This is a genomic window from Mycobacterium sp. NGS11, assembly GCF_059813315.1.
Window position 1 is genome coordinate 169,584 of the sequence record NZ_JCALEJ010000006.1, and the last position, 55,571, is coordinate 225,154.

General features: G+C 68.4%; 60 protein-coding genes (2 of these 60 cut by a window edge). 39 read left to right on the forward strand and 21 right to left on the reverse strand.

All coding sequences use genetic code 11. From position 1 onward, the window contains the following. From AC5Y4T_RS10895 to deoC, 6 genes are all read left to right on the forward strand, one after another. Positions 1–628 carry the 3' portion of a DUF445 domain-containing protein gene (locus AC5Y4T_RS10895; protein ID WP_499952969.1) on the forward strand. The gene continues 755 nt to the left of window position 1, outside the view, so the window shows 628 of its 1,383 coding nt (coding positions 756–1,383); its start codon lies beyond the left edge, outside the window; its stop codon occupies positions 626–628. A gap of 95 nt (positions 629–723) precedes the next feature. Continuing rightward, positions 724–1,140, forward strand: coding sequence for a helix-turn-helix domain-containing protein (locus AC5Y4T_RS10900; RefSeq protein ID WP_499918011.1), 417 nt, complete (start codon positions 724–726; stop codon positions 1,138–1,140). Between the two features lie 276 nt (positions 1,141–1,416). Beyond that, positions 1,417–2,022, forward strand: a complete 606-nt coding sequence (gene hbhA / locus AC5Y4T_RS10905; RefSeq protein WP_499952970.1) for a heparin-binding hemagglutinin HbhA — start codon at positions 1,417–1,419, stop codon at positions 2,020–2,022. An 88-nt stretch (positions 2,023–2,110) separates the two neighbouring features. After that, complete coding sequence (locus AC5Y4T_RS10910; RefSeq protein ID WP_067122766.1) at positions 2,111–2,398, forward strand: DUF2516 family protein; 288 nt, start codon at positions 2,111–2,113, stop codon at positions 2,396–2,398. A gap of 4 nt (positions 2,399–2,402) precedes the next feature. Then, a complete protein-coding gene (locus tag AC5Y4T_RS10915; RefSeq protein WP_499952971.1) occupies positions 2,403–2,843 on the forward strand; it encodes a DUF2599 domain-containing protein in 441 nt (146 codons plus the stop codon). Continuing rightward, a complete protein-coding gene (gene deoC / locus AC5Y4T_RS10920) occupies positions 2,843–3,520 on the forward strand; it encodes a deoxyribose-phosphate aldolase (protein WP_499952972.1) in 678 nt (225 codons plus the stop codon). Before AC5Y4T_RS10915 ends, deoC begins: the two co-directional genes overlap by 1 nt. A 25-nt stretch (positions 3,521–3,545) precedes the next feature. Here the strand turns inward: deoC and AC5Y4T_RS10925 are convergent, their stop codons facing one another. The 3 genes from AC5Y4T_RS10925 to AC5Y4T_RS10935 are packed head-to-tail and all read right to left on the reverse strand — an operon-like array spanning position 3,546 to position 5,975. Then, entirely contained in the window at positions 3,546–4,595 is a 1,050-nt protein-coding gene (locus tag AC5Y4T_RS10925) for an LmeA family phospholipid-binding protein (RefSeq protein ID WP_499952973.1), read from the reverse strand. Then, a complete protein-coding gene (locus tag AC5Y4T_RS10930) occupies positions 4,592–5,413 on the reverse strand; it encodes a carbon-nitrogen hydrolase family protein (protein ID WP_499952974.1) in 822 nt (273 codons plus the stop codon). Before AC5Y4T_RS10930 ends, AC5Y4T_RS10925 begins: the two co-directional genes overlap by 4 nt. Positions 5,414–5,462: 49 nt before the next feature. After that, positions 5,463–5,975 carry a DUF2505 domain-containing protein gene (locus tag AC5Y4T_RS10935; RefSeq protein ID WP_499952975.1) on the reverse strand — a complete coding sequence of 171 codons (513 nt, stop codon included), beginning with the start codon at positions 5,973–5,975 and terminating at the stop codon, positions 5,463–5,465. A gap of 26 nt (positions 5,976–6,001) precedes the next feature. On the opposite strand from AC5Y4T_RS10935, the gene AC5Y4T_RS10940 reads away from it, so the two are divergent. Beyond that, the gene (locus AC5Y4T_RS10940; RefSeq protein ID WP_499952976.1) at positions 6,002–7,117 is read left to right on the forward strand and encodes a UDP-N-acetylmuramate dehydrogenase; all 1,116 of its coding nucleotides are present in this window, start codon (positions 6,002–6,004) and stop codon (positions 7,115–7,117) included. Between the two features lie 32 nt (positions 7,118–7,149). Beyond that, positions 7,150–8,526: a L,D-transpeptidase gene (locus AC5Y4T_RS10945; RefSeq protein WP_499953001.1), complete on the forward strand. Its 1,377-nt coding sequence runs from the start codon at positions 7,150–7,152 to the stop codon at positions 8,524–8,526. Here the strand turns inward: AC5Y4T_RS10945 and AC5Y4T_RS10950 are convergent. Beyond that, on the reverse strand, positions 8,510–9,259 hold the full coding sequence (locus tag AC5Y4T_RS10950; protein WP_499918022.1) for an SDR family NAD(P)-dependent oxidoreductase: 750 nt from the start codon (positions 9,257–9,259) through the stop codon (positions 8,510–8,512). The two genes, AC5Y4T_RS10945 and AC5Y4T_RS10950, sit on opposite strands and share 17 nt — an antisense overlap. Positions 9,260–9,494: 235 nt before the next feature. On the opposite strand from AC5Y4T_RS10950, the gene AC5Y4T_RS10955 reads away from it, so the two are divergent. The 6 genes from AC5Y4T_RS10955 to regX all read left to right on the forward strand — a co-directional run bounded on the left by AC5Y4T_RS10955 (position 9,495) and on the right by regX (position 15,544). Then, a complete protein-coding gene (locus tag AC5Y4T_RS10955) occupies positions 9,495–10,772 on the forward strand; it encodes an ROK family protein (protein ID WP_499953002.1) in 1,278 nt (425 codons plus the stop codon). Between the two features lie 60 nt (positions 10,773–10,832). Next, the gene (gene mshA, locus AC5Y4T_RS10960) at positions 10,833–12,107 is read left to right on the forward strand and encodes a D-inositol-3-phosphate glycosyltransferase (protein ID WP_499952977.1); all 1,275 of its coding nucleotides are present in this window, start codon (positions 10,833–10,835) and stop codon (positions 12,105–12,107) included. After that, positions 12,104–12,664: a type III secretion system chaperone family protein gene (locus AC5Y4T_RS10965; RefSeq protein ID WP_499948033.1), complete on the forward strand. Its 561-nt coding sequence runs from the start codon at positions 12,104–12,106 to the stop codon at positions 12,662–12,664. Before mshA ends, AC5Y4T_RS10965 begins: the two co-directional genes overlap by 4 nt. Before the next feature lie 72 nt (positions 12,665–12,736). Further along, positions 12,737–13,486, forward strand: coding sequence for a phosphoglyceromutase (locus AC5Y4T_RS10970; RefSeq protein ID WP_499918032.1), 750 nt, complete (start codon positions 12,737–12,739; stop codon positions 13,484–13,486). A 154-nt stretch (positions 13,487–13,640) separates the two neighbouring features. After that, positions 13,641–14,864, forward strand: coding sequence for a sensor histidine kinase (locus AC5Y4T_RS10975; protein WP_499918033.1), 1,224 nt, complete (start codon positions 13,641–13,643; stop codon positions 14,862–14,864). After that, complete coding sequence (gene regX, locus AC5Y4T_RS10980; RefSeq protein ID WP_499918034.1) at positions 14,861–15,544, forward strand: two-component sensory transduction protein RegX; 684 nt, start codon at positions 14,861–14,863, stop codon at positions 15,542–15,544. The genes AC5Y4T_RS10975 and regX overlap by 4 nt, the downstream gene beginning before the upstream one ends. An 8-nt stretch (positions 15,545–15,552) precedes the next feature. Here the strand turns inward: regX and AC5Y4T_RS10985 are convergent, their stop codons facing one another. The 3 genes from AC5Y4T_RS10985 to AC5Y4T_RS10995 are packed head-to-tail and all read right to left on the reverse strand — an operon-like array spanning position 15,553 to position 18,688. Further along, positions 15,553–17,421 (reverse strand): GMC family oxidoreductase, encoded by a 1,869-nt coding sequence (locus tag AC5Y4T_RS10985; protein WP_499952978.1) that lies wholly within the window; start codon positions 17,419–17,421, stop codon positions 15,553–15,555. Then, entirely contained in the window at positions 17,418–17,747 is a 330-nt protein-coding gene (locus AC5Y4T_RS10990; RefSeq protein ID WP_499918036.1) for a hypothetical protein, read from the reverse strand. The genes AC5Y4T_RS10985 and AC5Y4T_RS10990 overlap by 4 nt, the downstream gene beginning before the upstream one ends. Continuing rightward, complete coding sequence (locus tag AC5Y4T_RS10995; protein WP_499918037.1) at positions 17,744–18,688, reverse strand: tocopherol cyclase family protein; 945 nt, start codon at positions 18,686–18,688, stop codon at positions 17,744–17,746. Before AC5Y4T_RS10995 ends, AC5Y4T_RS10990 begins: the two co-directional genes overlap by 4 nt. A gap of 45 nt (positions 18,689–18,733) precedes the next feature. Here AC5Y4T_RS10995 and AC5Y4T_RS11000 point away from each other — a divergent pair, with 45 nt between their 5' ends. Continuing rightward, positions 18,734–19,450 (forward strand): FadR/GntR family transcriptional regulator, encoded by a 717-nt coding sequence (locus AC5Y4T_RS11000; RefSeq protein ID WP_499918038.1) that lies wholly within the window; start codon positions 18,734–18,736, stop codon positions 19,448–19,450. 9 nt (positions 19,451–19,459) lie between these two features. Here AC5Y4T_RS11000 and AC5Y4T_RS11005 read toward each other — a convergent pair whose 3' ends face one another. Beyond that, entirely contained in the window at positions 19,460–20,254 is a 795-nt protein-coding gene (locus tag AC5Y4T_RS11005) for a DUF3109 family protein (protein ID WP_499918039.1), read from the reverse strand. Positions 20,255–20,373: 119 nt separating this feature from the next. Between AC5Y4T_RS11005 and AC5Y4T_RS11010 the strand changes: the two genes are divergently transcribed. From AC5Y4T_RS11010 to AC5Y4T_RS11050, 9 genes are all read left to right on the forward strand, one after another. Continuing rightward, positions 20,374–21,390 (forward strand): Ppx/GppA family phosphatase, encoded by a 1,017-nt coding sequence (locus tag AC5Y4T_RS11010; protein ID WP_499918041.1) that lies wholly within the window; start codon positions 20,374–20,376, stop codon positions 21,388–21,390. Then, the gene (locus tag AC5Y4T_RS11015; RefSeq protein WP_499918043.1) at positions 21,387–22,364 is read left to right on the forward strand and encodes an Rv0497 family membrane protein; all 978 of its coding nucleotides are present in this window, start codon (positions 21,387–21,389) and stop codon (positions 22,362–22,364) included. The genes AC5Y4T_RS11010 and AC5Y4T_RS11015 overlap by 4 nt, the downstream gene beginning before the upstream one ends. A gap of 14 nt (positions 22,365–22,378) precedes the next feature. Continuing rightward, on the forward strand, positions 22,379–23,221 hold the full coding sequence (locus tag AC5Y4T_RS11020; protein ID WP_499918044.1) for a sugar phosphate isomerase/epimerase family protein: 843 nt from the start codon (positions 22,379–22,381) through the stop codon (positions 23,219–23,221). 26 nt (positions 23,222–23,247) lie between these two features. Beyond that, entirely contained in the window at positions 23,248–24,099 is an 852-nt protein-coding gene (locus AC5Y4T_RS11025; RefSeq protein WP_499918045.1) for a thioesterase family protein, read from the forward strand. 27 nt (positions 24,100–24,126) lie between these two features. Continuing rightward, positions 24,127–24,999, forward strand: coding sequence for a pyrroline-5-carboxylate reductase (gene proC, locus AC5Y4T_RS11030; protein WP_499918046.1), 873 nt, complete (start codon positions 24,127–24,129; stop codon positions 24,997–24,999). 138 nt (positions 25,000–25,137) lie between these two features. Next, positions 25,138–25,395, forward strand: a complete 258-nt coding sequence (locus AC5Y4T_RS11035; protein ID WP_040629292.1) for a cell division/environmental response transcriptional regulator — start codon at positions 25,138–25,140, stop codon at positions 25,393–25,395. 147 nt (positions 25,396–25,542) lie between these two features. Continuing rightward, positions 25,543–25,644, forward strand: coding sequence for a 30S ribosomal protein bS22 (locus AC5Y4T_RS11040; protein ID WP_003402602.1), 102 nt, complete (start codon positions 25,543–25,545; stop codon positions 25,642–25,644). Positions 25,645–25,695: 51 nt separating this feature from the next. Beyond that, entirely contained in the window at positions 25,696–26,823 is a 1,128-nt protein-coding gene (locus AC5Y4T_RS11045; protein ID WP_499948020.1) for an SDR family oxidoreductase, read from the forward strand. After that, positions 26,805–27,893 (forward strand): lysophospholipid acyltransferase family protein, encoded by a 1,089-nt coding sequence (locus tag AC5Y4T_RS11050; protein WP_499952979.1) that lies wholly within the window; start codon positions 26,805–26,807, stop codon positions 27,891–27,893. The genes AC5Y4T_RS11045 and AC5Y4T_RS11050 overlap by 19 nt, the downstream gene beginning before the upstream one ends. Positions 27,894–27,955: 62 nt before the next feature. Here the strand turns inward: AC5Y4T_RS11050 and AC5Y4T_RS11055 are convergent, their stop codons facing one another. The 7 genes from AC5Y4T_RS11055 to AC5Y4T_RS11085 form a co-directional block, all read right to left on the reverse strand. Continuing rightward, the gene (locus tag AC5Y4T_RS11055; RefSeq protein ID WP_499952980.1) at positions 27,956–28,885 is read right to left on the reverse strand and encodes a cyclopropane mycolic acid synthase family methyltransferase; all 930 of its coding nucleotides are present in this window, start codon (positions 28,883–28,885) and stop codon (positions 27,956–27,958) included. Further along, positions 28,886–29,407: an FAS1-like dehydratase domain-containing protein gene (locus AC5Y4T_RS11060; protein ID WP_499918050.1), complete on the reverse strand. Its 522-nt coding sequence runs from the start codon at positions 29,405–29,407 to the stop codon at positions 28,886–28,888. A 43-nt stretch (positions 29,408–29,450) separates the two neighbouring features. Further along, on the reverse strand, positions 29,451–30,359 hold the full coding sequence (locus AC5Y4T_RS11065; RefSeq protein WP_499952981.1) for an HAD family hydrolase: 909 nt from the start codon (positions 30,357–30,359) through the stop codon (positions 29,451–29,453). 184 nt (positions 30,360–30,543) lie between these two features. Continuing rightward, positions 30,544–31,176 carry a hypothetical protein gene (locus tag AC5Y4T_RS11070; protein WP_499952982.1) on the reverse strand — a complete coding sequence of 211 codons (633 nt, stop codon included), beginning with the start codon at positions 31,174–31,176 and terminating at the stop codon, positions 30,544–30,546. A 15-nt stretch (positions 31,177–31,191) separates the two neighbouring features. Then, on the reverse strand, positions 31,192–33,714 hold the full coding sequence (locus AC5Y4T_RS11075) for a TNT domain-containing protein (RefSeq protein ID WP_499952983.1): 2,523 nt from the start codon (positions 33,712–33,714) through the stop codon (positions 31,192–31,194). A 4-nt stretch (positions 33,715–33,718) separates the two neighbouring features. Further along, positions 33,719–34,009 (reverse strand): WXG100 family type VII secretion target, encoded by a 291-nt coding sequence (locus AC5Y4T_RS11080; RefSeq protein ID WP_499952984.1) that lies wholly within the window; start codon positions 34,007–34,009, stop codon positions 33,719–33,721. After that, complete coding sequence (locus AC5Y4T_RS11085) at positions 34,002–34,310, reverse strand: WXG100 family type VII secretion target (RefSeq protein ID WP_499952985.1); 309 nt, start codon at positions 34,308–34,310, stop codon at positions 34,002–34,004. Before AC5Y4T_RS11085 ends, AC5Y4T_RS11080 begins: the two co-directional genes overlap by 8 nt. Positions 34,311–34,370: 60 nt before the next feature. On the opposite strand from AC5Y4T_RS11085, the gene AC5Y4T_RS11090 reads away from it, so the two are divergent. From AC5Y4T_RS11090 to AC5Y4T_RS11120, 7 genes are all read left to right on the forward strand, one after another. Further along, on the forward strand, positions 34,371–34,640 hold the full coding sequence (locus tag AC5Y4T_RS11090) for a glutaredoxin family protein (RefSeq protein WP_499918055.1): 270 nt from the start codon (positions 34,371–34,373) through the stop codon (positions 34,638–34,640). Positions 34,641–34,765: 125 nt separating this feature from the next. Further along, entirely contained in the window at positions 34,766–36,136 is a 1,371-nt protein-coding gene (locus AC5Y4T_RS11095; protein ID WP_499918056.1) for a glutamyl-tRNA reductase, read from the forward strand. A gap of 13 nt (positions 36,137–36,149) precedes the next feature. Beyond that, positions 36,150–37,097 carry a hydroxymethylbilane synthase gene (gene hemC / locus AC5Y4T_RS11100; protein WP_499952986.1) on the forward strand — a complete coding sequence of 316 codons (948 nt, stop codon included), beginning with the start codon at positions 36,150–36,152 and terminating at the stop codon, positions 37,095–37,097. A 23-nt stretch (positions 37,098–37,120) separates the two neighbouring features. Continuing rightward, positions 37,121–38,782, forward strand: coding sequence for a bifunctional uroporphyrinogen-III C-methyltransferase/uroporphyrinogen-III synthase (locus AC5Y4T_RS11105; RefSeq protein WP_499952987.1), 1,662 nt, complete (start codon positions 37,121–37,123; stop codon positions 38,780–38,782). 2 nt (positions 38,783–38,784) lie between these two features. Continuing rightward, positions 38,785–39,765 carry a porphobilinogen synthase gene (hemB, locus tag AC5Y4T_RS11110; protein ID WP_499952988.1) on the forward strand — a complete coding sequence of 327 codons (981 nt, stop codon included), beginning with the start codon at positions 38,785–38,787 and terminating at the stop codon, positions 39,763–39,765. Positions 39,766–39,778: 13 nt separating this feature from the next. Next, entirely contained in the window at positions 39,779–40,324 is a 546-nt protein-coding gene (mce1N, locus tag AC5Y4T_RS11115) for a transport-regulating membrane protein Mce1N (protein ID WP_499952989.1), read from the forward strand. After that, positions 40,321–40,563 (forward strand): hypothetical protein, encoded by a 243-nt coding sequence (locus AC5Y4T_RS11120; protein WP_499952990.1) that lies wholly within the window; start codon positions 40,321–40,323, stop codon positions 40,561–40,563. The genes mce1N and AC5Y4T_RS11120 overlap by 4 nt, the downstream gene beginning before the upstream one ends. Here the strand turns inward: AC5Y4T_RS11120 and AC5Y4T_RS11125 are convergent. Continuing rightward, positions 40,558–40,998 carry an STAS domain-containing protein gene (locus AC5Y4T_RS11125; RefSeq protein WP_499952991.1) on the reverse strand — a complete coding sequence of 147 codons (441 nt, stop codon included), beginning with the start codon at positions 40,996–40,998 and terminating at the stop codon, positions 40,558–40,560. The genes AC5Y4T_RS11120 and AC5Y4T_RS11125 overlap by 6 nt on opposite strands. Positions 40,999–41,356: 358 nt before the next feature. Between AC5Y4T_RS11125 and AC5Y4T_RS11130 the strand changes: the two genes are divergently transcribed. Together AC5Y4T_RS11130 and AC5Y4T_RS11135 are read left to right on the forward strand one after the other, a co-directional pair. Beyond that, positions 41,357–42,592, forward strand: coding sequence for an acyltransferase family protein (locus AC5Y4T_RS11130; RefSeq protein WP_499952992.1), 1,236 nt, complete (start codon positions 41,357–41,359; stop codon positions 42,590–42,592). Between the two features lie 90 nt (positions 42,593–42,682). Further along, on the forward strand, positions 42,683–43,369 hold the full coding sequence (locus AC5Y4T_RS11135; RefSeq protein ID WP_499948012.1) for an Rv0518 family GDSL lipase: 687 nt from the start codon (positions 42,683–42,685) through the stop codon (positions 43,367–43,369). Positions 43,370–43,615: 246 nt separating this feature from the next. Here AC5Y4T_RS11135 and AC5Y4T_RS11140 read toward each other — a convergent pair whose 3' ends face one another. Next, on the reverse strand, positions 43,616–45,739 hold the full coding sequence (locus AC5Y4T_RS11140; protein WP_499953003.1) for an acyltransferase family protein: 2,124 nt from the start codon (positions 45,737–45,739) through the stop codon (positions 43,616–43,618). Between the two features lie 51 nt (positions 45,740–45,790). Further along, entirely contained in the window at positions 45,791–46,666 is an 876-nt protein-coding gene (locus AC5Y4T_RS11145; RefSeq protein WP_499953004.1) for an alpha/beta hydrolase, read from the reverse strand. Positions 46,667–47,067: 401 nt separating this feature from the next. Between AC5Y4T_RS11145 and AC5Y4T_RS11150 the strand changes: the two genes are divergently transcribed. From AC5Y4T_RS11150 to AC5Y4T_RS11160, 3 genes are read left to right on the forward strand one after another with little or no spacing between them, the layout of a single operon-like run. Continuing rightward, positions 47,068–48,213 carry an LLM class flavin-dependent oxidoreductase gene (locus AC5Y4T_RS11150; protein ID WP_499948011.1) on the forward strand — a complete coding sequence of 382 codons (1,146 nt, stop codon included), beginning with the start codon at positions 47,068–47,070 and terminating at the stop codon, positions 48,211–48,213. A 5-nt stretch (positions 48,214–48,218) separates the two neighbouring features. Next, on the forward strand, positions 48,219–49,577 hold the full coding sequence (locus AC5Y4T_RS11155) for an MFS transporter (RefSeq protein WP_499952993.1): 1,359 nt from the start codon (positions 48,219–48,221) through the stop codon (positions 49,575–49,577). A gap of 42 nt (positions 49,578–49,619) precedes the next feature. Next, the gene (locus AC5Y4T_RS11160) at positions 49,620–50,975 is read left to right on the forward strand and encodes an amino acid permease (protein ID WP_499952994.1); all 1,356 of its coding nucleotides are present in this window, start codon (positions 49,620–49,622) and stop codon (positions 50,973–50,975) included. Between the two features lie 68 nt (positions 50,976–51,043). On the opposite strand, the gene AC5Y4T_RS11165 is transcribed toward AC5Y4T_RS11160, so the two are convergent. From AC5Y4T_RS11165 to AC5Y4T_RS11175, 3 genes are read right to left on the reverse strand one after another with little or no spacing between them, the layout of a single operon-like run. Beyond that, positions 51,044–51,961, reverse strand: coding sequence for a ketopantoate reductase family protein (locus AC5Y4T_RS11165; RefSeq protein ID WP_499952995.1), 918 nt, complete (start codon positions 51,959–51,961; stop codon positions 51,044–51,046). Continuing rightward, on the reverse strand, positions 51,958–53,145 hold the full coding sequence (locus AC5Y4T_RS11170; protein WP_499952996.1) for an enolase C-terminal domain-like protein: 1,188 nt from the start codon (positions 53,143–53,145) through the stop codon (positions 51,958–51,960). Before AC5Y4T_RS11170 ends, AC5Y4T_RS11165 begins: the two co-directional genes overlap by 4 nt. A gap of 4 nt (positions 53,146–53,149) precedes the next feature. Further along, a complete protein-coding gene (locus AC5Y4T_RS11175; RefSeq protein ID WP_499918070.1) occupies positions 53,150–53,545 on the reverse strand; it encodes a nitroreductase family deazaflavin-dependent oxidoreductase in 396 nt (131 codons plus the stop codon). Between the two features lie 73 nt (positions 53,546–53,618). Here AC5Y4T_RS11175 and AC5Y4T_RS11180 point away from each other — a divergent pair, with 73 nt between their 5' ends. The 3 genes from AC5Y4T_RS11180 to AC5Y4T_RS11190 form a co-directional block, all read left to right on the forward strand. Further along, a complete protein-coding gene (locus AC5Y4T_RS11180; protein WP_499918071.1) occupies positions 53,619–53,963 on the forward strand; it encodes a hypothetical protein in 345 nt (114 codons plus the stop codon). Positions 53,964–54,042: 79 nt separating this feature from the next. Continuing rightward, entirely contained in the window at positions 54,043–55,392 is a 1,350-nt protein-coding gene (hemL, locus tag AC5Y4T_RS11185; protein WP_499952997.1) for a glutamate-1-semialdehyde 2,1-aminomutase, read from the forward strand. Further along, positions 55,392–55,571: part of a histidine phosphatase family protein coding region (locus AC5Y4T_RS11190; protein ID WP_499952998.1), annotated on the forward strand (this coding region is incomplete at its 3' end). Its footprint extends 380 nt past the window's final position; the window shows 180 of its 560 annotated nt. The genes hemL and AC5Y4T_RS11190, both read left to right, overlap by 1 nt.

The window sequence follows — 55,571 nt, forward strand, 5'->3', positions numbered from 1 at the left end:
CGAGGTCATCCAACGGGTGGTCGAGCGCGACTCGCCGACCTGGTCCCCACGCTTCGTCGACCATCTGGTCGGTGATCGCATCCACCGCGAACTGATGGACTTCACCGACAAGGTGCGCCGCAATCCGGACCACGAATTGCGCCGGTCGGCCACCCGCTTCCTGTTCGACTTCGCCGAGGACCTGCAGCACGACCCGGACACCATCGCACGCGCCGACGCGATCAAGGAGCAGCTGATGGCGCGCGACGAGATCGCCAACGCCGCGGCTACAGCGTGGAAGACGCTGAAGCGGTTGGTGCTCGAGGGGGTGGACGATCCGTCCAGCGCGCTGCGCACCCGGATAGCGGACACCGTGGTCCGCATCGGGGAATCGCTGCGCGACGACGCCGACCTGCGCGACAAGGTCGACAATTGGTTGGTCCGGGCGGCCCAGCACCTGGTGTCGCAATATGGGGTGGAGATCACAGCCATCATCACCGACACGATCGAGCGCTGGGACGCCGAGGAGGCCAGCCGGCGCATCGAACTGCACGTTGGCCGTGACCTGCAATTCATCCGGATCAACGGGACCGTAGTCGGTTCGCTTGCGGGTCTGGTGATCTACGCCGTCGCGCAGTTGTTGATCTAGCGGAATTTCTAGCAGTGCTAACAAGTGCTTGCAATAGCAAGCACTTGTAGTAACCTGGGTCGCGTCACGACCAGTCAGCCGACCAGGAGCACGCCATGACGCCCGAGGAGAAGCTCTCCGCCAAGGTGTCCAACGCTGCCTCCGACATGGCCTCCGACATCGGGAGCTTCATCCGTACCCAGCGTGAACTCGCGCAGGTGTCGGTGCGCCAACTCGCCGAAAAGTCCGGGGTCAGCAATCCATATCTAAGCCAGGTGGAGCGCGGGTTGCGTAAGCCCTCCGCCGATGTCTTGAACCAGATCGCGAAGGCCCTTCGGGTCTCCGCCGAGGTTCTCTATGTGCGCGCCGGGATTCTCGAACCCAGTGACAAAAGTCAGGTACGGGACGCGATCGTCACTGACACTGCGATCACCGAGCGGCAAAAGCAAATCCTGCTCGACATCTATTCATCGTTCACGCAGCAAAACGAATCGATCCAAGAGGAGTGTCCGACCGAATCCGACAGCGAGTGATCAGTCCGCTTCACCCGGCCTCGCAGCAGCTGAGCTGGGAGAACGTGCCGGAAGGCGGGCTTGTCACATCGCGGTCGCGAGTCGGTGATGTATAGACGACCGGCCGTCGGGGTTACCCCAACGGGGAACCTACCGGTTCACAGCCGATCGCTGGATGAACCGTCCCGGCACTGGCGGCCCCAGTTGCGAAGGAGACGTTTGCACCTACTTTCTCGACCAGACAGCTAACAACGCCAAATAACACCGATAGCGAAACACCTCATGAAAGGAAAGACCATGGCGGAAAACACCAACATCGAAGATTTGCGGGCGCCGCTGCTCGCAGCGCTGGGCGCGGCCGACCTGGCCCTGGCCACCGTCAACGACCTGATCGCCGGCCTGCGTGAGCGCGCCGAAGAGACCCGCGCCGAGACCCGCACCCGGGTCGAGGAGCGTCGCGCTCGCCTGACGAAGCTCCAGGAGGACCTGCCCGAGCAGTTCACCGAGCTGCGCGACAAGTTCACCACCGACGAGCTGCGCAAGGCCGCCGAGGGCTACCTGGAGGCGGCGACCACCCGCTACAACGAGCTGGTGGAGCGCGGCGAGGCGGCCCTGCAGCGACTGCGCAGCCAGACCGCGTTCGAGGACGCGTCCGCTCGCGCCGAGGGCTACGTCGACCAGGCCGTCGAGCTGACGCAGGAGGCGCTCGGCACCGTCGCTTCGCAGACCCGCGCGGTCGGCGAGCGCGCCGCCAAGCTGGTTGGCATCGAGCTGCCGGGCAAGGCCGAAACGGCCCCCAAGAAGGCCCAGAAGGCCGTCGCCAAGAAGGCCCCCGCCAAGAAGGCCCCGGCCAAGAAGGCTCCGGCTAAGAAGGCTCCGGCCAAGAAGGTCACCCAGAAGTAGCACCCGAAGTCCCACGACGTTCGGCTCCGAGTTGCCTCCGGGTGACTCGGAGTCGACGTTTTGGCGGGTGCCCGCATACCCTTAAGGCGTGAACCACCTCGTGGGAACCGTCATGTTGATCTTGCAGATCGCCGTTCTAGTGACGGCGATCTATGCGTTCGTGCATGCCGCGCTGCAACGACCCGACGCCTATACCGCCGCCGAGAAGCTGACCAAGCCGGTGTGGTTGCTGATCCTGGGTGGCGCTGTCGCCCTGACATCCATCTTGGGATTCGTTTTCGGCGTGCTGGGTATGGCGATCGCGGCCTGTGCCGCCGGGGTGTATCTGGTCGACGTCCGGCCCAAATTGCTTGAGATCCAGGGTAAGTCGCGCTAGCGGAATGAAGATCCTGCTGACGGTGCCGGTTGCGGTGCTCGTCGCCTTGTCGTGTCTGGCACCGCACGCCGCCGCCACGCCCGGCCCGGGCAGCGGCGCGGCGAATCCGTCCGCCCCGGCCCCGCCCTACATCGACCACACCCGGTGGGCGCAGTGGCAGGGCAAACCCAGCCTGCGGGTCTTCCCGTCGCCGGCCGGCCGAACCGCCTCCAGAATCCCCGCGACCGCGGCTCTGGCCGACGAGGCCTGGGCCGAGGTGCTCGCCTTATCGCCGGACGCCGACACCCCGGGCATGCGCGCGCAGTTCCTGTGCCACTGGCAGTTCGCCGAACTCGCCCAGCCCGGCAAGATCAGCTGGAACCTCGAGCCGTGGCGGCCCGTCGTCGACGACACCGAGATGGTCGCCTCCGGCTGCAATCCCGGCGGTCCGGAAGAATCCTTCTAATGGCGGCCCGACCCAGCCGAGCGCAGTTGGCGGCGTTCGTCGACCACACGCTGCTCAAGCCCGAGGCAACCGAAGCCGACGTGGTGGCCCTGGTCGCCGAAGCGGCCGAACTGGGGGTCTACGCGGTGTGCGTCTCGCCCTCGATGGTCCCCGTCGCGGTGGGGGCGGGCACCGGCGTGCGGGTGGCCAGCGTGGCGGGCTTTCCGTCCGGCAAGCACCTTCCGGCGGTGAAGGCGCACGAAGCGGCCCTGGCCGTCGCCTCCGGTGCCTGCGAGATCGACATGGTCATCGATGTCGGGGCGGCTCTGGCCGGCGACATCGATGCGGTGCGCTCCGATGTCCATGCCGTGCGCAGCGCGATCGGCGGCACCGTGCTCAAGGTGATCGTGGAGTCGACGGCGCTGCTGGCGCTGGCGGACGAGCCCACGCTGACCCGGGTATGCCGCGCCGCCGAAGACGCCGGCGCGGACTTCGTGAAGACATCAACCGGATTTCACCCGGCCGGCGGCGCATCCGTGCGCGCGGTGGCCCTGATGGCCGAGACGGTCGGTGGCCGCCTCGGGGTGAAGGCCAGCGGCGGAATCCGTACCGCCGCGGACGCGCTCGCGATGCTGGATGCCGGCGCCACCCGCCTGGGGCTGTCGGGAACGCGGGGCGTGCTCGACGGCCTGGGTTGAGCCGGACTGACGAAGCCGCTCGCCGTCAGAGGTTGGCGAAGCAGGGGTCGTTGTCGTTGCCGCCGTTCGGAATGCTGGCGTTCCTCGTCGAGAAGTGGCTCGTCACACCGGTATCGGTTACCTGCACGCTGTCGGCGTGGATGCCCAACGGGTAGTTCTTCGTCTGGTTCGAGGTGAACTCGTCGAGCGTCGACTGCACCGACTCCTTGGGCATGGTGAAACCGAGCGCGTTGAAATGCACGATCTGCAGCTGCAACCCGGTGCCCGAGACGACCGGCTTGGCCGTGATGTTGTCCAACATGCCCTTCAGTTCGACGGTGCCGTCGGCGGGATGGGTGGTGACGGTGTTGGTGACGAACGGGCCCAGAACCGGGATCGCGTCCTGCACCGACTGCTTGATGCCGTCACTGGTCCAGGTGATGGTCGCGTCCAGCGAGCCGATGGTGCCCTTCGAGTTGGCGCTGTCCTGGAGCCGGACGTCCTTGATGTTGATCGAGAGCTTCATGCCCTTGGCGTCGCGCAGGTTGTTGCCGGCCGTCTCCACCGAGATGTTCGTGTAGTGCTTGGTCGCCACTTGCCACAGCATCAAGGGGGTCACCCCGAAGGACGCGGTGGCCTGGTCCTTGACCTCGCAGGCCACCGCCTGGGCGATCTTGTTGTTTGCGGTGTGGCGCACGTACAGCTCCGCCCCGATGAGCGCGGCGATGATCAGCGCGAACACGATGACGAAGATCAGCAGGATGGAGACCGGGTCGCGTCCGAAGCGGCGCTTCTTCTTCCCTGGCGCCGCGTCGTCGCCGGGCGCAGTGGTCAGCCGCTCCGTCTGGCCGGCGGCCGGGTTGGGTGGCGGCGGGTAGCCGGGCTGCTGCATGTTCGGCTGGGGCGTCCCGAATCGCTCGGTCCGCCCGGGCGGGGGACCCTGGGCGGGGGGCGGCGGCGGGGGCACGTGGCCGGGGCCTCCGGTGCTGATCCGCTCGGTCGGCCGCTCGGTGGGAGGCTGGCCGAAGGGTCCCTGGTGAGGGGGACGGGCCCACTTCGACGGGTCCGGGTTCGGTGGTCCTTGTGGGTTCGTCACCCGACCGATTCTGCCTTATCAACCTGAGTAAAGTCCGAGCGGTTGCGAAGGACCGCGATACTTTCGCGGGCCTCGGCGACCGCGCCGACGTCGATGTCGGCAACCAGTAGCTGCGGTTGAGAGCCGGCCGACGCGACGACGTCGCCCAGCGGCGAGACGACCAGGCTGCCCCCGACGCCGGTCGGTGCCCCCGACCCGGAGGGCTGGGTGTCAGCGGGATCGGCCTGCCCGGCGGCCGCGACGTAGCTCATCGAATCGAGTGCGCGGGCGCGAGCCAGCAGCGTCCACTGGTCGAGTTTGCCGGGACCCGCGCCCCAGGACGCGCACACCGCGATCACCTCGGCGCCGCGGCGGGCCAATTCGGTGTAGAGCGCCGGGAAACGAATGTCGTAGCAAACGGTCAGCCCCACCCGGACGCCGTCGACCGTGATCACCACCGGATCGCGTCCCGCCGCGACCGTGCGGGATTCGGTGAAGCCGAACGCGTCGTAGAGGTGGATCTTGTCGTAATGGGCGAAATCGTGCGGGCCGGCCGCGATCAGTGTGTTCTTCACCCGCCCGTCGCCCGACGGGGTGAACATGCCGGCGACGACGGTGATGCCGGAATCGGCCGCGATGCGGCGCACCCCGTCCGCCCAGGGCCCGTCGACCGGCTCGGCGACCGGGCCGAGCGGCACGCCGAAGCGGCACATGGTCGCCTCGGGGAACACCACCAGCGTCGCGCCCGCGTCGGCGGCCTGGCGGCTGTATTCGGCCACCAGCCGCAAGTTTGCCGGCGGGTCGGTGCCGCTGAGGATCTGCGCCAACGCGATTCGCATGAGCGCCAGCTTAGGCGCGGTGACCATACGCGCCGCCGCGGTCGAGATCTCAGGCCGTCTTGGCGATCCACTCCGTGGTGAAACGTTGTTCGGCGGCGACCAGTTCGGCCAATCGCGTGCCGATGATGTTCTCCAACTTGCCGCCGATGATCGGCACGCGCACCTGAACCGTGGCGCGAAACGTCAGGCGGGCGCCGCCGGTCCGTTCGATGGGTTCCAAGACGGCGGTGCCGGCCAGCTGCACCGGCGCATCGACGATGGAACCCGCGACCGTCCCCGTCGCGGCGCCGCCGGTGACCGGCCCCCACGCCTCCTCGCGGCGGATGCGCAGGTCACCGCTGTGCAGCTGCGTCACCATGCCCGGCAGCTTGTCGCTGCGGATCACCTGCAGGGTGACGACCTCGACGGTGTCCTCGTCGCCGACCCGCATCGATTCCAGCGTCGCGATGTCGACGCCCGACCCGGCCAGCCTGGCCCGCCAATAATTTTCATCGGTGAAGGCGCGATGCACCTCGTCAACACTGCCGTCGTAGTCGGCCGACAAGTCGAATGAACGCGGCATAGCAGGTCAGGCTACCGTTACGGCCCATGAATTCCAGCGGAGCCGGTGCGGAGTTCGCCGGTGCGGCGGTGGCCGACGCGGCGCCACTGGCGCCGCTGACCACGCTGCGGGTCGGCCCGACCGCCCGTCGCCTGATCACCTGCACCAGCAGCGAGCAGGTGATCGCCGCATTGCGGCGGCTGGACGCCGAAACCGCTGGCGCGCAACGCGATTCGGTGCTGGTGTTCGCCGGTGGTTCCAACCTGGTGATCTCCGACGACCTCACCGACCTGACCGCGGTGCGGCTGGTCAACGACGGCATCACCGTCGAGGGCAACGTGCTCCGCGCGCAGGCGGGCGCGGTGTGGGACGACGTCGTGGTCGCGGCCATCGAGCACGGCCTCGGCGGGCTGGAATGCCTGTCCGGCATCCCCGGCTCGGCCGGGGCCACCCCGGTGCAGAACGTCGGGGCGTACGGCGCCGAAGTCTCCGACACGATCACCCGGGTCCGGGTGTTCGACCGCGGCAGCGGCGAGGTGCGCTGGGTGCCCGGCAGCGAGCTGGCCTTCGGCTACCGCACCAGCGTGTTCAAACGCGGCGGCGGCGGACTCGAAACCCGTTCTGTGGTACTGGAAGTGGAGTTCGAGCTGGATGCGTCGGGGCGCAGCGCGCCGTTGCGCTACGGCGAGCTGGCCGCCGCGCTGGACGTCGCCGGCGGCGAGCGCGCCGACCCGCAAGCCGTCCGCGACGCCGTGCTCGCCCTGCGTAGGCGCAAGGGCATGGTGCTCGACCCGGCCGACCACGACACCTGGAGCGTGGGCTCGTTCTTCACCAACCCGGTGGTCGCCCCGGACGTCTACGAACGGCTGGCCGCGACGGTCGACGGCCCGGTCCCGAACTACCCCGCGCCGGGCGGGGTCAAGCTGGCCGCCGGCTGGCTGGTGGAGCGGGCGGGCTTCGGCAAGGGCTATCCGCAGCCGGGTCCGGGCGACCCCGAAGCGCCCTGCCGGTTGAGCACCAAGCATGCTTTGGCTCTGACCAACCGCGGCGGCGCCGGCTCCGATGACGTGATTAGGCTGGCGCGGACCGTCCGCGACGGCGTCCAGCGTGTGTTTGGCATCACACTGGTTCCCGAACCCGTGCTGCTCGGCTGCAGGCTGTAGCCGCAAAATTCGTCGACGCGAGCCCGGGCCCGATTTGTGGTGGCCGGGCCGGCCGTTTTTCCCCGGTATCTTTGACTTTCGTGACCCCGTCCGACGCCCCGCGGCCGTTCAGCCGGCGTGCGGCTTTGGCGACCCTGGGACTGGGCGTGCTGGCCCCCAACGTGCTGGCCGCGTGCGGCGGCACGACCGCGAAGCAAGCCGAGAAGAAAGAACAGCCGGCGCCGCAGCTCAAATACCAGCCGGCCAACGCGACCGACAACGTCGTGCCGATCGCCCCGGTCAGCGTCCAGGTCAGCGACGGCTGGTTCCAGCGCGTCACGCTGTCGAACTCGTCGGGCAAGGCCGTGGCGGGCGCCTTCAACCAAGACCGCACCGTCTACACGACCTCCGAGCCGTTGGGCTACGACCAGACCTACACCTGGACCGGCTCGGCCGTCGGGCACGACGGCAAGGCGGTCCCGGTGGCGGGCAAATTCACCACGGTGTCGCCCACCAAGAAGATCGGCGGGGCATTCCAGCTCGCCGACGGCCAGACCGTCGGGATCGCCGCGCCGATCATCATCCAGTTCGATGCGCCGATCAGCGACAAGGCGGCCGTCGAGAAGGCGCTCACCGTCACCACCAACCCGCCCGTCGAGGGCAGCTGGGCCTGGTTGCCCGATGAGGCGGCCGGCGCCAGGGCGCACTGGCGCACTCGCGAGTACTACCCGGCGGGCACCACCGTCAACGTCGAGGCCAAGCTCTACGGCCTGCCGTTCGGCGACAGCGCCTACGGCGCCGACGACATCTCGCTGAACATCCAGATCGGTCGCCGGCAGGTGGTCAAGGCCGAGGTTTCGTCGCACCGCATCCAGGTGATCCGCGACGAGGGCGTCATCATGGACTTTCCGTGCAGCTACGGCGAGGCCGACAAGGCGCGCAACGTCACCCGCAACGGCATCCACGTGGTCAGCGAGAAATACGCCGACTTCTACATGTCCAATCCGGCCGCCGGTTACAGCCACGTGCACGAACGCTGGGCGGTCCGGATCTCCAACAACGGCGAGTTCATCCACGCCAACCCGGCGAGCGCCGGCGCGCAGGGCAACACCAACGTCACCAACGGCTGCATCAACCTCTCGACGGGGGACGCCGAGCAGTACTTCCAGTCGGCGATCTACGGCGACCCCGTCGAGGTGACCGGCAGCACCATCCAGCTGTCCTACTCCGACGGCGACATCTGGGACTGGGCCGTGGACTGGGACACCTGGGTGGCCATGTCCGCGCTGCCGCCGCCGACGGCCCGCCCGCCGTCAACGCAGATCCCGGTCACCGCGCCGGTCACGCCGTCCAACGCGCCGACCCTGTCGGGCACTCCGACCACGTCGTCGACACCGGCCAGCACCGGGCCGGCTACCCCCGGCGGTTAAACCGCGAGGTCGTGGCCTGGTCGCGCGGCTTCATCACGATCAAGTCCAGATCGACGTGCGGCGGACGCGACGCGACGAACCCGATCACCTCGGCCACGTCCTCGGCCACCAGCGGCGTGATGCCCGTGTAGACGGAGTCCGCGCGTTGTTGGTCGCCGTCGAAGCGGACCAACGAGAATTCGGTTTCGACCGCGCCCGGGGCGATCTCGGTCAGGCGCACCGGCTTGCCCAACAGCTCGCCGCGCAGCGTGCGGTGCAGCGCCCCCTGGGCGTGTTTGGCCGCGGTGTATCCGGCGCCGCCGTCGTAAACCTCAAGTGCCGCAACGGAAGTGACGGTGACGATCAGCCCGTCGCCCGATTCGATCAGCTTGGGCAGCAACGCTCGGGTGACGCGCAGCGTGCCGATCACGTTGGTCTCCCACATCCACTGCCAGTGCTCGAGGTCCGCATCGGCGACCGGCGCCAGCCCCCGGGCGCCGCCGGCGTTGTTGACCAGCACATCGACCCGATCCAGTTTGCTCGCCAATGTTTCGATCGCCGCCTCTTGTGTGACATCGGCCACAACGGCGGTGCCCCCGATTTCACTGGCCAGAGCCTCGATCCGGTCCGCCCGGCGCGCCACTGCGACGACATGAAAGCCCTGCGCAGCCAGGTTTCGGGCGGTTGCTGCGCCGATCCCCGAGCTGGCACCGGTGATTACTGCGACTCGCTTATTCCTGCCAGTTTTAACCATCGAAACAACCTTAATGAACGTGCTAGATTTTGCGTGTGCTCCTCAGCGCCCTGTCCAACACCACGACCACCGCGTGTCTTTGCGCGGCGGGTGCGTGTTGTTGCTGCGCACTTTGCCGCTCCTGACCTCAGCCAGGTGTGGCCAAGACGGCCAGCAAAATTCGGACAAAAGGACGCTCGTGCGCACCAATACCCTCACCCATACCCATCATTCGCCCGGTCGTGCCGTCGGGCACCTGCCCGGTCAAAAGGGCCACCGCTCGGTGCGCCGGCAGATCGTGCCGCCGGCGCTCAACATCCCCGACTCGGCGGCGGCCTCCGTCTTCCGGGCGGTCCGGCTGCGGGGCCCCGTCGGCCGTGACGTCATCGCCGGCGTCACCTCGCTGAGCATCGCCACGGTCAACCGTCAGGTCATCGCGCTGTTGGAGGCGGGCCTGCTGCGCGAGCGCGCCGACCTGGCCGTCTCCGGCGCGATCGGCCGCCCCCGCGTGCCGGTCGAGGTCAACCACGAGCCGTTCGTCACCCTCGGCATCCACATCGGGGCACGGACGACCAGCATCGTGGCCACCGACCTGTTCGGCCGGACCCTCGACACCGTCGAAACCCCGACGCCGCGCAACCCGGCCGGCCCCGCGCTGGCGACGCTGGCCGACAGCGCCCGCCGCTACCTGCGGCGTTGGCACCGCCGCCGGCCGCTGTGGGTGGGGGTCGCCATCGGCGGCACCGTCGACAGCGCCACCGGCCAGGTGGACCACCCGCGGCTGGGCTGGCGCCAGGCGCCGGTCGGACCGGTGCTGGCCGACGCGTTGGGCCTGCCGGTCTCGGTGGCCTCGCACGTCGATGCGATGGCGGGCGCCGAGCTGCTGCTGGGCATGCGGCGCTTCCTGCCCAGCTCGCCGACCAGCTTGTACGTCTACGCCCGCGAGACGGTGGGCTATGCGTTGGTGATCGGCGGCCGGGTGCACGTTCCGGCCAGCGGCCCGGGCACCATCGCGACGCTTCCGGCCCACTCGGAGCTGCTCGGCGGCACCGGCCAACTGGAGTCCACGGTCAGCGACGAGGCCGTCGTGGCCATCGCGCGCCAGCTGCGCATCCTGCCCTTCCCCCCGGCGAACCGCCCCAACGGCTCCGCCACCGGCATCTCCGATCTGCTGCGCGTGGCGCGGGCCGGCAACCAGCAGGCCAAGGATCTGCTCGCCGAGCGGGGCCGCGTGCTCGGCGAGGCGGTGGCGCTGCTGCGCGACATGCTCAACCCCGACGAGCTGGTGGTCGGCGGCCAGGCATTCACCGAGTACCCCGAGGCGATGCAGCAGGTGGAGGCGGCCTTCGCCGAGCGCTCCGTGCTGGGGCCCCGCGACATCCGCCTCACCGCCTTCGGCAACCGGGTGCAGGAGGCCGGCGCGGGCACCGTCTCGCTGTCCGGGCTGTACGCGGACCCGATGGGCGCGATGCGGCGCGCCGGGGCGCTGGATGCCCGGGTGCACGACGTGGCCCGCGACGAGTCGTCCGCCTGACGCGAGTCCTTGTTCAGCGCGCCTGGGCTGGCCCGCGAACCATCCTGTAAAGATGACAGGGTGCGGCACGATGACGTTTTCCGGCTGAATGAACCGCGCCGGGTCGCAGTGTTGGCGGTTCACACCTCACCACTGGCCCAGCCCGGCACCGGCGACGCGGGCGGCATGAACGTCTATGTGCTGCAGACCGCGCTGCACCTGGCGCGGCGGGGCATCGAGGTGGAGATCTTCACGCGCGCGACCGCGTCCGCCGACCCGCCGGTCGAGCGGGTGGCGCCCGGGGTGCTGGTCCGCAACGTCGTGGCCGGCCCGTTCGAAGGGCTGGACAAATACGACCTGCCCACCCAGTTGTGCGCGTTCGCCGCCGGGGTGTTGCGCGCCGAGGCATCGCACGAGCCCGGCTACTACGACATCGTGCACTCGCATTACTGGCTGTCCGGGCAGGTCGGTTGGCTGGCGCGCGATCGCTGGGCGGTGCCGTTGGTGCACACCGCGCACACGCTCGCCGCGGTCAAGAACGCGGCGCTGGCGCAGGGCGATTCTCCTGAACCGCCGCTGCGCACGGTCGGCGAGCAACAGGTGGTCGACGAGGCGGACCGGTTGATCGTCAACACCGATGACGAAGCCAACCAACTGATCTCGATCCACCAAGCCGACCCGGCGAGGATCGACGTCGTCCATCCCGGGGTGGATCTCGAGGTGTTCCGTCCCGGCGACCGCGGGGCCGCCCGGGCCGCGCTGGGGCTTCCGCCCGATGACGACATCGTGGCGTTCGTCGGCCGCATCCAGCCCCTCAAGGCGCCCGACATCGTGCTGCGCGCCGCCGCGAAACTGCCCGGCGTGCGCATCGTGGTCGCCGGCGGCCCCTCCGGTAGCGGCCTGGCGTCCCCGGACGGATTGGCCCGGCTGGCCGACGATCTCGGTATCGCCGAGCGGGTGACATTCCTGCCCCCGCAGTCGCGCCCGAACCTGGCCACGCTGTTCCAGGCCGCCAATGTGGTTGCGGTGCCCAGCTATTCGGAGTCTTTCGGTTTGGTGGCCCTCGAGGCGCAGGCGTGTGGGACGCCGGTCGCGGCGGCCGCGGTCGGCGGGCTGCCGGTGGCCGTGCGGGACGGGGTGACCGGAACCCTGGTGGCCGGCCACGACGTCGAACAGTGGGCGGATGCCCTGGGCCGGTTGCTGCGGTTACCCGCTGCGCAAGCCGGCGCGATGGCCCGCGCGGCCACCGCGCATGCCGCCACGTTCTCCTGGGACCACACCACCGATGCGCTGCTGTCCAGCTATCGGCGCGCCATTCGCGCATACACCGCGGAGCGTCGCGGGGTGGGCGCATGACGTCCACCGTGGAGCGCGTCATCGAGGATGCCCTGCAGGCCAGTGGGCTGAACTACTCGAAACACCCTGGCGCACATGGCGGTTTGTCGGGGCTGGTGGTCGAACTCCCCGGCGAGCGCAAGCTCAAGACCAACACCATCTTGAGCGTCGGCGAGCATTCGGTGCGCGTCGAGGCGTTCGTGTGCCGCAAGCCCGACGAGAACCACGAAGGCGTCTATCGCTTCCTGCTGAAGCGCAATCGCCGCCTCTACGGCGTGGCCTACACGCTGGACAACGTCGGCGACATCTATCTGGTGGGCCGCATGTCGCTGGCTTCGGTGGACGCCGACGAACTCGACAGAGTGCTCGGGCAGGTGCTCGAAGCGGTGGATTCGGACTTCAATACGTTGCTGGAGTTGGGTTTTCGTTCGTCGATCCAGAAAGAGTGGGAGTGGCGGGTGTCTCGCGGTGAGTCGCTGAAGAACCTGCAGGCCTTCGCTCACCTGATCGACGAAGACGACGATGCAGTGGGTGAACCCCCAGCCGCGGAGCGGCGAGGGGGACGCGAAGCGCGATGAGGAGGAGTCGAGCATCGCGGCACGACGATGACGCCGACGACCGCTGAGTGAGTGCGTGAGAGACTGGCCGGCATGGGTGAAACCGCCACGCTGGTACTGCTTCGCCATGGCGAAAGCGAATGGAACTCGCTGAACCTCTTCACCGGTTGGGTCGACGTCGGCCTCACCGACAAGGGCCGGACCGAAGCCGTGCGCAGCGGTGAGCTGCTGACCGAGAACAACCTGCTGCCCGACATCCTCTACACCTCGCTGCTGCGCCGGGCCATCTCCACCGCGCACCTGGCGCTGGACGCCGCCGACCGGCTGTGGATCCCGGTGCGGCGCACCTGGCGGCTCAACGAACGCCACTACGGGGCGCTGCAGGGGCTGGACAAGGCCGAGACCAAGGCCCGCTACGGCGACGAGCAGTTCATGGCCTGGCGGCGCAGCTATGACACGCCGCCCCCGCCGATCGAGCGGGGCAGCACCTACAGCCAGGACGCCGATCCCCGGTACGCCGACATCGGCGGCGGCCCGCTCACCGAGTGCCTGGCCGACGTGGTCGTGCGCTTCCTGCCGTATTTCACCGACGTCATCGTCCCGGACCTGCGTAGCGGCAAGACGGTGCTGATCGTGGCGCACGGCAACTCGCTACGGGCCCTGGTCAAGCACCTCGACCAGGTGTCCGACGACGAGATCGCCGGATTGAACATCCCGACCGGCATCCCGCTGCGCTACGACCTGGACGCTGACCTGCGGCCGGTGGTGCCCGGCGGCACCTATCTGGACCCGGAGGCCGCCGCCGCCGGGGCCGCCGCGGTTGCCAGCCAGGGACGCGGCTGACGCCGGCGCGCCCACGCCGTTTCGCGAGATGAAGGGCATTTAGCCAAACATCGCGTGAACGGGAGCGAAACACCTGTTGCGCAAGGTGTGACTTGTCCGATTTTGGCCTCGTTGCGCTAGGGCAGCGTTCAGGAAGATTTGTAGGATTTGCTATGTGACTGTGTTCTCGGCGCTGTTGCTGGCCGGGGTTTTGTCCGCGCTGGCGCTGGCCGCAGGTGTACTGGTCGGGACCCGGCTGTCACCGCGGGCGGTGCAGCGCCGCCAGCGCGTCGAATGGACTGGCATCACCGTCGCACAGATGCTGCAACGCATCGTGGCGTTGATGCCGCTGGGCGCGGCGGTGGTGGACGCGCATCGCGACGTCGTCTACCTCAACGACCGGGCCATGGAGCTGGGCCTGGTGCGCGACCGTCAGCTCGATGACCAGGCCTGGGAGGCCGCGCAGCAGGCCCTGACCGGCGTCGACGTCGAATTCGACCTGCGGCCGGCGAAACGGGCGGGTGGCCGCTCCGGGCTCTCGGTGCACGGGCAGGCCCGATTGCTCAGCGAAGAAGACCGCCGGTTCGCCATCGTGTTCGCCCACGACCAGTCCGACTACGCGCGGATGGAAGCGACCAGGCGCGACTTCGTGGCCAACGTCAGCCACGAGCTCAAGACTCCGGTGGGTGCCATGGCGCTGCTCGCCGAGGCCCTGCTGGCCTCGTCCGACGACTCCGAGACCGTCCGGCGGTTCGCCGAAAAGGTGCTCGTCGAGGCCAACCGGCTGGGGGACATGGTCGCCGAGCTGATCGAGCTGTCCCGGCTACAGGGAGCCGAACGGCTGCCCAACGTCATCGAGGTCGACGTCGACAAGGTTGTGGGAGAAGCGATTTCGCGCCACAAGGTGGGGGCCGACAACGCCGATATCGAGGTCCGCACCGACGCTCCCAGCGGTCTGCGGGTGCTGGGCGACGAGACGCTGCTGGTCACCGCCCTGGCCAACCTGGTATCGAACGCCATCGCCTATTCGCCGCCGGGTTCGCCGGTGTCGATCAGTCGCCGTCGCCGCGGCGACAACATCGAGATCGCGGTGACCGACCGCGGCATCGGGATAGCCCTGGAAGACCAGGAGCGGGTTTTCGAGCGGTTCTTCCGCGGGGACAAGGCGCGCTCGCGCGCCACCGGCGGCAGCGGGTTGGGCCTGGCCATCGTCAAGCACGTCGCGGCCAATCACAACGGCAGCATCGGCGTGTGGAGCAAGCCCGGAACCGGATCGACATTCACCCTTTCCATCCCGGCGGCCGTGGCGTCTCATCCAGACGAGGGCGAATCCGAGCAGTCGCAGGGCCGCGACGTGCGGCCCAACCGCTCACAACGAGAGGAAGAACTAAGTCGATGACCAGTGTGCTGATCGTGGAGGACGAGGAGTCGCTGGCCGATCCGCTGGCGTTCCTGCTCCGCAAGGAGGGTTTCGAGGCCACCGTGGTGACCGACGGCACGGCCGCGCTGGCCGAATTCGATCGGGGCGGCGCCGACATCGTGCTGCTCGACCTGATGCTGCCGGGAATGTCGGGCACCGACGTCTGCAAGCAGCTGCGTGCGCGCTCGAGCGTGCCGGTGATCATGGTGACCGCGCGGGACAGCGAGATCGACAAGGTGGTCGGCCTCGAACTCGGTGCCGACGACTACGTGACCAAGCCGTATTCCGCGCGCGAGTTGATCGCCCGGATCCGAGCGGTGTTGCGCCGCGGCGGTGACGACGATTCCGAGATCAGCGACGGCGTGCTCGAATCCGGTCCCGTGCGGATGGATGTCGAACGCCACGTCGTTTCGGTCAACGGCGACACGATCACGTTGCCGCTCAAGGAGTTTGATCTCCTCGAATATCTGATGCGCAACAGCGGGCGGGTGCTGACCCGCGGGCAGTTGATCGACCGGGTGTGGGGCGCCGACTACGTCGGCGACACCAAGACGCTCGACGTCCACGTCAAGCGCCTGCGGTCCAAGATCGAGGCCGACCCGGCCAACCCGGTGCACCTGGTGACGGTGCGCGGGCTGGGCTACAAGCTCGAGGGCTAGCCGCACGCTCAGCGGGCGGCGCCGACGATGTGGTCGGCGACGCCCAGGGCCAGCGCCATGATCGACAGCTGCGGATTCACTTCCGGGCAGCTGGGCAGGATCGACGCGTCGGCCACCCACACACCGCGCACGCCGCGCAGCCGACCCGTCGCGTCGACCGGACACAACTGCTCGTCGGCGCCCGCCGCCACGGTGCCGGTCGGATGAAACGCCGCGACGTGCAGGCTTCTCGGGTCGGCGCGACGCAGGGCATCCCGCAGTGCGGGCAGCGACGTCACCGTCGTCGCATGCGGCAGGCCGGTGAGGACCTCGACGGCTCCCGCGGCGAACAGCAATCGCCCCATGGCCTCCATCGCCGTCACCAGCTTGGCGGCGTCGCCCCTGTCGATCGGGTAGCGCATCACCGTCTGGCCGCGGACCGACGACACCGAGCCGACGCCACGGTCGGCCACCATGGCCCCTAGCGTGGCGACCTGCGGCGCCCGGTCGAGCCAGCCGAGTAGCTCGGCGCCGTAGCCCGGAAAGACCATTGACCCCATCCCCGGCGGGGTGGACGTGGCCTCGATGAGCACACCCTGGGACTCGTGCAGCTCGTGGACGGCGGCGCTTTGCAGCACGCCGTGCCAGGCGACGACGTCCGAGTCGAAGCGTCCGGCAAGCACCGTCGCAGGATGCACCGCCAGATTGCGGCCGACCCGCGGGTGGTCGCCGAACCCGCTGCGCCGCAGCAGGTTCGGTGACTCTGTCGCGCCCGCGGCGACGACGACCGTGTCGGCCAGGATGTCCAGTGCGGTGCCGTCGACCCGGCGCCCGCGCACCCCATAGGCACGCCCGCGCCGGTGCAGTACCCGTTCCACGCGGGCGTGCGAGACGATCCGGGCGCCCGCCGCGCAGGCCTGCGGCAGCGCGTTGAGGTGCACCCCGTACTTGGCGTTGCGTGGGCAGCCGATTGCGCACTGGCAACAGGCCGCACAGCCTGGAGCGTTACGCGGGATCGGCGCCGCCCGCCAGTCCAGCGTCGCGGCGGCGTCCAGCAGCAGGCGCCCGTTGCGGCCCATGATGTCCATCGGCACGGGCGCGACCCGCAGCGTGCGTTCGACTTCATCGAGGTGGTTCGTCAGTCGGTCGTGGTCGGCCAGGCCGAGACCGAACGCGTCGCGCCAGCGCCGGGCGACGGCGGGCGGCGGCCGGTAGCAGGTGCCGGAGTTCACGACGGTGGTGCCGCCGACCGCGCGGCCGATCGGCAGCACCACCGACGGGCGTCCCAGCGCGACGGTGGCCCCGCCGCCGCGGTAAAGCCCGGCGTAACGGTCGATCGGGTGGGTGCCGCGGAATTCTTCGACCGTCCAGCGGCGTCCCTCCTCGACTACGACGGTGTCAAGGCCCGCCCGCGCCAGGGTGCGGGCCACCATCGCGCCGCCGGCGCCCGAGCCGACGACCACGGCGTCGGCGGTGACGACCGACGGGCAGTCGGCCGAGGAGATGACGGTCAGATCCGGATCGGGGCGCGCCACGTCGTGCTCGCGGGCGCGGGCGAACAGTTCGGGCGCATAGGTGTCGGCACCGTTTGCGAGCAACACGATCGCCTTGAGCGCCTCGAGGGCGGCACCGGCCTCCGGGCTGAGCGAAGCCACTCGGCGCAACAACCGTTCCCGGCCGCCGGGGCCGAGCCGCGACAGTGGCCGGCCGGTGGTGAGATAGCTTGCGGCACTGACTGATGCGAATCCGGCGCGCACTCCCAGCCTCGATGTCGCCGGGAGCTGGGTGAGGTATCGCTCGATGCGCTCAGCCAGCTCCGCCGCTGGCGGGCCGCCGTGTTCCTCGGGCAGCAGCGCGGTGCCGAACGACGCGGCTGCCCGCTCGGCCGCGCGGCTCATGCCAGCAATCCGAACCGGCGGCCGATCTTGATGAAGAGCGGATAGGTCGCGAAGATGGCGGCCGCCGCCGCGTGCAGGGGCCAACCCGCTTTCGCGGTGTCGACCCCGAAAACCCCGCTGTTCCACATGAAGTCGCGCCCGTTGCGCGCGCGGAACGGGCGCCACAGCAGTCCGAGGCCGGGCACGTCGTGGTAGAGGCCGAACGACCCGCCGAAGAAGACGCCAAGGACCGCGGCCTCGGCGACGTCTCGCCGGTCCGGCGGCACGTGCCGCTCGATGAGCGCGCCGCTGGCCATCAGCAGCGGCGGGTCGAGTAGGAAGCTCATGTCGGGATCCTTTCGTTGATGTCGGGCGCCTCGACGCCGCGCAGGCCTACCTCGGCATGTCCGAGCACCGACCAACGGCGGTCGTCGATGTCGACGTGAATGTCGGCCTGTTCGGTGTTCGTGCAGACGGCGGCGCCGCCGTCGGGGTCGGTGTAGCCCAGGGACACGCAGCGGTCCGGCGGCTGGTCGACCCGGATGAGCACCCGGCGAGCGCCTATGCGTCCTTCCAGCTGCCAGTGCCTGGGGCCGAGCGTTGTCCGCATCCGCAGCGACGGCAAAGCGCGTGCGGGCCAGTCCTTTCCGTCGATGCGGAACCGCACGAAAGCCAGCGGGGCGAGCCTGCGCAGGCCCGGCTTGTGTGACACGGCGGTGACCACCTCGAGGACGTCGCCGCCACCGAGGTCGGCGTGGATCCACCCCCAGCGCTGGGCGTTGCGGTGCCCGTAGATGTGGGCAACGGCGCCGCGCCAGCCGTCGATGCGTGCCGCGGCGTCTGCGACGGTCAGCGAGCCGGCGAAGTCGGCGGCGGGGGCGAGGACGACCTGGGCGCCGGGCAGCAGCTCGCGCTCCCAGGCCGGGCGCGGAAACGTCCACAGCGGGCGCGCGGTGTCCGTCCAGGACAGGTCCCAGGCCAGCGATCCGGCGCGGCCGCAGAGCCGGCCGTCGGCCACCTGCACGCCGTCGGCGTCGAACCATCGGGGGCCGGTCGCGGGCTGGGTGTGCTCGGGGCCGAATCGCTCGGTGCGGGGTGGGCCGTCGGGAGGGAACCAGGTGATCCAGCCGTGCGCGTAGGCGGCGCCCTGCTGCGGCGCCACGGTCTCGCAATGGACCCACAAGCCCGCACGCGTCCGTGGGTCGGAGAGCGTGGCGTACCAGACCTCGAGGCGCCCTGGCTTGCCGCGCCAGCGTGGGGCCGCGGCCGAACGCTGTTCGTCATCCATAACTTGCTCCCGTCGCCGACGCAGTCCACTATATTGGTTGAGCCAATGAACCAGTCAAGTCCGATTCAACCGCCGGACCGCCAGCGGGTGGATGAACAGATCGCGGCCTCGATCGCCGACGCCATCCTCGACGGCGCCTTTCCGCCGGGTTCCGCCCTGCCGCCGGAGCGGGACCTGGCCGAGCAACTCGGGGTCAATCGCACGTCGTTGCGGCAGGGTCTGGCCCGCCTGCAGCAGATGGGCCTGATCGAGACCCGGCACGGCAGCGGCAACCTGGTGCGCGATCCGCAGGCGCTCACCCATCCCGCGGTGGTCGAGGCGCTGGTCCGCCGATTAGGACCCGAGTTCTTGGTGGAGCTGCTCGACATCCGGGCTGCGCTGGGTCCATTGATCGGCCGGTTGGCGGCGCAGCGCAGCCTGCCCGAGGATGCCGAGGCGCTGCGCGCCGCCCTGCTGGCGGTCAGCGACGCCGAGAGCGCGACCACGCGGCAGGCCGCCGACCTCGACTACTTCCGCGTGCTCATTCACAGCAGTCGCAACCGCGCGCTGGGATTGCTCTACCGCTGGGTCGAGCAAGCTTTCGGTGGACGCGAACACGAACTCACCGCCGCCTATGACGACGCCGCCGTGGTGGTAGCCGAGCTGGGCGCGATCACCGAGGCGGTGCTGGCGCGCGACGCGGCGGCGGCCGCCGCCGCGGTCGAGGCGTACCTCAACGCCAGCGCGTTGCGGATGGTGGCGGCTTACCAAACGGAAGCCTGAAGTACGCGGTTACTCGGCGATGCGTGTCGCCGGGTGCACCGCGATGAGCCCTAACTTGCTGCGGCGCTTGCACATTGCGGCCAGCTCGGAGTAGGCCTTCGCGCCGAGCAGCTCGGTGAGTTCGTCGGCCAGGCTTTCCCATACCTGCTTGGCGCCGACATGGGCGGCCGGATCGCCGGTGCAGTACCAGTGCAGGTCGGCGCCACCGGAACCCCAACCGCGGCGGTCGTATTCGGTGACCCAGGTCTTGAGGATCTCGGTGCCGTCGGGCCGGGTCACCCACTCCTGGCTGCGACGGATCGGCAGCTGCCAGCAGACATCGGGCTTCATGGTCAGCGGCGGCACACCCAGTTTGAGGGCCTTGCTGTGCAGCGCGCAGCCGACACCGCCGCTGAATCCGGGCCGGTTCAAGAAGATGCACGCGTCTTTGTGCTTGCGGGTGCGATACTGCGGTTGCCCGTCATGCTCGTCGATTTCCAGATAACCCTTGCGGCCCAACCCTTTTGCGCGGTATTGCCAGTCGTCGTCGGTCAGCTTCTTGACCGCGTCATCCAGGCGGGCGCGGTCGTCGTCGTCGGACAGGAAAGCACCGTGCGAGCAGCACCCGTCGTCCGGGCGGCCCGCCACCGTGCCGCGGCAGGCCGGAGTGCCGAATACACATGTCCACCGCGAGAGCAGCCAGGTCAGGTCCGCCGCGATCAGGTGCTCGGGATTGTCGGGGTCGTAGAACTCCACCCATTCGCGGGCGAAATCCAGCTCGACCTCTTGGCCCGGTTCCGGGTGCGAATTCGCCACGTGGTCCACGTTAGACCACGGTTCGGGCCATCCGAGCCGCTGACACTCGGGGCCCGGATGGCCCCGGTCGCGACGGGTTGACCGGGTCGCGCAAAGCAGCGCATCCGGGGTTTCGTTAGGTTGTTTACGTGCGATTGGGCGTTCTCGACGTGGGCAGCAACACGGTGCATCTGCTGGTGGTGGATGCCCACCGGGGCGGCCACCCGACGCCGATGAGTTCGACGAAAGCCACTCTGCGTCTCGCCGAGGCCACCGACAGCGCCGGCAAGATCACCAAACGTGGTGCCGACAAACTGATTTCCACGCTCGACGAATTCGCCAAGATCGCCGACAGTTCGGGCTGCGCGGAGCTGATGGCCTTCGCCACATCCGCGGTCCGCGAAGCCGGCAACTCCGACGATGTGCTGAGCCGGGTGCGCAAGGAGACCGGCGTCGAGTTGCGGGTGCTGACCGGGGTCGACGAATCGCGGCTGACCTTCCTGGCGGTGCGCCGGTGGTACGGGTGGAGCGCGGGCCGCATCATCAACCTCGACATCGGTGGCGGCTCGCTGGAGATGTCCAGCGGCGTCGACGAGGAGCCGGAGGTCGCGTTGTCGCTGCCGCTGGGGGCCGGGCGGCTGACCCGCGAGTGGCTGCCCGACGATCCGCCGGGCCGGCGCCGGGTGGCGATGCTGCGCGATTGGCTGGATGCCGAGCTCGCCGAAGCCAGCGTGAACATCCTCGAGTCGGGTAGTCCGGACCTGACGGTCGCCACCTCGAAGACCTTTCGCTCGCTGGCGCGGCTCACCGGTGCGGCGCCCTCGGGCGCCGGACCGCGCGTCAAGAGGACGCTCACAGCAAACGGCCTCAGGCAACTCATATCTTTCATCTCTAGGATGACGACCGCTGACCGGGCAGAACTGGAAGGAGTGAGCGCCGAGCGGGCACCGCAGATCGTTGCGGGTGCCCTGGTGGCGGAGGCAAGCATGCGAGCGCTGTCGATCGAATCGGTGGATATCTGCCCGTGGGCATTACGGGAAGGTCTCATCTTGCGCAAACTCGACAGCGAAGCCGACGGATCGGCCCTCATGGAGCCTTCGGTGCGCAATGCTGGAGGCCAGGTAGTTGATCGGAATCAGAACCGATCGAGAGGCGACAAACCATGACCGGACCGCACCCCGAGCCCGAGGACTCCGGAACTCGGCCCATCTCGGTTGCCGAATTGCTGGCCAAAAACGGAACCATCGGCGCCCCGGCCGTCACCCGGCGGCGACGTCGTCGGCGCGGCGACAACGATGCGGTGACCGTCGCCGAACTGACCGGCGACCTCCCGGTGATCCGCGATGACGACGAGCCCGGATTCGAATCCACCGAAGCCGCCGACACGATCGACGTCGCCGAACCGGGCTCACCCGCCAAGCCCGTAGCCAAGCCCGTAGTCAGGGACGAGCCGAAGGCGCCCTACTGGTCCGAGCCCGAGCCGCGCTGGCCCAAGTCACCGCCGCAGCCCAAGCGGGCGGCGGGGCCCGAGCGCAGCGAATACCCGCGGCCGTTGCCCGAGGCCCGCAGGGCGGGTTCGCCCGTTAACGGCACCGGGGAGCCGGGTTCGGGCGCCGAGGACATGAGCTTCGACCCGATGGATCACTACGCCGATGTCCCGGTGGACGTCATGGACTCCGAGGTGCGCGAGGCCGAACCGGCGCTGGAGGACTCCGCGTACGTGCGCTCCTTCCTGCGGTCCGGGGATTCGGGCGATGACGCCGACGAGGACGGATCCGGACCGCTGCCCGCGGGGGTGCTCCGCGACGATCACCTCGACATCGGGCACCGCGACGCGGACGCAGAGGCCGATGCCCATCTCGAAGGCGGCAGGTTCGACGCGGTGTGGCGCGGCGGGGTGGTCGTGCTGCAATCGATGCTCGCCGTCGCGTTCGGCGGCGGGTTGTTCGTGGCCTTCGACCAGCTGTGGCGGTGGAACAGCCTGGTGGCGCTGGTGCTATCGGTGCTGGTCATCCTGGGCCTGGTGGCCGGGGTCCGGGTGGTTCGCAAAACCGAGGACATCGCCAGCACGTTGATCGCGGTCGCGGTGGGTGCGCTGATCACCCTGGGGCCCTTGGCGCTGTCGTTGCAATCGGGCTAGCGGCACCGTAGACAGTGCGTCCAGCCATCAAAGTCGGCCTGTCCACGGCTTCGGTGTACCCGTTGCGGGCCGAGGCCGCCTTCGAGTACGCGGCGCGGCTCGGCTATGACGGCGTCGAGCTCATGGTGTGGGCCGAGGCCGTGAGCCAGGATGTCGCCGCCGTCAAGAAGCTGTCGCGGCGCTACCGCGTCCCGGTGCTGTCCGTGCACGCGCCCTGCCTGCTCATCTCGCAGCGGGTGTGGGGCGCCAACCCGGTGCCCAAGCTGGATCGCAGCGTGCGCGCCGCCGAACAGCTGGGCGCGCAGACCGTGGTGGTCCACCCGCCGTTTCGCTGGCAGCGGCGCTACGCCGAGGGTTTCAGCGAGCAGGTGGCGGAGCTGGAAGCGTCCAGCGACGTGATGGTCGCCGTGGAGAACATGTTCCCGTTCCGCGCGGACCGGCTCTTCGGTGCCGGCCAGTCGCTGGAACGGATGCGTCGACGCGGTGGGGGCCCCGGCCCGGCGATATCGGCGTTCGCGCCCTCCTACGACCCGCTCGACGGCAACCACGCGCACTACACGCTGGACCTGTCCCACACCGCGACCGCGGGCACCGACTCGCTGGACATGGCCGAGCGGATGGGGCAGGGGCTGGTGCATCTGCACCTGTGTGATGGCAACGGCCTGCCCGCCGACGAGCACCTGGTGCCCGGGCGCGGCACGCAACCGACGGCCGAGGTGTGCCAGATGCTGGCCGGCAGCCACTTCGCCGGGCACGTCATCCTGGAGGTGTCGACGTCCAGCGCCCGTTCCGCCAACGAGCGCGAGGCCATGCTCGCCGAATCGCTGCAGTTTGCCCGCACGCATCTGCTGCGCTGACCCAGCCAGGAGAAAACCCAGACAACATGAGCGCGTTATTCACCACCGCAATGACCCTGCGGGAGGTCGGTCCCGGCGTCTTTGAGGGCGAGCTCGACAAGCGCTGGACCATTGGTCCCAAGGTGCACGGCGGCGCGATGCTGGCGCTCTGCGCCAACGCCGCCCGCACCGCCTGGGGTGGGCAGTCCGACGCGCTACAACCGGTCCAGCAGCCGGTCGCGGTGTCGGCGAGCTTCCTGTGGGCGCCCGACCCCGGTCCGGTGCAGCTGGTGACCTCGCTTCGCAAGCGGGGCCGCCGGATCAGCGTCGTCGATGTCGAGCTCAACCAGGGCGACCGCACCGCGGTGCATGCCGTGGTCAACCTCGGCGAACCCGAGCACTGGCATCGGGACGGTTCTGAAGGGGTGGCCAGGCCGCTGCTGTCGGCCAACCCGGTGGCTGACCTGATGGCGCCCGAGCCGCCCGACGACATCGAGCCGATCGGGCCGGGGCATCCGCTGGCCGGCCTCGTGCACCTGGGCGAGGGCTGCGACGTGCGGCCGGTGTTGTCGACGATGGCGCCCCGCGGTGACGGGCGTCCACCGGTGATCCAGATGTGGGCGCGGCCCCGCGGTGTGGCCCCGGACGCGCTGTTCGCGCTCATGTGCGGGGATCTGTCGGCGCCGGTGACCTTCGCGGTGGACCGCACCGGATGGGCCCCCACCATCCAGCTCACGGCGTTTCTGCGCGGCCTGCCGGCCGATGGCTGGCTGCGCATCATCGCGACCTGCACCGAGATCGGTCAGGACTGGTTCGACGAGGACCACACCGTCGTCGACAGCCTGGGCCGCCTTGTGGTGCAGGCTCGCCAGTTGGCACTGGTCCCTGCCGCTCGCTAGAGCGCGGTGTCTGCGATGCTGTCCGGCATGGCAAGAATCGCGATCATCGGTGGCGGCAGCATCGGGGAGGCACTGCTGTCGGGTCTGCTGCGGGCGGGCCGGCAGGTCAAAGATCTGGTGGTGGTCGAGCGGGTTCCCGAGCGCGCCAAGTACCTGGCCGATACCTATTCCGTGCTGATCAGTTCGGTATCGGACGCGGTCGAGAACGCGTCGTTCGTCGTGGTCGCGGTCAAGCCGGCCGATGTCGAGTCGGTGATGGCGCAGATCGCCCGCGCGGCCGCCGCCGCCGACGGCGATACCGCCGAGCAGGTCTTCGTCACGGTCGCGGCCGGCATCACCATCACCTACTTCGAGTCGAAGCTCCCGGCGGGGACGCCGGTGGTTCGGGCGATGCCGAACGCGGCGGCCCTGGTCGGCGCCGGGGTCACGGCCCTGGCCAAGGGCAGGTACGTCACGGCGGCGCAGCTCGAAGGCGTCTCGGCCCTGTTCGACTCCGTCGGGGGCGTCCTGAGCGTTCCGGAGGGCCAGATGGACGCCGTCACCGCGCTGTCGGGCTCCGGGCCGGCGTACTTCTTCCTGCTGGTCGAGGCCCTGATCGACGCCGGTGTCGCTGCGGGCCTGAGCCGCGAGGTGGCCGCCGACCTGACTGCGCAGACGATGGCCGGCTCGGCCGCCATGTTGCTCGAGGGCATGGACGCCGACCGGCCGGGCGACGCCGAGGCGCCCGGCCCGCGGGCGGACGCCACGGCGACGCAGCTGCGAGCGACGGTGACCTCGCCCGGCGGCACCACCGCGGCCGGGCTGCGCGAGCTCGAACGCGGGGGCCTGCGAGCGGCCGTCGACGCGGCCGTTCAGGCCGCCAAAACGCGCTCTGAGCAGCTAAGAATTACATCAGAGTAATCCAAGTTTTTTGAACTGATTGTCCCCCACCAGTACCAGTAACCCCATTAGTCCCGCTATTCTCCTCTTGTAAGCACGTGTGGGTGCCAGCGGAGGGGAAGCCGCTGGCATGCGCGTGCCTGACACGATTGGGTTGCGATGACGTCTAGTAACGGGCCATCAGCGCGAGATGCCGCAGGTAAGCCACGGGACGCCAGTTCCGTCGACAGCCAGCAGGGCAGGACGCAGTTTCTCACCGTCGCCGAGGTGGCGGCGTTGATGCGGGTCTCGAAGATGACGGTGTACCGGTTGGTGCATAACGGTGAGCTGCCCGCGGTCCGCGTGGGCCGGTCCTTCCGGGTGCACGCCAAGGCCGTCCACGACATGCTGGAGACGTCCTACTTCGACGCCGGCTGACCGGAAACGGTGCCTCTTGCGTGCGGCACCTAGACTCCGCGGTTGCGTGGCGATCGGGCCGATACCGGTTTGGTGTTCGGTGCGTTCCGCCGGGTAAAGTGTCCGGGTCCAATCTTTGAAGCAGGTCACGGTCAGATAGCGGAGTTCATGGGTTCAGTAATCAAGAAGCGGCGCAAGCGCATGTCGAAGAAGAAGCACCGCAAGCTGCTGCGTCGCACCCGGGTGCAGCGCAGAAAACTCGGTAAGTAACCCCGCTCGCGGCGTAGTGCCGCCGTCTCGCCTGGCCGCTAGGCTGTTCGAGTGGATCCGACGAACGGGGAGAACGCCGGGCCGGGCGACACCGCAGGCAACACCGTGCACTACCCCAAGATCGTGCTGGTCACCGGCGCGTGCCGGTTTCTGGGCGGCTACCTGACGGCTCGGCTCGCGCAGAACCCGATGATCAATACGGTCATCGCGGTGGATGCGATAGCCCCGAGCAAGGACATGCTGCGCCGGATGGGGCGCGCCGAGTTCGTCCGGGCCGACATCCGGAATCCCTTCATAGCCAAGGTGATTCGCAACGGCGATGTCGACACGGTGGTGCACGCGGCGGCGGCGTCCTACGCGCCGCGATCCGGTGGCACCGCCGCGTTGAAAGAGATCAACGTGATGGGTGCGATGCAGCTGTTCGCGGCCTGCCAGAAGGCGCCCTCGGTGCGCCGGGTCGTGCTCAAGTCCACGTCGGAGGTGTACGGCTCAAGCGCTCACGACCCGGTGATGTTCACCGAGGACAGCACCAGCCGTCGACCGTTCCGTGACGGTTTCGCCAAAGACAGCCTCGACATCGAGGCCTACGCGCGCGGGCTGGGACGGCGCCGGCCCGACATCGCCGTGACGATCCTGCGGCTGGCCAACATGATCGGCCCGGCGATGGACACGACGCTATCGCGTTATCTGGCTGGACCTTTAGTGCCGACCATGTTCGGGCGCGACGCGCGCCTGCAATTGCTGCACGAGCAGGATGCGCTCGGTGCGCTGGAGCGCGCGGCGATGGCCGGCAAGGCGGGAACGTTCAACATCGGCGCCGACGGGATCATCATGCTGTCGCAGGCGATTCGGCGGGCCGGCCGGATTCCGTTGCCAGTACCGAGTTTCGGCGTCTGGGCCCTGGATTCGATACGCCGAGCCAACCGCTACAACGAGATCAGTCGTGATCAGTTCGATTATTTGAGTTACGGCCGCGTCATGGATACCAGCAGGATGCGTTCGGAGCTCGGCTACCAGCCGAAATGGTCGACGGCGGAGGCGTTTGACGATTACGTTCGCGGCCGCAGCTTAACTCCCATTATCGACCCACTTCGGGTACGCTCCTGGGAAGATCGCGCGATAGCCCTGGCTCAGCGCTGGGGTAGCCGAAATCCAATTCCGTGGGGTGGGGTCAGGTAGGTATCGTGGCGGGCGAAAACAGAGCGAATGTCATTCCGCTGCACACGAATCGGGGTCGGGTAGCGGCGCGCCGGAGAGCGGACCAACGTGCTGAGTCCTCTCGCCAGCATCCCTCCTTGCTTTCCGATCCCAAAGGTCGGGCATCTGCGGAGCAGATCGCCGCGGTGGTCCGCGAAATCGACGAGCACCGCCGTGCCGCGGGGGCATCGTCGGCCGACGCGCCGCTGAATGACTTGGCCCAGCGCGTCGCCTCGGTCGCCGGATTCCTGCGCCAACGGCTCACCGGTGATTACAGCGTCGACGAGTTCGGCTTCGACCCGCACTTCAACAGCGCGATCGTCCGGCCGTTGCTGCGGTTGTTCTTCCGATCCTGGTTCCGGGTCGAGGTGAGCGGGATCGAGAACCTGCCGGAAGAGGGCGCCGCGCTGGTGGTCGCCAATCACGCCGGGGTGTTGCCGTTCGACGGGCTGATGCTCTCGGTGGCGGTGCACGATGAGCATCCCGCGCAGCGCGACATGCGGCTGCTGGCCGCCGACATGGTGTTCGATCTGCCGGTGGTGGGGGAGGCGGCCCGCAAGGCCGGCCACACGATGGCCTGCACGACGGACGCGCACCGATTGCTCGCCGCCGGCGAGCTGACCGCCGTGTTCCCGGAGGGCTACAAGGGGCTGGGCAAGCGCTTCGAGGACCGTTACCGGCTGCAGCGGTTCGGCCGTGGTGGATTCGTCACGGCGGCGCTGCGGACCAAGGCGCCGATCATTCCCTGCTCGATCATCGGGTCCGAAGAGATCTACCCCATGCTGACCGACGTCAAGCTGCTGGCGCGGCTGTTCGGGCTGCCGTATTTCCCGATCACGCCGCTGTTTCCGCTGGCCGGCCCCGTGGGCCTGGTGCCCCTTCCTTCGAAGTGGCACATCGCGTTCGGTGAGCCGATCCACACCGACGACTACGCGGCCTCCGACGCCGAGGATCCGATGGTCACCTTCGAGCTGACCGACCAGGTGCGCGAGACCATTCAGCAGACGCTGTACCGGCTGTTGGCCGGCCGCCGCAACATCTTCTTCGGCTGAGCCGCGCAAAAGGAAACGCCACCGCGGAAAATCCGCGATGGCGTTGACCTTTCGAGAACCGATTACTTGACCATCGTGAACTGGCAGACGTTGGTGTAGCCGTCGCGGAACAGGTCCGAGCATCCCCGCAAGTACTTCAGGTAGATGTCGTAGGTCTCCTGCCCCTTCAGGGCGATGGCCTCCTCCTTGTGCGCTTCGAGGGCATCCCCCCAGGCGGTCAACGTCGGAACGTAGTTCTTACCGATGAAGTGATGCCGCTCGATCTTGAAACCCGCATCGGTGGCGTACTTGTCGACCAGGTTGACCTGCGGCAACTTTCCGCCCGGGTAAATCTCCTTGAGGATGAAACTGATGAACCGCAACAGGGTCATGTTCACCTGCAAGCCCATTGCCTTGCCCTCTTCGGCGGTGGGCACCACGATGCTGTGCAGCAGCATGCGGCCGTCGTCGGGCAACAGGTCGTAGTACTTCTTGAAGAAGGTGGCGTAGCGCTCGTACCCGGCGTCTCCTGCACCGTCGGCGAAGTGCTCGAACGCGCCCAGCGACACGATGCGGTCGATCGGGACGTCGCCGGGGAATTCCTCCCAGCCCTGGATCCGCACCTCCTTGCGGCGGGGGCTGTCCATTTTGTCGAACTCCGCCACGCAGTGGGCGTACTGGTTCTCGCTCAGCGTCAGGCCGATGACGTTGACGTCGTATTCGTCCACTGCGTGCCGCATCGTCGAGCCCCAGCCGCTGCCGATGTCCAGCAGCGTCATGCCGGGCTCGAGGTTCAGCTTGTCCAGGGCGAGCTTGCGCTTGGCGTACTGCGCCTCTTCCAGCGTCTTGGTCAGGTTCTGCGGGTCCGGGTTTTCGTCGAAGTACCCGCAGCTGTAGGTCATCGACGGGTCGAGCCAGAGCTTGAAGAATTCGTTCGACTTGTCGTAGTGCGACCGGACCTTCTCGACCGGCGGCTTGAGTTGCGTGCTTCCCGTTTCCCGCTGTCCAGACATTTACAAGGCCCCTAACTTTCCTGCGGATATGGATGCAACTGCTGCGGCGGTTGCCTCGACGTCCTCTTGATTTGAAGACTCTCCCAGCATTGTGACGACACTCGTGACGATCGGTTTTCCGTCGGCGTCGGTCACTTCACTGCGGATCTCCGCGAGCACCGTGCCGTGGGACTCGATTACCGAGTCGAGGTAAGTGTCGAAGTACAGCCTATCGTGCGCCAGGATCGGCCGGTGGAACTTGAATTTCTGGTCCCGGTGGATGACCCGGGCGATGTTGATGGGGATGCTGAACTTGGTGAAGATCTCCAACTGCACTCGGCGCCCGGCGATAGCGAGGAACGTCAGCGGCGCAACCATGTCGGTGTATCCGGCCTTCGCGGATTCACCCTCGTCGAAGTGCGCCGGGTGGTCGTCTTTGATCGCGGCCGCGAACTCGCGGATCTTCTCGCGACCGACCTCGAAGTAATCCGGCGCGCGGTAATGGCTGCCGATGAGTCCTTCGGCTTCCTTGGGGGTCGTCATGACGCAATGCCCTCCGTCAATTGTGTCTGCGCGGCGCAGCCTATCAGCGCGATTGCCTCCGGGAGGCCAGCGCGGCCAACGCACCACCGGCTGCGCCCAGCGCCAACGCCGACGGCACGCCGATCCGGGCTGCCTTGCGAGCGGTCCGGAAATCGCGAATCTCCCAGCCGCGCTCCCGGGCCAGGGCGCGCAGGCGGGCGTCGGGATTGATGGCGACCGCGGTGCCCACCAGCGACAGCATGGGAACGTCGTTGAAGCTGTCCGAGTAGGCCGTGCAGCGTTTGAGATTGAGGCCCTCGCGAATTGCCAGGGATCGCACCGCGTGCGCCTTGCCGGTGCCGTGCAGGATGTCCCCGACCAGCCGGCCGGTGAAGACGCCGTCGACGGATTCCGCGACCGTGCCCAGCGCGCCGGTGAGGCCGAGCCGTCGCGCGATGGTCGCGGCGAGCTCGTACGGCGTCGCGGTGATCAGCCACACCTGCTGGCCCGCGTCCAGATGCATCTGCGTGAGCTCGCGGGTGCCGGGCCAGATCTTATCGGCGATGATCTCGTCGTAGATCTCCTCGCCCAGCGCGATCAGCTCTTCGACCGACCGGCCCTCGATGAAGGCGAGCGCCTTGCGCCGGCCGGCGGCGACGTCGTTGCTGTTTTCTGTCCCGAGGATCTGGAACTTGGCCTGCGCGTAGATGAATCCGACGACATCGCGATACGTGAAGTAATTGCGCGTGGCCAGCCCGCGGCCGAAGTGCACCGCTGACGAGCCCTGCACCAGCGTGTTGTCCACGTCGAAGAAGGCGGCGGCGGTCAGGTCGATCGGGGGCTGGGGATGGTCCTGCGAAGCGGCGGCTTCCTGCATGCCCTCGATCGCGCGGGCGGCGCTGGCGTCCGCGGCCAGCGACTCCGGGTCAACGTGACCGGTGGGGTCTGCGTTGGCCGGGCCAGAGGAAGTCATCGTCAAACCTCCGAGATCGCTGTGTTGCCTGGCGACCCAGCGGGTGCCCGATCCCCAACCCTATCGGGCAGATGGCGCGCGGGCGTTACGTGTCCGGGGCCGGCGAGCGTGACATTGGCTTCACGTTCGGCGCCGAGTGTGACGCCAATGTCACGTTCGTGGCCGGGGCCGGGTTGCGGGAACGCTAGTCGCCGAGAATGTTGACGGTGAACCAATCCGCGGGAATTCCCTCGCGAAGGGCGGAATCGAGTTCCTCGAAGCTCATTACTAAGACATGAGAACCCGCAGGGGCGTCATTCTGCCCCATCCATCCGCGATCCGTAGGTTCCTGGTCAACTCTCAAACTAACCCGTCCCGGAAAATTATCTGGATCCGGCTTACTCAACGTCACCCTCGGATCCAAGCCTTCCTGATACCAACGAAAGGCGGGTGATTGGTTATACCGGCCGGGACGACTCATCTGACTGATCAGAAACAAGAGATATTTTTCAACATCTTCGAACCGCCTGAACATCCAATAGGTTTTCCGCGAACCTCGCTCTTCGCTATCGATAAAGTAGCAGTCGTCTTTACAGGCCATGTAATAAGAAACGTCGCCTACGTCAATCAAAGCCAATTCGTTACGGTTGACCATTTGGGGTGGACGACGTCCCCAAAATATCTCCTCGCGCGTCTCTGGGCCCCGCGGCTCGCGCTGTGTGTCACCCGGCAAACGCCCTTGACCCCTCAGATGAACGACCTGCCACACATACCAACACTTCACAAGTCTGTGGAGGGATTCAGGAAACATGGTGAGATCGACAATGAAATCTGCCATCACGACTCCTCGTGTCTAGGGTTCATTCAAGAAGAACCGATCTATCAGGGTCTGAACGTCGGCACGTTCTCCTTCGGGTGCGAGGATCAGAAATTGAGGTTCGCCGCCGGGATGCCCGAACCAGGGTGCTGCCCTCGAAAACTCTATTTTCCAACCTGGCGGTAGTCCTGCTGATGCATCGACCTTAAAACGGTAATAATCTTTATCCAAACTGGTATGAGGAAGTGCGCGACCCTCATATGGAGTTCCTTCGAAAGCCAGCCAATTCCCACCCGGATGCCCGATACGATCGAGCCATCGGCCGTCTAATGATTTAATGTCAGCCGGTGTTAAATCGCGAACTGTACCAGGAATTGCGTAAGGCTTTGCCGGGTCTTTAACGTCAGGATACCTCAAGTTACCGTACTCGTCCTCAAAGAGTTCTCGATATTCACTTTCAGTAAGCTCGCCGAATTCACTGGCGTCAGGGAAAACGTCTCGCGCCTTCGGATGCTGCTGGTCGCTGCCGTCACCGCCGGGATGGTCACCGGGCGCACTACCGTCGTCGCCTGGATGTGAGTCTTGTGGTCCGTCGCCATCGCCCGGGGGATGTCCGTCGGCGGGCGGATGTGGACCGCTGTCACCAGGCTCGTGTGGCCCATCGTGACCGCCGGGCGGAGGGGGAGTGCCATCATGCGGCGGTACCGGTGGGGGAGCGCCCGGCTCCCCGCCGTGGGGAACCTCAGCTAGGCCGGGAGGCGCCTCGGCGGGGAGCCCCCCACCCATTGGCGCAGACGGCGCCCCCGGCAGATGCGGCGCGGCCGGAGTCGCGGCTGCTGCTCCTGGTGGCGGCCCACCGTGGGGAGCCGGCGCGGCCGGGGGTTCGCCGGCCGACGCCGGCGCGTGGGCGGGCACGGGCTCGGGCGGTTTCGAATGGGGTAGCGGTGTGTCCCCCGGGGGCACCGGCACCGGCGGTTTGCCCCCAGGCTCGGGCGGCGGCGCGGCCGGTTTGGGCGGCTCGACAGCCGGCGGCTTTGCCACCGGCGGCGGCTTGGATTCGGTGGGGCTGTGCGGCAGTGGACCGTCTGCGGGTCCCGGCGCCGGCTTACCCGAGGGCCCTGGCTTGCCCGCGGGTGCTGGCGCGGGTTGGCCCGATTCCGGCGGCTTGGGCGCAGCCGGGGGAGGCTTGACCTCCGGCGGCTTGACCTCCGGTGGTTTCAGAAGTTCGGGCGCTTTCTTCAAGCCTTTCAGCGCATCCGCCGCGGTGTGTCCTACTTTGCCCAGCTTGGAAAGGGGTCCACCGGGCAACGCGAGAGTCCCGACATCGAAGATCGATTTGCCGAGCGCTTCGGCGGGATTGCTGCTCCATTCGTCCCAGTGCGTGATGTCCTTCCCCAGCGCTTTCCACGACTCGGCGACTCCGGGCCCTCCGTCGGGCCCCAAGCCGACGAGCGTCCCAGCCCCGGCGACCATGCCGGTCATGGTTTCGGCGTAACCCTTGGGGTCGAGCAGCGCGTGGAATTGGCTGACGTCGTACAGGCCTTTGAGGAAATCCCAGCCCTCGACGCCGACGCCTTTGAAGGTCTGGCCCACCTGGTTGAGCGCCCTGCCCACCGGCGTCCCGTGCAAGAAGTGGTCCCACTCCTTGTCCGCCCAGTGGGCCATATCCTTTGTGGCGGTGGCGGCTTCGGACATGGTGGCCTTGATCTGGTCGCCCAGCGTTTCGGCTTCCCGGGAAAAGTTGTCGACCACCGTTTTGATGTCGTCGGCGATCCTTTTGATCTCGTCTTCGTCTTCGTCGGTCAGGAGATCCCAGACCTCTTTGATCCCGGTCAGCGGATCGCAGATGCGCGCCAACAGATCCAGGATCGCCGCGTGTACCTTGTCGATCTTGGCCGCGTAGCTGTTGAGTTGCGCAGCGATCATTTGGCACTGCCGCGCAACGCTGATGGTGGCGACAGTCGCATCGGCCAACGCTTTGTTGATGGCCGCGGCCTCGGGAATCTGCTGCCCGGCAATGGCGGCCATCATGCCGCCGCCTGCCGGGATCTCGGTCGTCGTGAAGTTGACACCCGCGGTCGTCCACGCCGCTGCGGCGGCGCGCAGCTTCGCCGAATCGCCGGTGGGCCAGATCATTCCGATATACGGTGCGACCCAGCTCCATCCCGCCGGCGCGCCGCTGCCGCTGCCCACCGCCGACGGCGGATGGGACGCCGCGGTCAGCGGCGCCGTCACCGGCGGAGTCGGCAGAACTGAGGCGCGGCCCGTGACATCCGACATCCCCTCGGCCAGCGCGTAGTTGTGCGCCGACATCCGCACCCCGTCGCCGATGCTGCACAGTCCATTGCGGGTGGTGGTCATCGCCTCGATCACCTTGGCCGCTGCATCGTTGTAGGCACGGCCCAGCGCCGCACCCACCGGATCGTCACCGGCCATGCCCGCGGTGCCGGCCAGGGCCGAGGTCAAGGCCGAGATCACCGACCCCAGCGAAACACCGCTGGCCAATACCGTGGCACCGGCGCGGTCTAGGGCAGTCGGGTCACACGCCAGCGGCGCCATTCGCTCACGACCACATGTCGAGGTTCGTCGACATCGCGCCGGTGTAGTTGCCGTGCGCGGTCGTGGCCACCTTCTCGAGTTGCGCCAGCGCCTGGCGCATCATCGCTTCGCCGCGTACCCAGTGCTGATGCGCCTCGGCATGAGCCGCCGCGGCATCACCCGCCCACGACGCGTGCAAACGTGTTACCCGAGAATCGATTTCGGCGATCATGTCTTCGGCGTAGCGTTGAAATGCCGCCATCCGGTGCACCGCATCGGCCAGCGCTTGCGGATCCACCCGAAACGCCTCAGCCACGACGCACCGCCCGCTCCGCTTGGGCGGACCCGGACTCGTTGCTCTGGTAGGCCTCACCGGCCTGGCCGAGCACATGCGCCAGCATCGACAACCCGAGCTCGACCTCGCGAGCACCCCGATGCCAAAGCTCCCACGCCGCTCCATAGGCGGTCCCCGACGCGCCCTGCCAACCACCCAGCAGCTGACCCACCTGATCGTCGAGCTGGGACAGCTGAGCCGAAAGCTGCTCCGCCGCACCGCTCAGCGAGACGGCGGCGCCCTGCATCGCCACCGGATCCACCCGCAACGTCTCGTCGGCCATCGTCGGAACATAACCGCTGGTAGATAGGGCCCACAAGTCACCGATGCCACACTGGTGTCCATGACCGAGGACGCCGGCCGGCCGCAGGTGGAGCTGTTGACCCGCGACGGCTGCACCATCTGCGAGCGCGTGCACGCCCGGCTGGCCGAACTGGCCGGCGAGCTGGGCTTCGGGTTGTCGATGACCGACGTCGACGCCGCGGCCGCGGCGGGCAACCCGGCGTTGCGGGCCGAGTTCGGCGATCGGCTGCCGGTGATCCTGCTCGACGGCCGCGAACACAGCTACTGGGAGATCGATGAGCCCCGGCTGCGGTCCGATCTGGGCCGCTGACCTGCCCGGCGCTGGGCGGTCGTCCAGCGCCGACCATTTATTTGGTAGCCCAGCTGATAAACGTTTACCGTGGACAGCAGTTCAGTTACTGGAGGAAGCAAGGGAGCTGGCCAGGTGATGCTGCCGTGAGCGTCTTGCTTTTCGGGGTTTCGCACCGCAGTGCGCCGGTCTCCGTCCTGGAACAACTCAGCATCGACGAGTCCGATCAGGGCAAGATCGTCGACCGGGTGCTGCAGTCGCCACTGGTGACCGAGGCGATGGTGCTGTCGACATGCAACCGGGTCGAGGTCTACGCGGTGGTGGACGCGTTTCACGGCGGGTTGGCGGTGATCGGGCAGGTGCTGTCGGAGCAGTCGGGCATGTCGATGGCCGATCTCACCAAGTATGCGTATGTCCGATACAGCGAGGCCGCCGTCGAGCATCTGTTCGCGGTCGCCAGCGGCCTGGATTCCGCGGTGGTCGGCGAGCAGCAGGTGCTCGGCCAGGTCCGTCGCGCCTACGCCAGCGCCGAGACCAACCGCACCGTGGGGCGGATATTGCACGAGCTGGCGCAGCGGGCGTTGTCGGTGGGCAAGCGGGTGCATTCCGAAACCGCCATCGACGCCGCGGGCGCCTCGGTGGTTTCCGTCGCGCTCAACATGGCCGAACGCCGCCTGGGCGGACTGTCGGGCAAGACCGCCGTCCTGGTCGGCGCCGGAGCGATGGGCGCGCTGGCCGCGGGACACCTCGCTCGCGCCGGCATCGGGCACGTGCACGTGGTCAACCGGTCGCTGTCCCGGGGCCAGCGTCTGGTCCGCAAGATCCGCGACGCCGGTGTGCGGGCCGACGCCGTGGGCTTGGACCGCCTGGCCGACACTCTGGCCGGCGCCGACGTCGTCGTCAGCTGTACCGGTGCGGTGACGCCGGTGATCTCGCTGGCCGACGTGCACCACGCGCTGGCCGCCGCGCACCGCGACGAAGAGACGCGCCCCCTGGTGATCTGTGACCTGGGCATGCCGCGCGACGTCGATCCGGCGGTGGCCGGACTGCCCGGCGTCTGGGTCGTCGACGTGGACCGCGTGCAGCATGAACCCTCGGCGCACGCCGCGGCCGCGGACGTCGACGCCGCCCGCACCATCGTCGCCACCGAGGTTGCTGCATATCTGGCCGGACAGCGGATGGCCGAAGTGACACCGACGGTCACGGCGCTGCGCCAGCGCGCCGCCGACGTGGTCGAGGCGGAACTGCTGCGCCTCGACAATCGGCTGCCCGGGCTCGAGAGCGCCCAGCGCGAAGAGGTGGCGCGCACCGTGCGGCGGGTGGTGGACAAGCTGCTGCACGCGCCGACAGTGCGGATCAAACAGCTCGCCAGCGCACCCGGCGGTGACAGCTACGCCGAAGCGCTGCGCGAACTCTTCGAACTCGACCAGACCGCTGTCGATGCCGTGGCCGCAGGCGAATTGCCAGTCATCGCAAACGGATTCGATGCGGGCAACCCGCAGCAAACCGCCGAGTAGGCGATCGGCGAACGTGATCCGGATAGGTACCCGGGGCAGCCTGCTGGCCACCACCCAGGCCGGGGTCGTCAGAGACGCGTTGATCGCGTTGGGACACCCGGCGGAACTGGTGACGATCAGCACGGAAGGCGACCGCTCGTCGGCGCCCATCGAGTCGCTCGGGGTGGGGGTCTTCACCACCGCACTGCGCGAGGCCATGGAACAGGGGCGTGTCGACGCCGCAGTGCACTCCCACAAGGACCTGCCGACCGCCGACGACCCAAGGTTTGCTGTGGCGGCCATACCGGTACGCAACGACCCGCGTGACGCGGTGGTGGCGCGGGACGGGCTGGTGCTCGCGGAGTTGCCGGCCGGTTCGCTGGTGGGCACCTCGTCGCCGCGGCGGGCCGCGCAGCTTAGAGCATTGGGTCTCGGTTTGGAAATCCGCCCCCTACGAGGCAACCTAGATACCAGGTTGAACAGGGTAAGCAGTGGTGATCTCGACGCGATCGTGGTGGCCCGGGCGGGACTCGCCCGGATCGGTCGCCTCGACGATGTCACCGAGACGCTAGAGCCGGTGCAGATGTTGCCAGCACCGGCTCAGGGCGCGCTCGCCGTCGAATGCCGTGCCGGTGACAGCCGGTTGGCGGCAGTGCTGGCGGAACTGGACGACGCCGACACACGCGCGTCGGTCACCGCGGAGCGAGCCCTGCTGGCCGAACTGGAGGCCGGTTGTTCCGCACCGGTGGGCGCGATCGCCGAAGTGGTCGAGTCCATCGATGAGGAGGGCCGGATCTTCGAAGAGCTGTCGCTGCGCGGTTGCGTGGCGGCGCTGGACGGGTCCGACGTGATCCGCGCGTCCGGTATCGGCAGTCCCGATCGGGCACGAGAGCTTGGGCTTTCGGTGGCCGCGGAACTGTTCGAGCTGGGCGCCCGAGAGCTGATGAGCGAAGCGCGGCAAGACCCGGCGCGAGGAAATTAATTGCGAGTTACGTGGGAGCGACAATGACGACGCGAGGGCGTAAGCCGACACCCGGCCGCATCACGTACGTGGGCTCCGGCCCGGGTGACCCGGGATTGCTGACGACCCGGGCCGCCACGGTGCTGGCGAACGCCGCTTTGGTGTTCACCGATCCGGACGTGCCTGAGCCGGTGCTGGCCCTGATCGGCAAGGACCTGCCGCCGGTTTCCGGCCCGGCCCCGGCCGAGGCGGCCGCCCCGAACGGCGACGGCGGCGCCGTCCAGGGCAAGGCGCAACCCGCGGTGATATCCGGCGGTCCCGATATCCGCCCGGCGCTGGGTGACCCCGCCGAGGTGGCCAAGACGCTGACCGCCGAGGCGAAGACGGGCGTCGACGTGGTGCGGCTGGTGGCGGGCGACCCGCTGACGGTCGACGCGGTCATCACCGAGGTGAACGCCATCGCGCGCAGCCACCTGCACATCGAGATCGTGCCCGGGCTGGCCCCCAGCGATGCCGTCCCGACATACGCGGGGTTGCCGCTGGGCTCCTCGCACACGGTCGCCGACGTGCGTGACCCACATGTGGATTGGGAGGCGCTGGCCGCGGCGCCCGGTCCGCTGATTCTGCAGGCCACGTCGTCGCACCTGGCCGACGCCGCGCGCACCCTGATCGAACACGAGCTGGCCGAGAACACCCCGTGCGTGGTGACCGCGCACGGCACCACCTGTCAGCAGCGTTCCATCGAAACCACGCTGCACGGCTTGACCGACTCGGCGGTACTGGGCGGCGCCGACCCCGCCGGTCCGCTGACCGGCCCGCTGGTGGTGACCATCGGCAAGACGGTCGCCAGCCGCGCGAAGCTGAACTGGTGGGAGAGCCGCGCGCTGTACGGCTGGTCCGTGTTGGTGCCGCGCACCAAGGATCAGGCCGGCGAGATGAGCGAGCGCCTGACCTCCTACGGCGCGCTGCCGATCGAGGTGCCGACCATCGCCGTCGAGCCGCCGCGCAGCCCGGCCCAGATGGAAAGGGCCGTCAAGGGATTGGTCGACGGCCGCTTCCAGTGGGTGGTGTTCACCTCCACCAACGCGGTGCGTGCGGTGTGGGAGAAGTTCGGCGAGTTCGGTCTGGACGCGCGCGCTTTCTCCGGAGTGAAGATCGCGTGTGTGGGCGAGTCGACCGCCGACCGGGTCCGGGCGTTCGGGATCAGCCCCGAACTGGTGCCGGCCGGTGAACAGTCCTCGTTGGGCCTGCTCGACGACTTCCCGCCCTACGACAGCATTTTCGACCCGGTCAATCGGGTTCTGCTGCCGCGGGCCGACATCGCCACCGAGACGCTGGCCGAGGGTCTGCGCGAACGAGGGTGGGAGATCGAGGATGTCACCGCCTACCGGACGGTGCGGGCCGCCCCGCCGCCGGCGGAGACACGGGAAATGATCAAGACCGGTGGATTCGACGCGGTCTGCTTCACGTCCAGCTCGACGGTGCGAAACCTGGTCGGCATCGCCGGCAAGCCGCACGCGCGGACGATCATCGCGTGCATCGGTCCCAAGACCGCTGAAACCGCAGCCGAATTCGGCCTGCGGGTGGATGTCCAGCCCGAGACCGCCGCGGTTGGCCCGCTGGTGGACGCGCTGGCCGAACACGCCGCGCGGTTGCGCGCCGAGGGTGCGCTGCCACCGCCGCGCAAAAAGAGCCGCAGGCGCTAGCTGTGGCCTACCCGCGGCAGCGCCCGCGTCGGCTCCGCACCACCCCGGCCTTGCGTCGTCTGGTGGCGCAAACATCCTTGGAGCCAAGGCATTTGGTGCTGCCGATGTTCGTCGCCGACGGCATCGACGAACCGCGGCCCATCGGTTCCATGCCGGGCGTGGTGCAGCACACCCGCGATTCGTTGCGCAGCGCGGCCGCCGCTGCGGTGGCCGCCGGGGTGGGCGGGCTGATGCTGTTCGGCGTGCCCCGCGAGCAGGACAAGGATTCGATCGGGTCGACCGGGACCGACCCCGACGGCATCCTCAATGTCGCCCTGCGGGACTTGGCCAAGGACCTCGGCGACGCCACCGTATTGATGGCCGACACCTGCCTGGACGAATTCACCGACCACGGTCACTGCGGCGTCCTGGACGACCGGGGCCGGGTCGACAACGACGCCACCGTGGCGCGGTACGTGGAACTCGCTGTGGCCCAAGCTGAATCGGGTGCTCACGTGGTGGGGCCGAGCGGCATGATGGATGGACAGGTGGGGGCGATTCGCGACGGATTGGACGCGTCGGGATACACCGACGTCGCGATCCTTGCCTACGCCGCCAAATTCGCCTCGGTGTTCTACGGCCCGTTTCGTGAGGCGGTCAGTTCCAGCCTCTCCGGCGACCGGCGCACCTATCAGCAGGAGTCAGGCAACGCCCGGGAGGCGCTGCGCGAGATCGAGCTCGATCTCGACGAGGGTGCCGACATCGTGATGGTCAAGCCGGCGATGAGTTATCTCGACGTGGTCGCGGCCGCGGCACACGTGTCGCCCGTTCCGGTCGCCGCCTATCAAGTGTCGGGGGAGTACGCGATGATTTGCGCTGCCGCCGCGAACAATTGGATCGACGAGCGCGCCGCGGCGCTGGAGTCGCTGACCAGCATCCGGCGCGCCGGAGCCGACATCGTTCTCACCTATTGGGCCGCGGATGCGGCAGGGTGGCTCTCGTGAGATGGGGCTTGCGATGACTACCGACAGCGACGCCGCGCCCAAGCCGTTGTTCTACGAACCCGGCGCCAGCTGGTGGTGGTTGGCGTGCGGCCCGGCCGCGGCGGCAGCCATGGTCCTGATCGAAATCTGGAGCGGTGCACCGGTGTCGCTGGTGGTGCCCGCGATCTTCCTGGTGATGGTATCGGCGTTCCTGGGGATACAGGTGAAGGCCGCACGGATCCACGTCTCGGTCGAGCTCACCGAAGACGCCCTGCGCCAGGGCACCGAAACGATTCTGGTTCGCGAAATCGTCAAGGTGTATCCCGAGCCCGACGACCGCGAAGCCTCCGAGAAAGAGGTGGCGAGGTGGCAGTCGGCCCGGGCGCTCGGCGAACTGGTCGGAGTGCCGCGCGGACGCGTCGGCATCGGTCTCAAACTCACCAACCATCGCACGGCCCAGGCGTGGGCACGCCGTCATCGTCAGCTGAGAGCCGCGCTGACCCCGCTGGTCCAGGAGCGGGTGGAGCCCACCCGATCGATCGACGGGGACCGGGACGACGACGCCGGGGCGGCCCAGTGAGCCCCCGCTACCGCGCAGCGCTCGAGCTCGGCCTGGCCTGTGTCGCGCTCATCTGCTCGGCACTGAGCTGGTGGCACTCGCATCACACGGTGACGGTTGCTCCCATCGCGAACGGAGAGCCCGCCACCACGTCGCTGACCTACGACCCACAGCTGCTGCTGCTGACGCTGGTGCTGGTGACGAGCGCCGGGGTGCTGGCGGTCATCGCGGCTGCCAGGCTGCGGCGCGCGCGACTATAGCGGCTTCTTGACCAGCGGCAGCGCCATCCGGCGGCGCAGCGCGATGGCCTCCGCACGATCCTGCAGGGCCTCGTGAACCGAGCGCATGATCGGAAAGTTCGCGTCATGACCGGTGTCGTCCAGCACCTGGGTCACCGCTGAGCTGGCGACCAGGGTCCAATCCACCCCCGCGGCGCGACAATCGGCGTCGAACGCGTACAGCAGCGAGATACCGGTCTCAGCAAATCCGTTGACGTCGGCCACGTCGAGCACGACAGGGTTTTCTCCGAGGGTGAAACGCGCAATGTGATCGCTGATGCGGTCGACGTTCACATCGGTTATTTCGCCGCGAATGTGCACGACCGTCGCGAGGTGGCGATGGTGCGCCCGGACCTGCGCGCCCGCGCAGTCAAACACGCAGTTGTCGTGGCCGGTCTGGCTGTCTGCGATCGTCATGCGGACCCCTCACTCTCCGTGGCGCTCGCGCCGTCTTCGGCGGTGCTTGGACGCTCGCCAAAGGACGTTTCCGACGCTAGGCGCCAAGCATAAGGAGACCGAAAGCCGTGTCTAACGCTTTGCTAAGAAACATTTGCGGGCCCGCCGGGATATTGCGCTGAGCAAACGCTTAGCGCGATATAGAGCAAAGGGAATACCCCGAATCCGGTGTGCCACACCACGACCGTCCCCGCATGACGGCGATCGCGCTGCTAGGCTGCCAAGGCTGCCGGTTGCTGGTCGGTGCTTTCACTCGGCGAGATTTTCCACTCAATCGGAGTGCAGGACGAAACAGCAGGATTCGGACGGGAAGAGCAGCGTGCGGGGCGTAGAGATCAGGGGCGAGATCACGGCCCTGACGGGGCTCCGTATCGTCGCCGCGGTCTGGGTGGTGCTTTTCCACTTCCGGCCGATGCTCGGCGATGCGTCCACCGACTTCCGCGACGCTCTCGCGCCGGTGCTGAATTGCGGCGCGCAGGGCGTCGACCTCTTCTTCATCCTCAGCGGGTTCGTGCTGACGTACAACTACCTCGACCGCATGGGGCGGTCCTGGTCGACCCGCGCGACCCTGCATTTCCTGTGGCTGCGACTGGCCCGGGTGTGGCCGGTGTATCTGGTCACGCTGCACCTCGCCGCCCTGTGGGTGGTTTTCACCCTGCACGTCGGCCATGTGCCGTCGCCGGATGCCGCGCAGCTCACCGCGATCAGCTATGTGCGCCAGATCCTGTTGGTGCAGTTGTGGTTCGTGCCGTTCTTCGACGATTCGAGTTGGGACGGCCCGGCCTGGTCGATCAGCGCGGAATGGCTGGCCTATGTGCTGTTCGCCGTCTTGGTGCTGGTCTTGTTGCGGATGAAACAGGCGACCAGGGCGCGCAGCCTGATGGTCCTGGCATTCGCGGCATCGCTGCCGCCGGTGTTGATGTTGCTCGCCAGCGGCCACTTCTACACGCCGTGGAGTTGGCTGCCGCGAATCGTCACGCAGTTCACGGCGGGAGCGCTGGCCTGTGCCGCCGTACGCAGGCTGCGGCTCAGCGACCGTGGCCGCCGCGTCGCGGGATACGTCTCCCTGCTACTCCTGGCCGCGATGGTGGGCGTGCTGTATTGGTTTGGCGCGCATCCGATATCGGGAGTGGTGGAGAACGACAGCGGCGGCGTCGTCGACGTGTTGTTCGTTCCGCTGGTCATCTCGCTGGCCATCGGGCTCGGCAGCCTGCCGAGGGTCCTGTCGGCGCGGGTGATGGTGTACGGCGGCAAGATCTCGTTCTGCCTGTACATGGTGCATGAGCTGGTGCACACCGCCTGGGGTTGGGCCGTGGAGCAATTCGAGCTCAACACCTCCGAGGACCCATGGAAATGGAACGTCATCGGCCTGCTGGCGATTGCCCTAATCGCCTCGGTGCTGCTGTATCACGGCGTCGAAGAGCCCGCCCGCCGCTGGATGCGCAAGATGGTCGATGTCAGAGCCGTCACCGCGACAAGCGATCCCGGCGAGTCGGGCAGTAAGCTGCTTCCGATCGACCGTCCGCTGGAAGCGGTTTCGGCCCGCGCGGTGTGACGGCCGCCTCAGCGGCCGGCCGCGACTCCCGGGGAATACTTGATGAGGACTCGGCGGCACCCGACTATGCCGTCGACAGTGGAGGTGAGAGTGAGTCGTCTGGCCACCTTTCTCATTGGGTTGAGTTTTCTGGCGGGCGTGGGCATCGCATGTCCGGCGCAGGTGCGCACCTACGAGACACTGACGCTCGACTTCCGGCTGAATCATGTCGCGGTGGTGGGGGATTCGTACACCACCGGAACCAGTGAGGGCGGGCTGGGTTCCAGATCGTGGCCGTCGCGCGCCTGGCAGGTGCTCGGTTCGCGGGGTTCGCGAATCTCAGGCAGTGTGGCGGCCGAGGGCAGGGCCGGCTATGCCACCCCGGGCGACCACGGCAGCGTCTTCGAGGATCTGACGGCCCGGGCGGTCCAGCCCGACGATGCGCTGGTGGTGTTCTTCGGCTCCCGCAACGACCAGGGTGTCGATCCTGGGACGCTGACCGTGAAGACCAACGCCGCTTTGGATCTGGGGCGCCGGCTGGCCCCCGCGGCGCGGTTGCTGGTGATCGGACCGCCGTGGCCGACCGCCGACGTGCCGCCGTCGATGTTCTTGATTCGCGACGTCCTCGCCGGCGCCGCCGGGGCGGCGGGGGCGACGTTCATCGACCCGATCGCCGAGCATTGGTTCGTCGGCCGGCCCGACCTGATCGGTGCCGATGGGGTGCATCCGAACGATGCGGGCCATCAGTACATGGCGGACAAGATCGCGCCCCTCATCCGGTCGCAGCTGTCGACCTGACTCAGGACGGGCGGCCCGGGGTGGCCGAGCCGAAACCGCCGCGCGACAACGAGTTTCGAACTCAGTCGTCCGCGTGCCGCTCGTAGTCCCAGCGCTCCAAGCGGTCCTGGACGTGGAGGAACCCGATTCCGGCGAAGGGCGCGGCTACTGCGACGCAGACCAGCAATAGCGGTGACATGACCCGAAAACCTCCAAAAGTCCTTCACTGATCTGACGTTGGTCAGCCACGAGAAGTTCATTCACAACTCATCCCTGCGCCAGGGCGCGGTCGGCGAGCGCGCCCATCAGCGGCGCCACCAACCGCGCGTATTCGGTTGTCACATGGTTGTCGTCGCGGAACACCAGGGTGTTGCCGACGATGATCGGGCAGCGGTCGGGCGTGCAGAACATGTCGGTCAGGTCGGCGTAGTGGCCCCCGCTGCGGACCGTCACCGCCTGCTCAGCGGCGATCCCGTCGCCGTCTACTGCGTCGGATTTGGTTGGCGTACAGGCGCTTACGTCGTCGAGGTGGGCGGACAGGCACGTCGGCGCGGACGCATGCGGGTCGGGGGCGGGTCCCAACACGAGGACGGTCGCGCCGGTGCGGCGCAACTGCGCCACGGTGCGTCCCACGGTGTCGATCCATGCCGGGTCGTAGGAGGTGAAGGCGAAGTCTGCGCCGTAGCGCCGGCTCATGTCCAACACGATCAGGCGCGGGTGTTCGGCGTTCATCCGATCCATGATCTGCGCGCGCCACTGCTCGCATTCGGTGTATTCGCGGCCCAGGTACGGGCTCACGATGTGCAGGTCTTGCAGCGGGCAGGTGACCTTGGCCAGCGTCTCCAGCCGCCAGTGCCGCTGCTCGGCGAGTTCTTCGAAGGCGGGATTCCACATGGCGGCGTGCGAGTCACCGATCAGCGCGACGGTGGTCGGCGAGGCGGTGTCACCGGTGGCGCACTCGCTTTGTCCGACGTCGCGCCAGGACCGCACGCAGCCGTTGACGAACACGGCGGCCTTGTCGGCGGGCGCCGTGGCCAGCGGCGGGTCCAGGTTCGACGGGACGGCTCGCAGGCCGACGGCCGCGGCGAGCGCCTCGCGGGCTTGATCGAACGCGTGACGAACCGCCGCCTCCTGGGGGCTGATGGCCGGGACGCTGGTCGGCGACGCCGCAGTGATGTTGGCGCGTGGGGCCGCCACCCCGTGGCCCACCGGCGCGGGGATGACGTTGAGCAGCAGCATGCACGCGCACGCGGTGGCGGCACTGGCGCCGCCCGCCACGGCCAGGCTGACCTTCGCCGACCGGCGCAGCGCCGCGGCGAAGCGGCCGGGGTTCTCCACCAGATGCAGCGTGATGACGGCGAGCCCAGCGGAGACGGCCGTCGCGCTCAGCCGGGCCGGTAGGCCCGCCGGCTCCCCGAGCAGCGCGGGCATCAGCAACAGCACCGGCCAGTGCCACAAATACCACGAGTAGGAGATGCGGCCGATCGCGCGCATCGCCGGGCGACACAGCAAGCGACCGGGCCCCAGCCCGCCGGTGACGGCGCCGCCGCCGATGATGAGCGCGGTGCCCAGCACGGGCAGCAGCGCCTCGGTGCCGGGATACGGGGTGTGGGAGTCGAGTTGGGTGCAGGTGAGCAGGATCAGCGCCAAACCGCCCCACCCGGCGATCGAGGCGGTCCGCACCGACAGCCGGCGCCACTGCTGAAGCGACAGCGCCACCAGGCCACCGGCGGCCAGCTCCCAGGCGCGGGTGGGCAGGGAGAAGAACGCCCACGACGGCGAGGTGCGGGTCCACAGCGCGCCCGCCGCCAACGACGCCACGGCGACGACGGCGAGGATCACCGCATACGGCGTCATGCGCGTCGCGGCTCCGCGAAGCCGCGGGATGCGCCCGGCCGACCACGCGACCGCGATGATCAGCACCGGCCACACCAGGTAGAACTGCTCTTCCACCCCCAGGGACCAGTAGTGCTGGAAGGGCGATGGGGCGTCGGAGCCCAGGTAGTCGGTGCCGCGCACCGCAAACCGGTAGTTGCCGACATACAGGGCGCTGGCGACGCCGTCGAGAAACACGCTGCGCGCCTGCAGCGGGGGCAGCACCGCGGCCGCGCCGATCGCGGTGCTGGTGCCGACGATGGCCGCGGCCGGCAGCAGCCGCCGGGCGCGCGCTCCGTAAAACCGGCCCAGCGCAACGGTGTTCGTGGTGCTCGCCTCGCGGAAAAGCAACCCGGTGATCAGGAAGCCGGAGATGACGAAGAAGACGTCCACACCGATGTAGCCGCCGGTGATTCCCGGGATGCCCGCGTGGTAGAGCACGACCGCGATCACGGCGACGGCGCGCAGCCCCTCGATGTCGGGCCGGAAGCCCCTTCGAGAAGTCCGCCGCCCCAACTGGTGTGGGGTGCCGGCGACCGATTCCTCCCGAAGTGTCATCTGGCTCCGCTAGGTCGCCATCCAGGCAAGCTCACCGGGCAACTGGCTGCGCCAGTAGGCGACGTCGTGTCCGCCGAGGGAGAAACTGCCCGCCGGCTGGGTCTTCAACTGATAGACGAATTGCTTTGTGGCGAAATAGAAGCGGTCGAAGTTGCCGCAGTCCACCCGCAGCGGAATCGAATTCAGCGCGGGCAGGCCCAGCACGCTGTTCTGCACGAAGTCGTCGTTGCTGTCGAACGCCCCGGGCGCGCTCAGCGGATACGAGGTGTACAACGCCGGGCTGATCGCGCAGATGCCGGCCGTCCGCGCCGGCCCCAGTTTGGCCCCCAGGCGCAGCGCGCCGTATCCGCCCATCGACCACCCCATGAAACCGACCCGGGAGGTATCGAAACCCATGGTGGACAGCATCGGCAGCAACTCGTCGAGCACCATGGCACCGGAGTCCTCGCCGGAAGTCCTTTTATGCCAATAGGTGTTGCCGCCGTCGACGCCGACGACCGCGAACGGCGGCTTGCCCTCCTTGGCCAGCTGGGCGAGCCCGTCCGGGACGCCCATGTCGATCATCTGGTTGGCGTCGCCGTCCATCCCGTGCAGTGCGATCACCGGGCGCAGCGCCCCGGTCTGGCCCGGCGGCATGGCGATCACGTAATTCGTCTTGATCCCCCCGCGGGCCGCCGACACGAACGACCCGGTGAGCCGGGTCGGCAGGGTCTTGCCCGCCGCCGACGGCTCGAACGGCGCGGGAGCCTGCGGCCATGTCGCGGCGCGCGAAGCGGCCGGAGCCAGCAGCGAGCTGAAGGTGAGCACGCCGGCGGCTCCGAGGCTGGCACCGGCGCCCATCCGGAGCACCGCTCGGCGTGTGAGGTCAGGCATGATCGCAATGATGCCGCGCTGAGCGGGGATTACCCGCCGAGCCACGCCGTATTGGAAGCATTGTGTGATCTGGCGTGACCTTTCGGTCACGCAGCGGTGATCCTTTAGGCCACCTTCCGGCGCCGAGTTGCGCCTGTCGCACCGGATCGTAGTCATGGTAGCGCCGATTCCGCCGGTTGCCGCCCGCCGAATCATTGCGATCGTATTGCCTTCCGGGACAGCGGGAGACGCGGTCACGCGGGCCGTCCTGCGCGGCGCCACGCCGTGCGGCCAGGCGCGCGCGGCCGTCGGGCGCCGCGGTGTAGGTGGCGTCCCGCCCGGGATGCAATCTCGCAGGTTTCAACCGTCGCCCGCCGGCGCCGCTTTGAGAAGGATGGATCCTTTAGTGCTCAGAGGCGAAAGAGGATGGTGCATTGAGTCTCGCGTTTCATTGGTTTCTGCCGACCTACGGCGATTCGCGGAATCTGGTCGCGGGCGGGCACGGCACGGCGATGTCCGGCGACCGGCCGGCAACTCTGAAGTATCTGCACCAGATCTGCGCGGCCGCCGAGGACAACGGTTTCGAAGCCGTCCTCACGCCTACCGGGCTGTGGTGTGAGGATGCGTGGCTGACGACGGCGATGCTGGTTGAATCGACCGAGACATTGAAGTTTTTGGTCGCGTTCCGTCCCGGCATGCTGAGTCCGACCCTGGCCGCCCAGATGGCCGGCACCTTCCAGCGGCACTCCGAGGGCCGGCTGCTGCTCAATGTGGTCACCGGCGGTGAACCGCACGAGCAACGGGCGTACGGTGATTTCCTGGACAAGGAGGCGCGCTACGCGCGCACCGCAGAGTTCTTGCATGTGGTGCGCCAGCTGTGGACCTCCAAGGAGCCGGTATCCTTTGCCGGAGAACACATTCAGGTGCAGGACGCACAGCTGAACAACCCGCCGGACCCGATACCGGCAGTGTTCTTCGGCGGGTCCTCGGCAGCCGCCGGACCGGTGGCGGCCAAGCACTCCGATGTGTATCTCACCTGGGGTGAGCCGCTGACCGCGGTGGCCAAGAAGCTCGACTGGATTCGCGGGCTCGCCGTCGATGCCGGCCGTATCCTGCAGTACGGCTTACGGATTCACGTCATCAGCCGCGATACGGCCGCCGAGGCGTGGGCCGAGGCTGACCGGTTGCTGGCCGCGATCGACCCGGCCGACGTCGAACGCGTGCAGGCCAGCCTGGCGCGCAGCGAATCCGAGGGCCAGCGCCGCATGCTGGACCTGCACGGAGGCGACAGCAGCAAATTACTGGTGGCGCCCAACCTGTGGGCCGGGGTGGGGCTGGTTCGCGGGGGAGCGGGCACCGCACTGGTCGGGTCGCATGCCGAAGTCGCCGAGCGGCTGGCCGAATACGCCAAATTGGGCATCAGACACTTCATCCTGTCGGGATATCCGCATTTGGAAGAGGCCTACTGGTTCGGTGAGGGCGTCCTGCCGTTGCTCGAACGGATGGGTTTGTGGCGGCACCCCAACCGCCAGTCGCACCCGGCAGCGGCGACGCCGTTCGCGGTCGCCTCGGCGCACTGACGGCCATGGCCGCAACCTTGCCGGCGTCGGTTCCCGACGCCGGGATCGCCACCGGGCTGACCGACGCGGTCGACGAACCCGCCGAGCAGCAGCGCCGGCGGCTGCGCATCGTCGTCGCTGCGAGCCTGCTGGGCACCACGGTCGAGTGGTACGACTTCTTCCTGTATGCCACCGCGGCCGGCCTGGTGTTCAACAAGCTGTTCTTTCCCAACGAGAGTTCCTTGGTGGGAACACTATTGGCGTTCGCAACCTTCGCCGTAGGGTTCGTCATGCGGCCCATCGGGGGCCTGGTGTTCGGCCACATCGGCGACCGTATCGGTCGCAAGCGCAGCCTCGCGCTGACCATGCTCATCATGGGCGGCGCGACGGCACTGATCGGTGCATTGCCGACGGCGGCCCAGATCGGGGCGTGGGCGCCGGTGCTGCTGCTGGTCTTGCGCGTGCTGCAGGGCTTCGCGCTCGGCGGTGAGTGGGGCGGGGCGGTGCTGCTGGCCGTCGAGCACAGCCCCGGCGACCGGCGCGGCCGCTTCGGGGCGATTCCGCAGATCGGTTTGGCGCTCGGATTGGCCTTGGGCACCGGCATATTCGCCGTTCTGCAAGTCGTCTTGGGGCCGGCGCGGTTTCTCTCCTACGGCTGGCGCGTCGGCTTCCTGCTGAGCGTGCTGCTGGTCGTGATCGGCATCGTGGTCCGGCTGCGGGTCGACGAGACACCGGCGTTCCGCGAGTTGCAGGACCTGCGGACCGCGTCCACCGTGCCGATCCGCGACATCGTCCGCGAGCCGCGCTCCCGGCGCAACACGGTGCTGGGCCTGCTGTCGCGATGGGCCGAGGGCTCGGCGTTCAACACCTGGGGCGTTTTCGCCATCAGTTACGCCACCGGTGCCCTGGGGTTGAACCGGGTTTCGGTGCTTGTGGTGGTGACGATCGCCGCCCTGGTGATGGCGGTGCTGCTACCGGTATCGGGACGCTTGACCGAGCGCTTCGGTCCGCGGCGGGTGTACCTGGCCGGCATCGCCTGCTACGGCCTGGCGGCCTTTCCGGCGTTCGCTTTGTTCGGCACGAAAAACCTGGTGTGGTTCGGGCTGGCGATGATCGTCGTGTTCGGCGCGGTGCACGCGCTGTTCTATGGCGCGCAGGGCACGCTGTATTCCGCGCTGTATCCCACGAATACGCGCTACACCGGATTGTCGTTCGTCTACCAGGTCTCGGGAATCTACGCCTCCGGCGTCACGCCGATGATCCTGACCGCGCTGATCGCGGCGCTCGGCGGTGCGCCGTGGCTGGCATGCGGGTACCTGGTTGCGACGGCGGTGATCAGTGTGGTCGCCACTGCTTTGATTCGCGATCGAGACCTCTACCTGTAAGTCGTTGTTGCTGCGGGTCCCAAAGCCGGATAGCGTCCGGGCATGGGTGTCAATCCGCAACTACGCCAAGGGTTGTCGCAGCGGCAGCTCAGCATGATCGCGCTCGGGGGCGTGATCGGTGCCGGACTGTTCGTCGGGTCGGGCGTGGTGATCAAGGACACCGGCCCGGCGGCGTTCCTCACCTACGCCCTTTGCGGTCTGCTCATCGTCCTGGTGATGCGGATGCTCGGTGAGATGGCGGCCGCGAACCCGTCGACCGGATCGTTCGCCGACTACGCCGGCAAGGCCCTGGGCGGCTGGGCGGGATTCTCCGTCGCGTGGCTTTATTGGTATTTCTGGGTGATCGTGGTGGGCTTCGAGGCGGTCGCCGGCGGGAAGGTGCTCAACTACTGGTTCCATGCGCCGCTATGGCTGCTGTCGCTGTGCCTGATGGTGTTGATGACCGCGACCAACCTGTTCTCGGTGTCGTCCTTTGGCGAATTCGAATTCTGGTTCGCCGGAATCAAAGTCGCGACGATCGTGATCTTCCTGATCGTGGGCACGGCGTACGTTCTGGGGTTGGTGCCCGGCCATCGTGGGGGCCTGACCAATCTGCAGGCACACGGCGGGTTCTTTCCCCACGGCGTGGGTGCGGTGTTCGCCGCCATCGTGGTGGTGATCTTTTCCATGGTTGGCGCCGAGATCGTCACCGTCGCCGCCGCGGAAAGCCGCGACCCCGAGCTCGCGGTCCAGAAGGCGACCCGATCGGTGGTGGCCCGCATCGGGATCTTCTTCGTCGGTTCGGTCTTCCTGCTCGCGGCGCTGTTGCCTTGGGATTCCGTGGAACTCGGCGCCTCGCCGTACGTCGCCGCGCTCAAACACCTGGGGCTTCCCGGCGCGGACCAGGTGATGAACGCCGTCGTGCTGACCGCGGTGCTGTCCTGCCTGAATTCCGGTCTGTACACCGCGTCGCGCATGCTGTTCGTGCTCGCCGAGCGCGGTGAAGCGCCGACCCGATTGGTCAAACTCAGCGGGCGCGGCGTGCCCCACTTCGCGATCGTGTGTTCGTCGGCGGTCGGGTTCTTGTGCGTCATCATGGCGCGCGTCGCGCCGAACACGGTGTTCCTCTTCCTGCTCAACTCGTCGGGCGCCATCATCTTGTTCGTCTATTGGCTGATCGCGTGCTCGCAGATCATCCTGCGCCGCCGGACACCCGCCGAAAAGCTGACGGTGAAGATGTGGTTCTACCCGGTGCTGTCCATCCTCACTTTGACCGGAATCACCGCCGTGCTGGTGCAAATGGCGTTCGACCACACCGCCCGCAGCCAGCTGTGGCTCAGCCTGCTGTCCTGGGCGGTGGTGATCGGGGTGTACTTCCTCGCGCGATCGCGCGGCCGGACTCCCTCTCAGACGCGCTAGCCAATTCCGAACTCGCACTTGAGGAATGACCGTTCCGGTGCCGATGTGGCGCCGTGACGCACATCCAGTCAGCTCCATCGCCGTTCGATCGACTTGATCAGCGCGGTCAGCGTCGCGTTCACCGGCGCCGCGACCCCCACCCGGGCGCCCTGGCGCGGGACCGCGCCGTTGATGACGTCGATCTCACTGACCCGGCGCGCCTCGTGGTCCAGCAGGGCCGACGGTTTGGCGTCGGGCATCTGCGCGCCGAAGGCGCGGACGTGTTCGACCGCATCGGTGACGGCGACGGCGATGCCCGACGCCCGCGCGACGGTCCACGCCTCCGTCGCGGCCGCCTGGCTGACCGGCGCCATCTCCGGGTCGTCCATCACCTGCCCGACGGTCATGCCGGTCAGCGCGCACGGGGCGCTGTAGGCGGCGTTGCAGATGAGCTTCTCCCACTGCATGGCCGCGATGTCGGTGACCGCGGCCGCATCGAATCCGGCGGCCGTCCACGCGCGGGCGATCGTTTCGACGGTCGAGTGCGGCAGCGACGAATACGCGCCGAACCGCATCGCCTTCATGGCGTTGTGCCGGACATGTCCGGGGGCCACGGTCGCCGCGCCGAATCCGCTGGCGATTCCGACCGCGGCCCGCTCCTCGCCGACGATGCCCGCCACCGTCTCCGCCGATCCCAGGCCGTTCTGGATGGTCAGCACCGGCGTGGCCGGACCCAGCATCGAAAGGGCTTGTCGCGCACCGGCTGTCACGTCGGCCGCCTTGACGGCGAGCACGATCAGGTCCATCGCCTCGTCCGGCGCGGTGGTGCTCGCCCGCAGCGCCACCACCTGGTCGTAGCCCGGGCCGGTGACCCGCAGCCCGTGCCGGGCGATCTGGTCGATGCCGGCCCGATGGCGGTCCACGGCCAGCACCTCGTTGCCCGCCGCCGCCAGCCTCGCGGCATAGATGGAACCCATGGCACCGCAACCGATTACGGCGATCTTCATCCGCGCCATCTCCCGTCGGTCAGCTCGGCGATCAGTTCGGCCAGCCCCGCCTTCTGCTCGAGCCCGAAGCCCGCGGCGTCGGTCGGCGAGACCCGGCCCGTTGACAGCGCGCACCCATCGGAGTAGCCGCCGAACGGGGCGAACACGCCGGGGTAGGCCTCGCATCCGCCCAGGCCCAGCCCGGCCGCGACATGCAGGTTGATCAGGTGGCCGCCGTGTGGGAACGCGAAGCGGCGATCAAAGCCATGCGACGCCGCGACGTCAAGCATCCGGATGTATTCGGTCAGGCCGTAGCTCAGGCCCGGATCCATTTGGAAGACATCATGATTGGGCCGCATTCCGCCGTAACGCAACAGATTGGTCACATCCGGGATCGAGAACAGGTTTTCCCCCGTGGCCACCGCTCCGTCGTAGCACTCCGCCACCGCCCGGTTCAGCGCGTAATCGAGGGGATCGCCCGGCTCTTCGTACCAGCGCAGGCCGTAGGGGGCCAGCGCGTTCGCCCAGCGGGTTGCCTCGGTCCGGCCGAACCGGCCGTTGGCGTCTACGGCGACTCGCCCCGCGTCGCCGACGATGTCGACGACGGCATCGATCCGCGCGAGGTCCTCGGCCAACGCGGCTCCGCCGATCTTCACCTTGACCGCGTCATAGCCGGCGTCGAGATACCCGCGCATTTCCGCGCGCAACCGCTCGACGCCGCCGTCGGCGTAGTAGTAGCCACCGGCGGCGTACACCGGCACCGACGGCGCGGGGTCGCGTCCGGCGTGGCGGGCGATGGTCACGCAGGCCGGCTCGTCGCGCAGTTTCGCGTTCAAGTCCCAGCAGGCCAGTTCCAGCGCGGCCGCGGCCGCCGCCCGATCGCCATGACCGCCGGGCTTCTCGTCGGTGAGCGCGCACGCCAGAACCGCCGCGGGGTCGAGGTATCCGGAGGGGTCCAGCAGCACATCGGGAGACGCCGCGAGCAGCCTCGGGATCATCCGGTCGCGCAGGATTCCACTCTGGGCGAACCGGCCGATCGAATCGAAAGCCACGCCCACCACGGGCCGCCCGTGCCGGATCACATCGGTGACGACTGCGACCAGCGAGACCGTGTGGTGGGAGAAGTCGACCACCGCGTTGGCCGGACCGCCGCGTGGCCCGCCGGCGAGGGCGACCGCCCGCTCGACGATCGCCGCGATCCGCATGGTGTCAGGAAGTCCGCGTGAGCAGTACCGCTTGCTCGAACGGCAGCCGGGCGAAAACCCGTCGCACCCCGCGTGTTACGTACGCCGCCGCCTCGTCCCTGGTGACCACGCGCGGATCCGCGATGTCGATGGTCTTGCCCTTGCTGCGCAGCCGGCCACCGCCCGCCGCCTTCAGGTTCTTCAGCCAATCCCGGTCGGGGCCGTAGGTCAGCACGATGGCCACCCCGGGTTTGCCGTTGACCTCGGTGTTGAACACGTTCACCGGTGTTCGGTACGTCTTGCCCGAGCGGCGTCCAACATGCTCGACGATCCCGAACGGCGGGAGCCAACCGGCCCACATCCGCTGAATCGGGTTGGTGACGTGACGGTTGAACCGGGCGAGCCCTTCTGGGAGTTGCATACCGCTATCCAACTCGCAGGCGCGGGACGAGGACAACCCCGCCTCGGCGCATCAATCGGTCTACTGTCGTCTCATGGGAGAGGCAGCGGGTAACGAGGCCGCCCAGCGCGCCGAGGAGCTGCTGCGCCGGGGGCAGGAGCTGTCCGCGGGCCAGGCCGTCACCGCGGACGACGTGGAGCGTGCCGCCGAGCACGCCGAGCAATCCAGCCTGCGCGACCAGGCGGCCCATCAACGCTCGGTCCAGCGTCACTACGAAGCCGGTGCCGCGCACGAGCGCGCCGCCGAAGTCGCGGAACGAGCCGTCGCGGAGGGCCTCGGCGATGTCGCCGCGCACCGGCGGACGGCGGCAAAAGAACGCGAGGCCGCGCGCCGCAACTTCATCGCGGCGCAGGAAGCCGGCCAGCAGGACGCCGACTAACCAGCGCGCCGCCCACTGATAGCACGTTCTGCTACACCCTGTAGTGGAACGTGCCGCGCGGGCTGGGACACTGGTCGTCATGGGAAGCAGTGATCAGGCGACCGCGCGCGCCACCGGGGTCCCCAGGGCCACGGCGTCGTCGGCCCGGTTGTTCGAGGACGCCTGCGCCGTCATTCCCGGTGGCGTGAACTCCCCGGTCCGGGCGTTCAGCGCGGTGGGCGGGACGCCGCCGTTCATCACCGAGGCGCGCGGCTGCCACCTGACCGACGCCGACGGCAACCGCTACGTGGACCTGGTCTGCTCGTGGGGCCCGACGATCCTGGGTCACGCGCACCCTGCCGTCGTCGAGGCCGTCACCAAGGCCGCCGCGTCGGGCCTGTCCTTCGGGGCGCCCACACCGGCCGAGAGCGAGCTGGCCGCCGAGATGATCGGGCGGGTCGCGCCGGTCGAGCGGGTCCGGCTGGTCAACTCCGGCACCGAGGCCACCATGAGCGCGGTCCGGCTGGCCCGCGGCTTCACCGGCCGCGCGAAGGTCATCAAGTTCTCCGGCTGCTACCACGGCCATGTCGATGCGCTGCTCGCCGACGCGGGCTCCGGGGTGGCGACGCTCGGACTGCCGTCCTCGCCGGGAGTCACGGGCGCGACGGCGGCCGACACGATCGTGTTGCCCTACAACGACATCGACGCCGTGCGGCAGAGCTTCGCCCGGTTCGGCGAGCAGATCGCGGCGGTGATCACGGAGGCCAGCCCGGGCAACATGGGCGTGGTCCCGCCCGCACCCGGCTACAACGCGGCGCTGCGCGCGATCACCGCCGAGCACGGCGCGCTGCTGATCATCGACGAGGTGATGACCGGCTTCCGGGTCAGCCGAAGCGGTTGGTACGGAATCGATCCCGTCGAGGCCGACCTGTTCACCTTCGGCAAGGTGATGAGCGGCGGCCTGCCGGCGGCCGCGTTCGGCGGCCGGGCCGACGTGATGGAGCGGCTGGCCCCGCTGGGGCCGGTGTATCAGGCGGGCACGCTCTCGGGTAACCCGGTCGCGATGGCCGCCGGGCTGGCCACCCTGCGCAACGCCGACGCCGCCGCCTACGCCACCCTGGACGCCAACGCCGATCGCCTGGCCGGGCTGTTCTCCGAGTCGCTCACGAATGCCGGTGTGCCGCATCAGATTCCGCGGGCCGGCAACATGCTCAGCGTGTTCTTCTCCGAAACCCCGGTGACAGATTTCGCGTCCGCGCGGGCCACCCAGACGTGGCGCTACCCGCCGTTCTTCCACGCGTTGCTGGACGCGGGCGTCTACCCGCCGTGCAGCGCCTTCGAGGCGTGGTTCGTTTCGACCGCGCTCGACGACGGCGCGTTCGACCGCATCGCCGACGCCCTGCCCGCCGCGGCCAGGGCCGCCGCACAAGCCGAGGAGGGGAAGTCCTGATGGCCGAGCGCACCCGGGTGCACGTCGTGCGGCACGGGGAGGTGTACAACCCGAGCGGCATCCTCTACGGGCGGCTGCCCGGATTTCACCTCTCCGACAACGGCAGAGCGCAAGCTGCCGCGGTGGCCGACGCGCTCGCTCACCGCGACATCGTCGCGGTGATCGCCTCGCCACTGGAA

Excerpts from the sequence above, each read along its gene's own strand:
- AC5Y4T_RS11040 (WP_003402602.1), top strand. The coding sequence starts at position 25,543 with ATGGGTTCAGTAATCAAGAAGCGGCGCAAGCGCATGTCGAAGAAGAAG.
- AC5Y4T_RS10930 (WP_499952974.1), bottom strand. The coding sequence starts at position 5,413 with ATGCGAATCGCGTTGGCGCAGATCCTCAGCGGCACCGACCCGCCGGCA.
- AC5Y4T_RS11000 (WP_499918038.1), top strand. The coding sequence starts at position 18,734 with ATGAACCAGTCAAGTCCGATTCAACCGCCGGACCGCCAGCGGGTGGAT.
- AC5Y4T_RS10935 (WP_499952975.1), bottom strand. The coding sequence starts at position 5,975 with ATGCCGCGTTCATTCGACTTGTCGGCCGACTACGACGGCAGTGTTGAC.
- AC5Y4T_RS11060 (WP_499918050.1), bottom strand. The coding sequence starts at position 29,407 with ATGACGACCCCCAAGGAAGCCGAAGGACTCATCGGCAGCCATTACCGC.
- hbhA (WP_499952970.1), top strand. The coding sequence starts at position 1,417 with ATGGCGGAAAACACCAACATCGAAGATTTGCGGGCGCCGCTGCTCGCA.
- AC5Y4T_RS11035 (WP_040629292.1), top strand. The coding sequence starts at position 25,138 with ATGACGTCTAGTAACGGGCCATCAGCGCGAGATGCCGCAGGTAAGCCA.
- AC5Y4T_RS11160 (WP_499952994.1), top strand. The coding sequence starts at position 49,620 with ATGGGTGTCAATCCGCAACTACGCCAAGGGTTGTCGCAGCGGCAGCTC.
- AC5Y4T_RS10940 (WP_499952976.1), top strand. The coding sequence starts at position 6,002 with ATGAATTCCAGCGGAGCCGGTGCGGAGTTCGCCGGTGCGGCGGTGGCC.
- AC5Y4T_RS10995 (WP_499918037.1), bottom strand. The coding sequence starts at position 18,688 with ATGGATGACGAACAGCGTTCGGCCGCGGCCCCACGCTGGCGCGGCAAG.
- AC5Y4T_RS11175 (WP_499918070.1), bottom strand. The coding sequence starts at position 53,545 with ATGCAACTCCCAGAAGGGCTCGCCCGGTTCAACCGTCACGTCACCAAC.
- AC5Y4T_RS10950 (WP_499918022.1), bottom strand. The coding sequence starts at position 9,259 with ATGGTTAAAACTGGCAGGAATAAGCGAGTCGCAGTAATCACCGGTGCC.
- AC5Y4T_RS11155 (WP_499952993.1), top strand. The coding sequence starts at position 48,219 with ATGGCCGCAACCTTGCCGGCGTCGGTTCCCGACGCCGGGATCGCCACC.
- mce1N (WP_499952989.1), top strand. The coding sequence starts at position 39,779 with ATGACTACCGACAGCGACGCCGCGCCCAAGCCGTTGTTCTACGAACCC.
- AC5Y4T_RS10990 (WP_499918036.1), bottom strand. The coding sequence starts at position 17,747 with ATGAGCTTCCTACTCGACCCGCCGCTGCTGATGGCCAGCGGCGCGCTC.
- AC5Y4T_RS11180 (WP_499918071.1), top strand. The coding sequence starts at position 53,619 with ATGGGAGAGGCAGCGGGTAACGAGGCCGCCCAGCGCGCCGAGGAGCTG.
- AC5Y4T_RS11090 (WP_499918055.1), top strand. The coding sequence starts at position 34,371 with ATGACCGAGGACGCCGGCCGGCCGCAGGTGGAGCTGTTGACCCGCGAC.
- AC5Y4T_RS11125 (WP_499952991.1), bottom strand. The coding sequence starts at position 40,998 with ATGACGATCGCAGACAGCCAGACCGGCCACGACAACTGCGTGTTTGAC.
- proC (WP_499918046.1), top strand. The coding sequence starts at position 24,127 with ATGGCAAGAATCGCGATCATCGGTGGCGGCAGCATCGGGGAGGCACTG.
- AC5Y4T_RS10900 (WP_499918011.1), top strand. The coding sequence starts at position 724 with ATGACGCCCGAGGAGAAGCTCTCCGCCAAGGTGTCCAACGCTGCCTCC.
- AC5Y4T_RS11105 (WP_499952987.1), top strand. The coding sequence starts at position 37,121 with ATGACGACGCGAGGGCGTAAGCCGACACCCGGCCGCATCACGTACGTG.
- AC5Y4T_RS10970 (WP_499918032.1), top strand. The coding sequence starts at position 12,737 with ATGGGTGAAACCGCCACGCTGGTACTGCTTCGCCATGGCGAAAGCGAA.
- AC5Y4T_RS11075 (WP_499952983.1), bottom strand. The coding sequence starts at position 33,714 with ATGGCGCCGCTGGCGTGTGACCCGACTGCCCTAGACCGCGCCGGTGCC.
- AC5Y4T_RS11015 (WP_499918043.1), top strand. The coding sequence starts at position 21,387 with ATGACCGGACCGCACCCCGAGCCCGAGGACTCCGGAACTCGGCCCATC.
- AC5Y4T_RS11070 (WP_499952982.1), bottom strand. The coding sequence starts at position 31,176 with ATGGCAGATTTCATTGTCGATCTCACCATGTTTCCTGAATCCCTCCAC.
- AC5Y4T_RS11170 (WP_499952996.1), bottom strand. The coding sequence starts at position 53,145 with ATGCGGATCGCGGCGATCGTCGAGCGGGCGGTCGCCCTCGCCGGCGGG.
- regX (WP_499918034.1), top strand. The coding sequence starts at position 14,861 with ATGACCAGTGTGCTGATCGTGGAGGACGAGGAGTCGCTGGCCGATCCG.
- hemL (WP_499952997.1), top strand. The coding sequence starts at position 54,043 with ATGGGAAGCAGTGATCAGGCGACCGCGCGCGCCACCGGGGTCCCCAGG.
- AC5Y4T_RS10915 (WP_499952971.1), top strand. The coding sequence starts at position 2,403 with ATGAAGATCCTGCTGACGGTGCCGGTTGCGGTGCTCGTCGCCTTGTCG.
- deoC (WP_499952972.1), top strand. The coding sequence starts at position 2,843 with ATGGCGGCCCGACCCAGCCGAGCGCAGTTGGCGGCGTTCGTCGACCAC.
- AC5Y4T_RS11165 (WP_499952995.1), bottom strand. The coding sequence starts at position 51,961 with ATGAAGATCGCCGTAATCGGTTGCGGTGCCATGGGTTCCATCTATGCC.
- AC5Y4T_RS11055 (WP_499952980.1), bottom strand. The coding sequence starts at position 28,885 with ATGTCTGGACAGCGGGAAACGGGAAGCACGCAACTCAAGCCGCCGGTC.
- AC5Y4T_RS10985 (WP_499952978.1), bottom strand. The coding sequence starts at position 17,421 with ATGAGCCGCGCGGCCGAGCGGGCAGCCGCGTCGTTCGGCACCGCGCTG.
- AC5Y4T_RS11065 (WP_499952981.1), bottom strand. The coding sequence starts at position 30,359 with ATGACTTCCTCTGGCCCGGCCAACGCAGACCCCACCGGTCACGTTGAC.
- AC5Y4T_RS10965 (WP_499948033.1), top strand. The coding sequence starts at position 12,104 with ATGACGTCCACCGTGGAGCGCGTCATCGAGGATGCCCTGCAGGCCAGT.
- AC5Y4T_RS11085 (WP_499952985.1), bottom strand. The coding sequence starts at position 34,310 with ATGGCCGACGAGACGTTGCGGGTGGATCCGGTGGCGATGCAGGGCGCC.
- AC5Y4T_RS11025 (WP_499918045.1), top strand. The coding sequence starts at position 23,248 with ATGAGCGCGTTATTCACCACCGCAATGACCCTGCGGGAGGTCGGTCCC.